This is a genomic window from Actinomadura sp. NBRC 104425 (assembly GCF_030269545.1).
Lineage (GTDB): Bacteria > Actinomycetota > Actinomycetes > Streptosporangiales > Streptosporangiaceae > Spirillospora > Spirillospora keratinilytica.
Window position 1 is genome coordinate 456005 of sequence record NZ_BSTN01000002.1, and the last position, 57671, is coordinate 513675.

Here is a 57671-nt window from a genome sequence, read left to right on the forward strand (position 1 = left end):
TCAAGCGCGAGGTGCTGCCCGAGCACGTCGCCGCCGCCGTCTTCGCCCTTACCGGCGGGGACCTGACCCACACCACGGGCCTGCACGTGCCCGTGGACGCGGGCGTCGCCGCCGCGTTCCTGCGGTAGCGGCCGCCGGCACCAGACCCGACGGGGCCGGCGCAGGTCGCGCAGGAGCCGCGCCGGCCCCGTCGTCCCACCCCAGCCGCACGTTCCTAGGAGGACCGAACCGTGACGGCACACCTGGACCCGACCGCAGACCGCATCACCGCCCCGCCCGTGCGGGTCGGGCTCGTCGCCGGCGGGCTGGGGGCGTACTGGCCCCAGTTCCCCGGCCTGCTGCCCCAGCTGAAACGGTCGGCCGAGCGCGTGGCGGAGCGGATGCGCGGCCTCGGCGCCGAGGTCGTCGACGCCGGCTTCATCTCCGACGAGCGGGAGGGCGCCGCCGCCGCCGAGCGGCTGCGGGAGGCCGGCTGCGACCTGATCGTCGGCTTCCTCACCACCTACATGACCGCGACGATGCTGGTGCCGGTCGCGCAGCGGTCCGGCGCCCCGGTGCTGCTGATCAACCTGCAGCCCACCGAGTCGATGGACCACGCCGCCTTCGACACCGGGCAGTGGCTGGCGTACTGCGGCGCCTGCCCGCTGCCGGAGATGGCCAACGCGTTCGCCCGCTGCGGCGTGCCGTTCCGGTCGGTGTCGGGCTACCTGGAGGACGAGCGGGCCTGGGCGAAGATCGGCCGGTGGGTGCGCGCGGCCGGGGTGCGGGCCGCGCTGCGCCGCGGCCGGCACGGCCTGATGGGGCACCTGTACCCGGGCATGCTGGACGTGTCCACCGACCTGACGCTGGTCGCCGCCAACTTCGGCGGGCACGTCGAGGTGCTGGAGTTCGACGACCTGCGGGTGCGGGTGGACAAGGTCACCGACGCCGAGACCGAGGCCCGCAAGAAGCAGGCCCGGGAGGTGTTCGAGTTCGCCGAGTCCGTCAACGACACCGACCTGACCTGGGCGGCGCGCGTGTCGGTGGGCCTGGACCGGCTGGTGGAGGACTTCGCGCTGGACTCGCTGGCCTACTACCACCGCGGGCTGGACGGCGAGGTGCACGAGCGGCTGGGCGCCGGGATGATCCTCGGCGCGTCGCTGCTGACCGCGCGCGGCATCCCCGCGGCGGGCGAGTTCGAGCTGCGCACCTCCCTGGCCATGCTGATCGCCGACCGGCTCGGGGCGGGCGGCTCGTTCACCGAGCTGCAGGCGCTCGACTTCACGCGGGGGCACGTCGAGATGGGGCACGACGGCCCCGCGCACCTGGCGATCAGCGCGCGCCGCCCGCTGCTGCGCGGCCTCGGCGTGTACCACGGCAAGCGCGGCTACGGCGTGTCGGTCGAGTTCGACGTCAAGCACGGCCCGGTCACCGCGTTCGGGATCATCCAGCGGCGGGACGGGCGGTTCGCGTTCGCCGCGTCCGAGGGCGAGGTCGTCGACGGGCCGCTGCTGGAGATCGGCAACACCACCTCGCGGGTCGACTTCGGCTGCGACCCGGGGGAGTGGACCGACGCGTGGAGCGCCACCGGCATCTCGCACCACTGGGCCCTGGCCACCGGCCACCTGGTGCCCGACCTGAAGGCCCTGGCCGACCTGATGGACGTCGAACTCGTCGTGGTCGAGCCCTAGCGCCTTCCTGACGCGGCCCACGCCGCGGACTCACGTGAACGTGATCGGGGGATCCGTGCACGCGGCGCCCGACGGCGCCTGAAAACCGGAGGAGCCATGCGGCGATTCCCGTTCCGACCATCACCCGTCCCCGCCCGCTTCGACGCGCTGCGCCCCGGCTGAGCCGGCGGCCCGGCGTGCGGAGGAGGCGCCCCGGGACGGGGCCCGCCTCACCCGCATGGAGGACGGCGCGGCGGTCCCGACCGCCCCGCCCGGCAACGACGAACCGGCGCGCTCACCCCGCCGAGCGTGTCCACCCTCAAGTGCGCTCGCACCACCCCCGAGGAGTTCCATGCGTGCCATCCCGCATCGTTCCCTGGCCGTCGCGGCGGGGGCGCTGACCCTGGTCACGGCCGCGCTGCCGGGCTCGACCGCCGCGGCCGCCGTCAAGGCCGCGGGCCACGCGCCCAAGGCCCCCGTCGAGCTGACCGTCGGCGACCGCACCCGCCCCCTCAACGTGGAGGGCGCGCCGCTGTTCGGCTGGCGGCCCCGCGACGTCGACCCCGGCGAGACGCAGACCGCCTACCAGATCGTCGTGCGCGCCGACGGCGGCGCCCGCGTGTGGGACAGCGGCAAGGTCGCGTCGGCGAGCCAGGAGTACGTGCCCTACACCGGCCCCGCCCTCACCCCCGACACCGGCTACACCTGGACCGTGCGGACCTGGGACCGCACCGGCGAGGTCTCCCCCTGGTCGCGCCCGGCGCAGTTCGACACCGGCCTGCGCGACCAGGACTGGCAGGCCGACTGGATCCGCCGCACCACCGCCGAGGCCGACGACTACACCCTGGCCCGCAAGGAGTTCGCCGTCGGCTCCTCCCGCATCGTCCGTGCCCGGGTGCACATCTCCGCAAGCCACCAGTACGCGCTGCACCTCAACGGCGAGGTCATCGACCACGGCCCCGCCTACGAGTACCCCGACAGCGGCTACTACCGCACCGTGGACGTCACGTCGCGGCTGCAGGAGGGCCGCCCCGCCGCGCTGGGCGTGCAGTACCACTGGTACGGGGCCGGGCAGGGCCGCCCCAAGAGCGAGCCCGGCCTGCTGGTGCGGCTGGAGGTCGAGCACGCCGACGGCACCCGGCAGGTCGTCGTCACCGACGGGTCGTGGAAGGTGACGCGCGGCCCCTGGAAGACGGCCCCGCGCCGCAACGGCGACGGCGGCGACTACGTGGAGGAGTACGACGCCACCGCCGAGCCGGTCGGCTGGGACCGCCCCGGGTTCGACGACTCGTCCTGGCAGGCGCCGCAGGTCGTCGGCGCCCACCCCGCGGGACCGTTCCAGTCCCTCACCGGCCAGGAGACCGACCTGTCCTACAGCGTGATCCGCCCGCGGAAGGTGACGCGGCTGGCGTCGGGCGCGCTGGTCGCCGACTTCGGCGAGATCGTCCCGGCGATGCCGGTCGTGCGGTTCCGCAACGGCGAGGCGGGCCGCCACGTCGCCATGCACGCCGGGTACGTGCTGGCGTCCGACGGGTCGGTGTCGCGGTCGAAGGACGACAACCAGAGCACCGACCTGACCTACGGGCACACCCAGCGCGACGGCGACCAGACGTTCCGGTCGTTCACCTACATGGGCTTCCGCTACTTCGAGATCGAACCGGGTGCGGGCGTCCGCCCCGAGGACATCAGCGCGGTCGTCCAGCACACCGAGGTGGACCCGTCGCGCACCGCGCGGCTGCGCACGTCCGACAAGGGGGTGGACGCCGCCTACGACCTGATGCGGCGCTCGGCGCTGTTCGGGTCGCAGTGGCAGTTCCTGGACACCCCCACCCGGGAGAAGGGCCAGTTCCTCGGCGACGCGGTGGACACGTCCCTGGCCACCATGTCGGCCTACGGGGAGCGCCGCCTCACCCGGCAGGCCATCACCGAGTTCATCGAGTCGCAGGCCCGCTACTGGCCCGACGGCCGCCTCAACGCCGTGTACCCCAACGGCGACGGCAAGCGCGACATCCCCGACTACACCGAGATGTTCCCCGGCTGGGTGTGGGAGTACTACCTGCGGTCCGGCGACGCGCGCACCCTGGCCGCCGCGTACCCGGTGATGACCGCCGTGGCCGACTACGTGCGCCGCCACATCGACTCCGGCACCGGCCTGGTGACCCGCCTGAGCGGCGGCTCGGGCCAGTACCAGTACGGCATCATCGACTGGCCCGCGACCATGCGCTACGGCCACGACATGGACACCGCCGCCCGCACGGTCATCAACGCGCTCGGCGTCGACGTGTTCAACGCCACCGCACGCGCCGCCGACGCCCTAGGCAAGAGCGCCGACGCCGCCGCGCTGCGCCGCGACGCGCAGAACCTCGCCGCCGCCGTCAACGCCGAACTGCGCCGCCCCGACGGCGTCTACATCGACGGCCTCAAGAGCGACGGCACGCAGAGCACGCACGCCTCGCAGATCGCCAACGCCTACGCCGTCGCCTACGGCGTCGCCCCGGCGGCCGACCGCGACCGCGTCGTGTCCTACGTCGCCGGCCTCGGCATGCAGATGGGGCCGTTCACCTCCCACGGTCTGATGAAGGCCCTCGCCGACCGCCCCGACAAGGTCGTCGAACGCCTCACCGACACCGAGGGCCCCGGCTGGGGAAACATCCTGGCCCGCGGCGGCACGTTCACCTGGGAGTCGTGGGACGCGCCGGAGACCGGGCAGAGCCGCTCCCACCCGTGGGGGTCGGTCGCGCTCGTGGACGTCCAGGAGTCCCTGCTCGGCGTGTCGGTCACCGCGCCCGGCTCCGCGCGGGTGCGGGTGCGGCCGCCGCTGTCCGGGCTGGACCGCGCGTCGGGCACCGTGCCGGTGCAGCGCGGCGACGTGGGCGTGGACTGGGCCCGCAGCGGCGCCGCCTTCCAGATGACGGTGGACGTCCCGGTCAACGTGACCGCCGAGGTGCACGTCCCGGCCCGCGCCGCCGCCGGCGTCCGCGTCACCGGGCCCGCCGCGTCCACCGCCCGGTTCACCGGAATGCGCGACGGCTACGCCGTCTACCAGGTCGGCTCCGGCCGCCTCACCTTCCACTCCCGTTGACCACTCCCGCTGACCCAGGGGGAGCCGACACGGTTCCCGCGCCGCGCGGACGGCCACCCCGGCCGCGCGGCGCGGGGGTCGGCATCACATCCACCCACCCCGTATGACCAGGAGTTCCGTTTGAGCAAGCACGACGGCACCGGCGTCAGCCGCCGGCGTTTCATCCAGTACACGGCCGTGACGGGGGCGAGCGCGGCCGTGGCGCTGAACTCGCCGCTGGGCGGCGCGGGCACCGCGCGGGCGGACGCCGCCGCCCCGTCGTTCGCCGCGTTCGCCCGGCCGGGCACCGCGGTCCGGCCCAGGTTCCGCTGGTGGTGGCCGGACGGGCTGGTCGACCCGGCGGAGATCCGGCGGGAGATCGACCAGATCGCCGCCGCCGGATTCGGCGGCGCCGAGATCGTCGCCGTGCACCACAGCATCCGCGACAAGTCCGTCCTGGACCCCGAGGGGCACGGCTGGGGCACCGCGGCGTGGAACGCGGGCGTCGAGGCCGCGCTCGACCAGGCCCGCAAGCGCGGCATCACCGTCGACCTGACGATCGGCCCGGCCTGGCCCGCCGCCGTCCCGACGATCACCCCTGACAGCCCGGCCGCCGTGCAGGAGCTGGCGCACGGCAGCGCCACCGTGAACGGCGGGGAGACCTACAGCGGCCCCGTGCCCGAGCCCGCCGCCGCGGCCGAGGAGGACGTGAACGTCCGGCACCTGGTCGCCGTGCACGCCGTCCGCATCGACACCGCCAACTCCACGCGCACCGAGACGGGCCTGGCCCGCGACTCGTTCACCGACCTCACCGGATCGGTCCGGGACGGGCGGATCGAGTGGACGGCCCCCGGCGACGGGTCGTGGGTGCTGCTGTCGTACTGGCGGCGCGGCAGCGGGCAGCGCCCCGAGTCCGGCCCGCACTCGGCGCCCGACTGCACGGTCGTCGACCACTTCAGCCCCGCCGGGACCGAGGCGGTCATCGACTACTGGGAGTCGGCGCTGCTGACCAAGCGGATCCGCACGCTGCTCAAGCAGGCGGGCGGCACGCTGTTCGAGGACTCCATCGAGCTGGAGACCCAGGCGCTGAACTGGACGCCGAACCTGCCGGAGGAGTTCGCCCGCCGCCGCGGCTACCCGCTGTGGCCGTACCTGCCGGTGATCGTGCAGCTCAAGGAGAAGACGCTGTACTCCTACGAGCCCGAGATCACCCGGCAGGCCCGGCACGACTTCTGGCTCACCGTGTCGGACCTGTTCAACGAGCACCACTTCACCGCGCTCACGAAGTGGGCGCACTCGATCGGCCTGGAACTGCGCGCCCAGCCGTACGGACTGCAGACCGACGCGATCGAGACCGCCGCGATCATCGACGTGCCCGAAGGCGAGTCGCTGGGCTTCAAGAACCTGGACGACTACCGCGTCCTGGCCGGGGGCCGCGACATGGGCGGCCGCAAGATCCTGTCGTGCGAGGCGGGCGCGTACCAGGGCGGCGCCTACAACACCACCTGGAACAAGCTGCTGCGCACCATGGGCGGGGCGTACGCGGCCGGGCTCAACCAGACGGTCCTGCACGGCTTCTCCTACGCGACCGCCCCCGGGGTGAAGTGGCCGGGGTTCGCCGGGTTCACCCCCTACAACGGGGGCATCGGGTACGCCGAGTCGTGGGGGCCGCGCCAGCCGACCTGGCGGCACGCCCCCGACATCGCCGCCTACCTGGGCCGCATCCACCAGGTGATGCAGTCCGGCACGAACCGCATCGACATCGCGGTGTTCCGGCAGAAGGGCTACACCAAGACCGGCATCGGCGCGGGCTGGTTCACCGGCACCGGCGTGCCGCTGGGGTGGACGCACCAGTTCATCAGCGCCGCCTCCATGGAACTGCCCGGCGCCACGGTGAAGGGCGGCCGGCTCAACCCGAAGGGCCCCGCCTACAAGGCGGTCTTCGTGGAGGCCGACCGCTTCTCCTCGGGGGACCGCACCATTCCGGTGCGGTCGGCCGAGAAGCTGCTGAAGCTCACCAAGGCGGGGCTGCCGATCGTGTTCCTGGGGGACTGGTCGGCCGCGACCGTCCCCGGCGTGCCGAAGGCGGGGGAGGTCGAGCGGCTGCGCGCCGTCCTCACCGAGCTGTTCGCCCAGCCCAAGGTCCGCGTCGTCGCCACGGACGCCGAGGTGCCGGGCGCGCTGGCCGAGCTGGGCGTGGAGCCGGACGTCAAGTACGCCCAGAGCTCCACCCTGCTCAACGGGCACCGCGTCGCCGGCGACGTCGACTACTACTACCTGTGCAACGGCAAGCACGCCGAAACGGTCAAGCCCCCCGTGGCCGCCATCGACCACGAGGTCACGTTCACGCGCACCGACCGGCGCGCCGTGCCGTTCCGCCTCGACCCCTGGACGGGCGAGGCCGAGCGGATCGCCGTCTACACCGAGGACGGCGACAAGGTGACCGTGCGGATCGCCCTGCAGCCCAGCGAGGCCGCCGTCATCGCCCTGGGCCGCGGCACCGGCCTCGCGCACGCCACCCGCACCGACGCGGACGAGGTGCGCTACGACGGCGGCCGCCTCGTCGTCCGCACCACCGAGCCCGGCACCTACACCACCACGCTGTCCACCGGCCGCACCGTCTCCACCGCGGTCGGCGAGCTGCCGGAGGCCCTCACCCTCACCTCCTGGAAACTCCAGGTGGAGGACTGGGGCCCGGGGAAGACGGCGACGGAGACCGCCGTGACCCGGCGGGAGGTGGACCTGGACGGCCTCAAGGCGTGGCCGGACATCCCCGAACTGGCGGACGTGTCCGGCGTCGGCCGGTACCGCACCACCGTCCAGCTCGGCAAGGAGTGGTCCGCGGGCGCCTGCGCCGGGGCCTACCTGGAGCTCGGCCAGGTGTTCGACACCAGCCGAGTGATCGTCAACGGGCGGGTCCTGCCGCCGGTCGACCTGATGAACCCGGTCGTGGACGTCGGCCCCTACCTGCGGAAGGGCGCCAACACCATCGAGGTGGAGGTCGCCACGACGCTCAACAACCGGCTGCGGGTGTCGGACCCGGACGTCTACGGCGCGGCGTCCCGGCAGGCCTACGGGCTGATCGGGCCGGTGCGGCTCGTCCCGTACGGCGAGGCCACGATCCGCTGACCCCCGGGGGGCTTTGCGGCCCCTGAGAACAAGTGCGGGAGGGCGATGCCCCCGCCCTCCCGCACGATGAACCCCTTCAACCCTCTGATTGCGAGGAATTCATGCTCCACAGCGTAGCCAGGCGACGCCATGCCAGAGCCACGGCGACCCTCGCCGCGGCCGCCGTGACGGTGCCCCTCACCCTCACCGCCCCGCCCGCCACCGCCGCCCCCCAGAACGGCCAGAAGGTGCGGCCGTGGGACGCCTACAACCTGTCGCCCACGTCCCGCACCCTGCGCCCGGTCGCCGTCCACACGTGCCCCGCGAGCTCACCAACGGCACGGTCACCGGGGCGCAGAACGTGCTGTCGGGGCGCCGGACCACGATCACCGGGGCGGGCTCCTACGTCACCCTCGACTTCGGCAAGGACGTCACCGGCCTGACCACCGTGAGCTTCGCCTCCTCCCAGGGGGCGCAACGGGTCGGGCTGGCGTTCTCCGAGTCCTCCGAGTACATCGACGTCACCAGCGACGCCTCGACCGGCGGCCCCCGCAGCCGCGACGGGGCCGTCATGGTCGACGTCGACGGCAGGACCACCTACACGACCCCGGCCAAGTACCTGCGCGGCGGCTTCCGCTACCTGACGGTGTTCCTGGAGACCGCCGGAAGCGTCGACCTGGACGGCGTGTCCGTGCACTACACGGCCGCCCCCAAGATGAAGAACCCCGCCGACTACGCCAACTACTTCTACTCCAGCGACGACCTGCTCAACAGGATCTGGTACGCGGGCGCCTACACCATCCAGCTCAACACCATCTCGCCCAAGACCGGCCGCGTCTGGGAGGCCCCGGCCGAGCTGTGGGACAACACCGGGGACATCGGGGTCGGCGACACGATCCTGGTGGACGGCGCCAAGCGCGACCGCACGGTGTGGCCCGGCGACCTGGGCATCGAGGTGCCGTCGGCGTACGCGGCGTTCAACGACACCGAGTCGGCCCGCAACGCCCTCACCACCGTCTACCAGCACCAGCGCGACACCGGGGAACTGCCCTACGCCGGGCCCGAGCTGAACAAGTACGGCTCGGACACCTACCACCTGTGGACGCTCGCGGCCACCTGGGACTACTACCTGTACACCGGCGACCGCGCCTGGCTGTCCACCGTCTGGGACGCCTACCGCAAGGCCGTCGACTACACCGAGGCCAAGCTCAGCGAACGCGGCCTGGTGTCCATCACCGGGACGTCCGACTCGGTGCGGATCCTGGCCAAGGGCGAGAACCTGACCGCCAACGTGCTGCTGTGGCGGGTGCTCACCACCGGGGCGCAGCTCGCCCAGGTGCAGAAGGACAAGGCCCTGGCCGCGTCCTACGCCCAGCGGGCCGAGGCGCTGCGCACCGCCATCGACACCCACCTGTGGGACGAGGCCGCCGGGGCCTACAAGCAGTACCCCGACTCCACGGTCCACCCCCAGGACGGCAACTCCCTGGCCGTCTGGTACGGCATGGCCGGCACCGCCAAGGCCCGCCGCATCAGCACCAACCTCACCGGCAACTGGAACTCCATCACCAGCACCGCCCCCGAGAACAAGGGCAACCCCGGAGTGTTCTCCGGGTCGATGGAGGTCAACGCCCACTTCGCCGCCGGCGGGCAGGCCGCCGACCAGGCCGGTGTGGACATCATTCGCCGCCAGTGGGGCTACATGCTCAACCACCCCCAGGGCACGCGCAGCACGTTCTGGGAGTCGTTCCGCAACCCCGAGGACGGCTGCGTCTTCTGCAGCTCCTACGTCAGCCTCGCCCACGCCTGGGCCACCGGACCCACGCCCGCCCTCACCAACTACGTGCTGGGCCTGCGCCCCACCTCGCCCGGGGGACGGACGTTCGACTTCGTCCCGCACACGGCCGACCTGCGGTTCGCCCAGGGCCGCCTGACCACCACGCGCGGCGCGGTGGACGCCTCCTGGAAGGTCGCCGGCGGCACCTACACCGCACGCCTCACCGCGCCCCCCGGAGCGGCGGGCCGCGCGGGCGTGCCGACCTTCGGCACCCGCATGAAGGTCTACCTGGACGGCCGCCTGGTGTGGGACGGCCGCAAGGCCAGAGGCAACCAGGCCTACAGCGACGGCGAGTACGTCTACGTCAAGAACCTGCACGGCACCCACACGATCCGAGGTGAGCGCGCATGAACGCACACGTCAGCCGCCGTGCCTTCCTGGGCACCGCCGGTGCGACCGCCACCGCGGCGGTCGTTGCGCGTCCCGCCTCCGCCGCCGCGGACACCGACGCCGGAACCGCCAAGGGCCGCGCGCGCCGTGCGCCCGTCCTGTCCGCGTTCCCCCTGTCGGCGGTCACGCTGCTGGACGGCCCGTTCCGCGACAACATGGCGCGCACCTGCGCCTACCTGAAGTTCATCGACGCCGACCGGCTGCTGCACACCTTCCGCCTGAACGTCGGCCTGCCGTCGTCGGCCGAACCGTGCGGCGGCTGGGAGGCGCCCGACGTCCAGCTGCGCGGCCACTCCACCGGCCACCTGCTGTCGGCGCTGGCGCAGGCGCACGCCGCCACCGGCGACGACGCCTACGCCGCCAAGGCCCGCTACCTGGTCGCCGAGCTGGCCAAGTGCCAGGCGGCGTCGCCGTCGGCGGGATACTCCCGCGGCTACCTGTCGGCGTTCGAGGAGCAGGTCTTCGACCGCCTGGAGGCGGGCGAGAAGCCGTGGGCGCCGTACTACACCATCCACAAGATCATGGCGGGGCTGCTCGACCAGTACCGGCTGAGCGGCAACCGGCAGGCCCTGGACGTGCTGACCGGCATGGCGTCGTGGGTCGCCGCCCGCACGGCGAGGCTCGCCACCGACCGGATGCAGCAGGTGCTGCGCGTCGAGTTCGGCGGCATGAACGACGTGCTCGCCGAGCTGTACCTGGTCACCGGCGACCCCGAGCACCTGCGCGCGGCCCGCCGCTTCGACCACGAGGAGATCTACGGCCCGCTCGCCGAACGCCGCGACGCGCTGGACGGCTACCACGCCAACACCCAGATCCCCAAGATCGTCGGCGCGGTGCGCGAGTACGAGGCGACCGGCGAGTCCCGCTACCGCGCCATCGCCGAGTTCTTCTGGCAGACCGTGGTCGAGGACCACAGCTACGTCATCGGCGGCAACAGCAACGAGGAGCTCTTCGGCCCGCCGGGCCAGGTGGTGAGCCGCCTGAGCGACGTCACCTGCGAGAACTGCAACTCCTACAACATGCTCAAGCTGACGCGGTCGCTGTTCCTGCACGACCCCGCCCAGGCGCCGTACATGGACTACTACGAGTGGACGCTGCTCAACCAGATGCTGGGCGAGCAGGACCCCGACTCCGAGCACGGCTTCTGCACCTACTACACCGGCCTGTGGCCCGGCTCGTACCGCCAGCCGAAGAGCGGCCTGGGCGCGGCGCCCGGCAGCTACAGCAGCGACTACGACAACTTCTCGTGCGACCACGGCACGGGCATGGAGACGCACACCAAGTTCGGCGACACCATCTACTTCCACGGCGACGACGAGCTGTACGTCAACCTGTTCATCCCATCCGAGGTGCGGTGGCGGGAACGCGGCATCGTCCTGCGCCAGCAGACCTCCTACCCGCACGAGGAGACGACCCGGCTCACCGTCGCCGACGGCGACGCCCGCTTCGCCCTGCGGATCCGCATCCCCGGCTGGCTGGACGCGCGGGGCGGCGGCCGGGCGAAGATCCGCGTGAACGGCAAGGCGGTGCCGGTGACCGCGCGTCCCGGCACGTACGCCACCGTCGAGCGGCGCTGGCGCAAGGGCGACGTGGTCGAGCTGACGATGCCGATGACGCCCGTCTGGCGCAAGGCGCCCGACAACCCCTACATCCAGGCCGTCACCCACGGGCCCGTCGTGCTGGCGGGAGCCTACGGCGACACCGAGCTCAACACCTTCCCCGCCATCGACCCGCGCTCCCTGCGCCGCGGCGGCGAGCCGCTGCGGTACACGGCGCGCGCCGACGGCGTCGAGGTGACGCTGAGCCCGTTCTCCGAGATCCACCACCAGCGCTACAACGTCTACTGGCTCACCCCGGCCCCGCGCAGCCGCAACCGGCTCGTGGCGCATTACCCGCTCGACGGCACGGCCGAGGAGGCCTCGGGACGGTGGGCCGACGCGACCCTCGCCCAGGGCGCCGCCTGGGCCGACGACGGCTCGGCGGCGGTCCTCGACGGCGCGGGCGGGCACGTCGCCCTGCCCCGCGGTCTCATCACGGGACTGGCCGAACTCACCGTCGCCGTGTGGGTGAACGCCGACGCGATCAGCGACAACGCCCGGGTGTTCGACCTCGGCTTCAACCGCCGCACGTTCTTCTACGTCAACTCGCGCACCGGCCTCGGCCGCGCCCGCTTCTCCATGAAGACCTACGGCATGGACGGCGAGGACTACGTCGACGCGGCCGGCGCGCTGCCCACCGGACGCTGGGTCCACGTCGCGGTCACCGTGAGCCGCGACGCGGCCGTGCTGTATCTGGACGGCGCCGAGACCGGACGCAAGGACGGCCTGATCATGAGCCCCCTCGCGCTCGGCGCCACGTCCCAGAACTTCCTCGGCCGGTCGCAGGACACCCGCCACCCCTTCCTGAAGGGCCGGGTGCGCGACTTCCGCGTCTACGACCACGCCCTGACCGCCGCGGCCATCGCCGCGCTGCACTCCGAGACCCAGGGAGCCTGACGTGCGCATTCCCGTCATCGTCCGTCCCGTCGCCGCCGCCGCGGCGCTGAGCATGGTCGCCTGGGGGCCGGCCCCGTCCTCGCTGGCCGACTCCGCAGTGGCGGCCGCCGGCGCCGCCGGCGTCACCGACCTGCGCGCCGCCGACCTGACCACCGCCCTCGGCATCGACGACACCACCCCGCCGCTCACCTGGCGGCTGCGCGCCGCCGGCCGCGGCGTCACCCAGACCGCCTACCGGATCCAGGCCGCCACCAGCGCCGACCTGCTCCGCCGCGGCCGCCCCGACCTGTGGGACACCGGGAAGGTCGGCTCCGCCGCCCAGCGCGTCGACTACGCCGGGAAGGCGGTGGCCGGCCGCACCCGCGTGTACTGGCGGGTGCGCGTGTGGACCGGCGGCAAGGCCTCGGCGTGGTCGTCGCCGTCCTGGTTCGAGACGGGCCTGGCGCCCGCCGACTGGTCGGCGTCCTGGATCACCCACCCGGACTGGCGCATCAAGGAGAAGAAGCCCGCGCCCATCGCGGTCGAGCTGCCCAGGACGACCGCCCGCTACGTCCGGATCGACGTCACCAAGCTGGGCCTGCCCCTGGTGGAGAACCTGCCGGACAAGACGTGGCGCCTGCAGCTCGCCGAGATCGAGGTGCGCGACTCGGCCGCCCCGGACACCAACCTGGCCGCCGGGAGGACCGTCACCGCGTCCGACACCGGCGGGAACGTCAACCGCAAGTGGCTGCCCCGGTACCTCACCGACGGCACCCAGACCACCAACCAGGAGTTCGCGGGCTGGTCCAGCTCCGCCTACACCACCGCCGACGTCTCCGACAAGCCGATCACCCTCACCGTCGATTTGAAGTCGGCGCAGGCCTTCGACCAGGTCCTGCTGTACCCGCGCACCGACCAGCCCGCCGACACCGGCGAAGTGCCCTACGCGCCGGTCGACTTCACCGTCTCGGCGTCCGACGCCGCCGACGGCCCGTACACGCGGCTGGCCGCGGTCACCGGGCAGAAGCCGCCGCAGTCGCCCGTGCCCGTGGCGATGCCGCAGTTCGCCAAGGACTTCACCCTGCCGCGCAACGCGCGCAGCGCCCGCCTGTACATCGGCGGCCTGGGCGTCTACGAGGTCGGGCTGAACGGCAAGCGCGTCGGCGACGCCGTCCTGGAACCGGCCAACACCGACTACGCGGACCGCGTCCAGTACGCCACTTACGACGTGACGAAGATGCTGCGCCGCGGCGCCAACGCGATCAGCGTGGAACTCGGCAACGGCACCGCCAACGTCATCTCCACCGCCGACCGCTACCGCAAGTTCGCCGGGACCATCAGCGACCCCGAGTTCACCGCGCAGCTGGAGGTCACCCTGGACGACGGCCGCCGGGTCCGCGTCACGAGCGGCGCGGACTGGCGCACCACCCTCGGCCCCACCACCTTCTCCAACTGGTACGGGGGAGAGGACTACGACGCCCGCCGCGAGACGCCGAACTGGGACCGCCCCGGCGCGGCCCGCCCCGGCTGGCGCTCCGCCGTCACCGTCGCCTCGCCCACCCGGACGCTCAGCGGACGCACCGCCGAACCCGTCCGAGTCATCGAGACCCTGCAGGGCAGGCTCGTCGGCGAGGGCGACGGCTACAAGGTGTTCGACGTGGGACGCAACATCGCGGGCTGGCCCGAGATCACCGTCAAGGCGCCCGCGGGCACCACCGTGCGCGTCCTGCCCGCCGAAGCGCTCAAGGACGGGCGCGTCTACCAGCTCACCAGCAACGTCGGCGCCCCCATCTGGGACCAGTACACGACCGGCGGCGCGGCGGCGGAGACCTGGCACCCGCGGTTCAGCTACCACGGCTTCCGCTACCTGGAGGTGCGCGGCCTGCCGGAGGGCGCCACCATCTCCGTGCGGGGCCACGTCCTGCACACCGACAACGCCTCGGCCGGGTCGTTCACGTCCTCCAACGAGCTCATCAACGGCATCCACGGCCTGATCCGCCGCGCCGTCGAGGGCAACATGATGAGCATCTTCACCGACTGCCCGAGCCGCGAGAAGCTCGGCTGGCTGGAGCAGACCCACCTGGTCGGCGACACCCTGTCCGCCAACTACGACGTGCACAGCCTGCTGCGCAAGATGGTGCAGGACATGGCCGACGCGCAGACCGACACCGGCCTCATCCCGTCCACCGTGCCCGACTACGTCACCCTCGCGGGCGCGTACCGGGACGACGCCAACTGGGGCGGCGCGTTCGTCGTCGTGCCGTGGCAGCTGTACCGCGCCTACGGCGACACCGAGACGATGCGCACCTACTACCCGGCCATGCAGCGCTACCAGCAGTACCTGGAGGCGCGCGCCCAGGACGGCGTCACCGACTACAGCCTCGGCGACTGGATCACCCCGGACACCACGTTCCCGAAGATGGTGTCGGCCACCTACGGGTACTGGCGCGTCCTGGACACCCTCGCCAAGATCGCCGACACGCTCGGCAAGCCGCAGGACGCCGCGGCCTACCGCGCCAAGGCGGCGCAGTCGCAGCGGGCGCTGTGGGAGCGGCAGTACGACCCGTCCACCGGGAAGTTCGGCGGCGGCGGGCAGGGCGCCACGGCCCTCGCCCTCGACATGGGCGCCGTCCCGGCCGAGTACAAGCAGCGGATGCTCGACCAGCTCGTCGACGGCATCGAGCAGGCGGACTGGCACCTGCTGCTGGGCGAGATCTCCCTGCCCTCGGCGATCCGCGTGCTGTCGGAGAACGGCCGCGACGACGTCGTCTACAAGATCGCCACGCGGACCGACAGCCCCAGCTACGGCTACCAGGTCGTGCACGGCAACACCGCGCTCGGCGAGATGTGGGACGGCGGCAGCGGCCAGTCGCAGAACCACTTCATGCTCGGCACGATCGACTCCTGGTTCAGCAGCCGGCTGGCCGGGCTGGACCAGGCGCCGGACTCGGTCGGCTTCGGCAAGCTGCTGGTCAAGCCGTCCGTCGTCGGCGACCTGACCGGCGCCTCCGCCACCCGGCAGACCCCGTACGGCCAGGCCCGCACGTCCTGGACCAAGAAGGACGGCCGGATCACCCTGACGGTCACCGTCCCGCCGAACAGCACCGCGGAGGTGCACGTGCCCGGCGGCCCGACCCGCACCGTCGGCTCGGGCACCTGGACCTTCCAGGGCACCGCCTCGTAGGCGGCAGGCCGGGTGCGAATCCGGCCGAGGGCTCCAACCCCCTCTGATGAGGTCCCCGGTACGCCGTACCGGGGACCTCGCGTTGATCTACAACGTGAGGCCGGCGGCGTGTCGGCCGCCGGGGCTCGACGGCCGCGACGCCGTCCGGCGGCCCGGTGCTCGTCAGTCGGGTCTGCGCCAGACGAGGGCGGCGGAGACGGGGTGGTTGCGGAACCGTTCCCATTTGGGCTTCAGCGCGATCCAGCGGTCGTCGATGATGCCCTCGCGCATCTCCGTCAGGGTCCAGCCGGCGCGGACCCCCGCCATGACGTGGTCGCTGATCAGGTGGACGTGGGTCGCGATGGCGATGGGCTCCCCCGAGGCGCTGGTGAAGTGCGTGGGCATGCCGCTCGTCATGATGAAGTGCGGATGGAAGGCCACGATCACCAGCAGGGCGCCCGGTTCGGCGATCCGCCACGCCTCCGCGTACAGCGGGTTCAGGTCGGGCAGGTGCTCGTCGATGAGCGACGCGATCACCAGGTCGTAGGCGCCGTCCTCGAGCCCCGTGTCGGTGACATCGGCCTCGCGGAGGCTGTCGTGCACCTTCCGGGACCGTGCGACGGCCAGCATCTCGGGCGTCAGGTCGACGCCGTCGATCGCGCAGACGCCGTGGCGGCGCAGCCACGCGGCGGTGCGGCCGGTGCCGCAGCCCAGGTCCACGGCGCGGCGCACAGTGTGCCAGGACGGCTCGGACAGGTCCTCCAGGAGCGCGAGGTCCATCACGTCCTCGACCGTGTCGTCGTACGTCGTCACCCACTGCCCGTAGCCGGTCCGGACGTCCACCATCCGGTAACCGCGTGCGTCGAAGTCCGCGAAACTCAGCACCCGAGCATTCTTCCGGCCCGCCCGCGGCGGATGCGAACGAATTACCGGCGGCGGGCGGGCCCGGGAGTGCGCGGCGGCGGATTCGGCGTGGTTGGTGCCGGCGGGGGCGGGTCATAGTCTGCTCGGGTGAGCGAAAAGGTGTGGGAGATCGAACCTTCCGGGCCGTTGCGCGGGGACGTGACGGTGCGCGGGGCGAAGAACGCGGTCAGCAAGCACATGGTGGCGGCGATGCTGGGGGACGGGCCCAGCACCATCGGCAACGCCCCCGAGGTCGGCGAGGTGGAGATCACCGCGGCGATGCTGCGGCACCTGGGCATGGCGGTGGAGCGGTCCGGGGACGAGATCACCGTGGTGCCCGGGGCGGTGGCCGATCCGAAGGTGCCGAAGGCGTTCACCGGGCTGAACCGCATTCCGATCCTGCTGCTCGGCCCGCTGCTGCATCTGGCGGGGGAGGCGTTCGTGCCGCTGGTGGGGGGCGATCCCATCGGACGCCGGCCCATCGACTTCCACGTGGAGGCGCTGCGGGCGTTCGGCGCCCAGGTGGAGGTCGCCGAGGACGGGATCCACGCCAGCGCCGCACGGCTGGTGGGCACGCGGATCGACCTGCCCTATCCGAGTGTGGGCGCCACCGAGACGGTGCTGCTGGCCGCCGTGCGCGCCGAAGGCAAGACGGTGATCCGGGGCGCCGCCACCGAGCCGGAGATCGTCGAGCTGGCGCTGTTCCTGCAGCGGATGGGGGCGCGGATCGCGTTCGCCCCCGACCGGCGGATCGAGGTGGAGGGCGTGCCGCGGCTGGGCGGGGCGCGGACCCGGCTGGCGGGGGACCGGATCGAGGCGTTCTCCTACCTGGTCGCCGGGCTGGTCACGCGGGGCGAGGTGCGGGTGCACGGCTGCCCGCAGGACCGGCTGGTCACCGCGATCACCACGCTGGACCGGATGGGCGCCCGGTTCGAGATCACCGATGAGTGGATCATGGCGTCGGCGCCGGACGGGCTGCGGCCCGCGGCCGTGCAGACCGACACCCATCCCGGGTTCGCCACCGACTGGCAGACGCCGCTGATGGTGCTGTTCACCCAGGCCGACGGGATGTCGGTGCTGCACGAGACCGTGTACGAGAACCGCCTGGCGTACGTGCCGGCGCTGCAGAGCATGGGCGCGGAGATCGAGGTGTACGACACCTGCCTGGGCGGGCCCGCGTGCCGGTACCACGACACGGCCGCGGTGCACTCGGCGGTCGTGCGCGGGGTGACCAAGCTGCGCGGCGGCGAGGTGACGATGCCGGACATCCGCGCGGGGTTCTCGGCCGTGCTCGCGGCGGCCGTCGCCGAGGGGCCCTCCAGGCTGCGCGGCGTCCACCACATCGAACGCGGCTACCACCGGCCGGTCGAGCAGTTCCGCGCCCTGGGCCTCAACCTGACTCCTCGCTGACCTCCGCCCGTGCGCCCGGCGAGGAGCACCCGCCGGGCGCACGGGCCGCAAGCCGCAAGCGGGACGCCCCGGACGCCCGTCAGGCGCATCCCCTGTACCGGCGCAATCCCCTCACACGGGCAGCGGGCCGGGGGCCTCGGTGTAGAGCCAGGCGGTGGCCCGCTCGTAGCCGTACCGGAACAGCAGCGGCAGCACGAGGCTGCGGACGTGGCGGCCGATCGGGCCCGCCGTCTTGGCCTCGCGGTTGAGGCCGGCGGCCTTGGCCATCCTGGCCATGCGCGCGCGCCGCCGCGCCTCGTAGTCGGCCAGGGCCTGCGGCACGGATCCGGCGGTGTGCAGCGCGGTCGCCAGCACCACGGCGTCCTCCAGCGCCATCGACGCGCCCTGGCCGGAGCCCACGGGGTGCTTGGCGTCGCCCACCAGCACCGTCCGGTCGTCGCGCCACACCGGGATCACCGGCATGGTGTGGTTGAGGGTCGGGCGGTGCCAGTCGGTCGTGGCACGCAGCACGGCGGCGGGCATCTCCTCCTCCCGGTACAGCCGCGCGACCGCCTCCAGGTCGATCTGGTCCAGGTCCGGCGGGGTCGGGACGCTGACCTGCGCCGTCCACCAGACGGTGCCGTCGGGCACCGCGATGTGCACGAACACGCCGTTGCGGCCGAAGGTCATGTTGAACGTCCCCGGGGCGATGCCGGGGACGCCCGCCGAGACCCCCGAGGCGCTGTAGAAGCCCGCGTAGGCCGGTTCGGGCGCGCCGGGGTCGAGGATGCGGCGGGTGGCCGACCAGATGCCGTCGGCACCGACCAGCAGGTCCGCCTCGGCGGTGCGGCCGCCGGCGAACGCGGCCCGCACGCCGCCGGGCACGGTCTCGGCGTCCGTGAGCCGTTCGCCGGTGATGATGCGGGCGCCGGCGCGCTGTGCCGCGGCGCGCAGCTCCTCCACCAGCCGGCCGCGCATCAGCGTGATGCTGCGGACCGGGTCGCCGGACGGGCGGCCGCGCGGCATGTCGCCGAGCAGCCGTCCCGACGCCGACCACATCAGCTGCCGGTCGACCTCGAAGCCCGCCCGCCGGACGGCGTCGAGGCAGCCGAGCGTCTCCAGCGCCCCCAGCCCGTTGCGGGCCAGGCTGAGGAACGAGCCGACCGATCCGGCCGGGTCGGCGTACGCCTCGTACACCGTCACCTGCGCGCCGATCCGGCGCAGCGCGATCGCGCTCGCCGCCCCGGCCACACCGCCGCCCGCCACGATCACATGCATGGTTCCGCCTCCTCTGAACCTTGATTCACTGAATATCAGTTCACTGAATGTCGGTTCAGTATGTGGGCGGGGGCGGTCCGCGGTCAAGGCGAGGGCCCGGCGCATCCGCCGGCGCGCATAGCGGCCGCCCGGCCGGGCGGGGGCCGCGGATCGGATAAGAATGGGGTGTGATCGATCCGTCGGCGCCGTTGCCGAAGTACCTCCAGCTTCGGGCCATCCTGCTTGAGATGATCGAGGAGGAGCGGCTGCCGGTCGACGCGCCGGTGCCGTCCGAACGCGAGCTGTGCCGCCGCTTCGGGGTGTCCCGGATGACGGTGCGGCAGGCGGTCGACCAGCTGGTCGCCGAGGACCGGCTGCGCCGCATCCCCGGCAAGGGCACGTTCGTGGCCCGGCCGAAGGTGCAGATGCCCAAGGAGCTGGTGTCGTTCACCGAGGACATGCGCGCCCGCGGCATGCGGCCCGGCTCACTCGACCTGGCCGGGCGCACCGTGGAGGCCGACGCGCGGCTGGCCCGGCTGTTCGGCGCCGACCGCGGCGCCGAGGTGCACGTGCTGGAGCGGCTGCGGCTGGCCGACGGCGAGCCGATGGCGGTGGAGCGCTCGCACATCCTGGCCGCCCGCGCGCCCGGCCTGCTGGAGCGCCGCCCGCCGAACGCCTCCCTGTACCGGGTGCTGGAGGAGGAGTACGGCATCGTGCTGGACGCCGGCGAGCAGACCATCGAGGCCGTTGCGGCGGGGGAGCGGGAGGCGGCGCTGCTGGAGATCGAACCGGGCAGCCCGGTGTTCCTGGTGCAGCAGCGCACGTTCAGCCGGGGCGCCTGCATCGAGGTCGCCCTCACCACCTACCGCGCCGACCGCTACCGCATCCACCTGGGCCTGGAGTCCCCGCACCGGGCCGCGCTCGGCTGACTCCGCGGCCGGGCGGACAAATGCGGCCGCAACGTGCGTAGCCCCCCAGGGTGCCGGGAATGGCCGCAGGCACAGTCGGCGATCTGGACCGGAGGGGCGCGATGCCTGCCAGCAGGGACGTGGTGATCGTGGGGGCGGGGCCGACCGGCCTGATGCTGGCCGGCGACCTGGCCGCGGCCGGGATCGGCTGCACGGTGCTGGAACGCCGGGCCGGAGGGTCGTCGCTGACCCGGGCGTTCGCCGTGCACGCCCGCACGCTGGAACTGCTGGACGCGCGCGGCATCGCCGACGAGCTGCTGGCCACCGGCACCCGGGTGGGCCGCCTGGCGCTGTTCGGGGGATCCGCCCGCCTGGACCTGTCCGGGCTGCCCGGACGGTTCCCGTTCGTGCTGGTCACCCCGCAGTACGAGACCGAGCGGGTGCTGGCCGGGCGGGCCCGCGCCGCCGGGGCCGAGATCGTCGAGGGCGCCGAGGTGGTGGACGTCCGGCAGGACCCGGACGGCGTCGACCTGGTCGTCAGCACCGCCGACGGCACCCGCACGCGGCGCGCCGCCTACGTGGTCGGCTGCGACGGGGTGCGCAGCACGGTGCGTCGCGCCCTGGCCCTGCCGTTCCCCGGCCGCTCGATCGTGCGGTCGGTGATGCTGGCCGACGTGCGCCTGGACGACCCGCCGGGGGAGGTGCTGTCGGTGGGCGCGGTCGGCGATGCGTTCGCGTTCGTGGTGCCGTTCGGCGACGGCTGGTACCGGGCGATCGCCTGGGACCGGAACCGCCAGGAGCCCGACTCCGAACCGGTCGACTTCGACGAGCTGCGCGCGACGATGCGGCGGGCGCTCGGCACCGACCACGGCATGCGCGACCCGCGCTGGACGTCCCGCTTCCACAGCGACGAGCGGCAGGTGCCGTGCTACCGGGTGGGGCGGGTGTTCCTGGCCGGGGACGCCGCGCACGTCCACTCCCCGGCGGGCGGGCAGGGCATGAACACCGGCATCCAGGACGCCGCCAACCTCGGCTGGAAGCTGGCCGCCGAGCTGCACGGCTGGGCGCCGCCCGGACTGCTGGACACCTACCACGACGAGCGGCACCCGGTCGGCCGCGCGGTGCTGCGCGGCAGCGGCGCGCTCGTGCGGCTGGCGCTGACCGGGTCGCCCGTGCTGCGCGCCGCCCGCACCGTCGCCCTCGCCGCCGCCACCCGGATCCGACCGGTCCGGCGGCGGCTGGCGCTGGCGCTGTCGGGCCTGGCCGTGGCGTATCCGGCGCCGCACGGCGCGCACCGGCTGACCGGCCGCCGGGCGCCCGACGTGCGGCTCGCCGGCCCGCCCGGACGGCTGTACGAGGCGCTGCGCGCCGGGCGGTTCGTGCTGGTCGCCGCCGCCAACGACCCGGCCGTGATGTACCTGACGACCAAGCTGTGGGCCGACCGGGTGTGCTGCGCCACCGCCGGCGGCGCGACCCGCACCACCGTGCTGGTCCGTCCCGACGGGTACATCGCGTGGGCGTCCGACGAGACCTCGCCCGACCTGCGCGCCGCCGCGATCCGCGAGGCCCTGGCCCGCTGGTGCGGGCCGCCCGCCGAACACGTCCCGCACGTGCGGCCGTCCGGCCCCGCCGGACCCCGGCCCGAGCCGACCCCGGGCGGGCGCGGGGGATGAGCCGCCCGCGGGGAGGCCCCGCGGCGGCCCCCGGCCGGAGGCGGCGGCGCCGTCGAAGCGGCGGGGTCAGAAGCGGTGGCGTTCGCGGCCGAGGCCGAGCGCCTCGCCCACGTCGGCCATGTTCTCGTAGTCGCGGTCGGGCAGCCGCTCCAGCATGGACATGATCGTGTCGGTGGCGTGCCCCGCGGCGGCGTGGTCGATCAGCTCGCTGCGCGACGCCGGGTAGCGCACCCCCAGCAGCGACTGCGCGACGGCGCTGCGCGTCTGCACGTCGTCGGGGTCCATGCCGGGCGGCGACCCGGGTGGCATCGAGGCGCCCCGGGACGTGGGGTCGCGTCCGAGGTCGTCGGACACCGGCTCCGGCTGCCGCCACTCCTCGGCGTGGCCGCCGCCGCGCACCATGCCTTCCGCCTCGCGGCCCATCTCGTCGTCCAGCTTCGGGCCGTGCTTGCCGGTCCGGTCACCCTCAGGCATGGTCGTTGCCTCCGTCTCCATCGCTCCGGGAGATCCCCATGGCCACGGCGCGTCGTCGTACGGGCGCCTCGTCCACGATCCGTGGCGTTCCCCAGCCAGGCCGCCTAAACGGGACGATGACCGGGCCGCCGCGAGCGGCATGCCGGCGTCCCCGGGAGCCCGGGTCACCCGGTGGCCACGGCCGGGAACCGGCGCGTACCGGCGGAGGTCGCCCGGGGTACACCCGGTCGTGATCACATACTGGGCGTTTGCTCCGGATATGCTCCCGAAAAGGAGTGACATGCCCCCTAACCCCCTTTCAGGTGGTACGTACCGGCGTGCCCGCCTCTCCTTCCTCGGCCTGCTGGCCGTCCTGGTGGCGCTCGTCTTCGGCGCGGTCGCCGTGGCGGCGTCCGCCCCCGCGTCGGCCGGGGACGCGCGGCTGCGCGTCATGACCTACAACATCCGGCTGGACGCCGACGCGCCGCCCCGCGACTGGGCCTCCCGCCTGCCGCTGATGAAGCAGGTGCTGCGCCGGCAGCGGCCCGACCTGCTGGGCGTGCAGGAGGCGACGTGGCCGCAGATGCGCGACCTGGACGCGGCGCTGCCCGGGCACGACTGGATCGGCATGGGCCGCCAGGGCGGCACCCGCGACGAGTTCTCGGCGATCTTCTACCGCAAGGACCGCTTCGAGGTCCTTGACTTCGACCACTTCTGGCTGTCCGACACCCCGCTGGTCATCGGCTCGGCCACCTGGGGCAACACCATCACCCGCATGGTCACCTGGGCCAAGTTCCGCGACCGTCGCACCGGCCGGGTGTTCTACCACGTCAACACCCACTTCGACCACCAGTCGCAGAACGCCCGTGTCAAGAGCGCCGAGCTGGTGCTGCAGCGCGTGCGCGGCTTCGAGGCGGGCGTCCCGGTGGTGCTCACCGGCGACTTCAACGTGGCCGCCGGCAAGAGCGACCCGTACACGATCCTGACCGGCGACGACGCCTTCGCCGACACCTGGGAGACGGCCGAGCGCCGCGGCCCCGCCTACAACACCTTCGGCGGCTGGAAGCCGCCCGTGCCGGGCGGCGACCGCATCGACTGGATCCTGTCGCGCGGCAAGGTCCGCACCCTCTGGACCGAGATCGACACCTACGAGAAGAACGGACAGTACCCGTCCGACCACTACCCGGTCGTCGCCCACCTGATCGTGGGCTGACCTCGCCCGGCAAGCCTCGGCCCCTGCGAAGCCGGTCCCGCCCGGCCATATCTTGGGGGGCCGAGGTTCGTCGTAAGGAGCAAGGCGTGGCCGCACACATGACCCCCGAGGAGTTCCGCCGGTACGGCAGGCAGGTCGTCGACTGGATCGCCGACTACCAGGAGAGGATCGAGAAGTACCCGGTGCTGTCGCAGGCGCGGCCGGGCGAGGTGCTGGCGTCGCTGCCCGTGCACCCGCCCGAGCAGGGGGAGGGGTACGAGAACGTCCTGGCCGACCTGGAACGCATCGTCATGCCGGGGATCACGCACTGGCAGCACCCCTCGTTCTTCGCCTATTTCCCGGCCAACGCCAGCGGCCCGGCGATCCTGGGGGACCTGCTGTCGGCCGGGCTCGGCGTGCAGGGCATGCTGTGGGCGACCAGCCCGGCCTGCACCGAGCTGGAGACCCGCATGGCCGACTGGACGGCCGAACTGCTGGGCCTGCCCGCCAAGTTCCGCAGCGACGGCCCCGGCGGCGGGGTGATCGAGGACTCGGCGTCCAGCGCCGCCCTGGTGGCGATCCTGGCCGCGCTGGAACGCGCCAGCGGCGGACGCGCCGGACGCGACGGCCTCACCGGGCGGCACACGCTCTACGTCAGCTCGCAGACGCACTCGTCCCTGGAGAAGGCCGCCAAGATCACCGGTATCGGCACGGCGCGAGTGCGGACGGTGGACGTCGACCCGGCGACCCTGGCGATGGACCCGGCGCACCTGGACGCCCTGATCGCCGAGGACGCCGCCGCGGGCCTGGTGCCCACGCTGGTGTGCGCGACGGTCGGCACCACGTCCACCACCGCGATCGACCCGGTCGCCGCCGTCGGCGAGGTGTGCCGCCGGCACGGCGTCTGGCTGCACGTCGACGCCGCGTACGCGGGCGTGGCCGCCGTCTGCCCCGAACTGCGGTGGCTGAACGACGGCCTGGCCGAGTACGCCGACTCCTACGCCACCAACCCGCACAAGTGGCTGCTGACCAACTTCGACTGCAACCTGCTGTGGGTGGCCGACCGCGGGCCGCTGACCGGGGCGCTGTCGATCCTGCCGGAGTACCTGCGCAACCGGGCCACCGAGTCCGGCGAGGTCATCGACTACCGCGACTGGCAGATCCCGCTCGGCCGGCGGTTCCGCGCGCTGAAGCTGTGGTCGGTGATCCGCTGGTACGGCGCCGAGGGGCTGCGCGAGCACATCCGCACCGGCGTGGCGCTGGCGCAGCGGCTCGCCGGGTGGATCCGCGACGAGCCCGGGTTCGTGCTGTTCGACCACCACCCGCTGAGCCTGGTGTGCTTCCGCCCGGCCTGGGACGGCCTGCCCGAGGACGAGGCGGACGCGGCGACGCTGCGCCTGATGGAGCGGCTCAACGCGTCCGGCGACCTGTACCTCACCCACACCAAGGCCGGCGGGCGGGTGCTGCTGCGCATGGCGATCGGCGCCCCCGCCACGCGGGAGGAGCACGTGCGGTCCGCGTGGCGGCGGATCGTCGAGGAGGCCCGCGCGATCGAGCGGGAGGCAGCGGCCCGGTAGGCGGGGCGGCTCAGTAGGCGGCGGTGCCGCCGTCGACGCTGATCGCCGCGCCGGTGATGCCGCCGCCCTCGTCGGAGGCCAGCAGCACGGCGACCGCCGCGACCTCCTCCACGGTGGTGGGCCGCTTGAGGGACGACTCCTGGGCGAACAGCTCCACCATGCCCTCGTAGGTCAGGCCCATCGCCGCGGCGGCCGCCGGGCCGGTCTCCTGGACGACGTCGGTGATGACCAGGCCCGGGCAGATGGCGTTGACGGTCACGCCGGACGTGCCCACCTCGCGCGCCACGCTCTTGGTGAGGCCGTTGACGGCGTGCTTGGCCGCCACGTACGGGCCGATGCCCGGCTTGCCGTGCTTGCCCTCCACCGAGGAGATGTTGATGATCCGGCCGTACTTGCGGGCGGTCATGTGCGGCAGCGCCGCGCGGGTGGCCCAGAACGTGGAGTACAGGTTCCAGCGCAGGACCTTCTCCCACTCCTCGTCGGTGGTGTCGGCGACCGGCGCCGGGTCGGACGATCCGCCGGCGTTGTTGACCAGCACGTCGATGCGGCCGAACCGGGAGACGGTCTGGTCGATCAGCCGCTCCACGTCGGCCTTGCGGGTCACGTCCCCCGGCACGAAGACCGCGCGGTCGCCGGCGTCCAGCTCCTTGAGCGCCTGCTCGCCCTTGGCCTGGCTGCGCCCGTTCAGCACGACCGTGGCGCCCTCCCGCAGGAACGCCTCGGCGATGCCCTTGCCGATGCCGCGGGTGCCGCCGGTGACGGCCGCGACCCTCCCGTCCAGCTTCATGCCCGAACTCCGTCCTCAGATCTGCAGCACACCCCCGAGACGCCCCCGACTTGATCAACTTTACCGGGGGCGTCAGCGGCTTGTGCGCAGCATGTGAGGAATGGGCGGCCGGCGGGAGGGCCGCGCGGGTCAGCCGATGCGCAGGGCGCGCAGGAAGCGGCGCGTCAGCGACAGCCGCGCCTCCTGCTGCTGCGCCTCGCGCTCCGTCCGCGGCTCGGCGGGCGGGGTCGGCGCCGCGCCGCCGGACGCCGGGGCGGTGCGGCGCTCGGCCAGCTCGTAGTGCACCGGCAGCGAGCGCAGACTGCGCATCAGCGGCGACGACCGCCACGGCAACTGGTCGGGCGGCAGCGCCAGCCGCAGCATGGAGAACCGCTCGAACAGCCGGCCCACCGCGATCGTGGTGATCGTGGTGGCCAGGTCGCGGGCCACGCAGGCGTGCGGGCCCGCGCCCCAGGCGACGTGCGCGCGCGAGCTGTAGACCGAGTCGGGCGTCTGGCCGCCGGTGAACGCCGGGTCGCCGTGCGCGGCCGCTACCGACAGGATGACCGGGTCGCCCGCCGCGATGGTGTACCGGCCCATCCGCACGTCCGTGCGGGGGAAGCGGAGGGTCAGGTTGGCCATGGGCGGGCTGGCGAGGGCGGCCCGGTTGACCGCCTCCTGGATCAGCCCGGCGGACAGGCTGTCGCGCGCTCCGGACTCCCCGCCGATGACCTCCAGCACGGTGCCGGTGATGAGCGTCCCGCAGTAGTCGCCGATCAGCGCGACCACCATGAACAGCTCGCGGGTCAGCTCCTCGACGGTCAGGTCGGGCGCCGCGGCGGCCATGTGGCCGGGCAGGTCGTCGCCGGGGTTCGTCTTCGCCCGCGCGCACAGGTCGCGCACGGCGGCCAGCAGCCGCGCCTGCGCCTCGGCCGCGTCCGGACCGGCGTCCACCAGGCGCCACATGTCCATCAGCAGTTCCTCGCCCCGGCCGTCGGTGAAGCCGAGCAGCCGGTTGCTGATCATCAGCGGCAGCGGGCGGGCGTACTGCGCGGCCAGGTCGGCCATGCCGGCGCGTCCGCTCCCCTCGCCGAGCACCGTGATCAGGTCGTCGGCGTACTGGGAGATGGCGTGCTCCAGCTCGCGGGCCTGCGGGCGGCCGCGCTCCTGGAACGGCCGCAGCCCCGCGATCCACGCACCGCGCAGCCGCGACAGCTCGGCGCCGTCCCGGAAGATCGAGTTGTCGGCCTGCATGGCGGGCATCAGCGGCCAGTCGGCCGGGACCCGGCCCTCGGTGTAGGCGCGCCAGTTGTCCAGGCGCTTGCTCCAGATGTCGCGCGGGTCCCGCAGGACGTCCAGCACCTGCGGGTATCCGATGACCAGCCAGATGGGCACGCCGAGCACGTCGACCGGGGCGACCGGCCCGTGCGCGGCGCGCAGCCGCTCGTAGTAGAAGGCGGGGCGCTGTTCGTAGTCGCGGCAGATCAGCGGTTCGACCGCGAGCTGTTCCAGCGGCGGATGGGCTTCGGCTCTGGGCGTCGCGTGGTTCATCGCGAGCACTTTAGACGAACGAACCCGGTGTGATCAGTAGTTGCAACGAAATCGGGGGACATTAGGCGCGAAGCGCCCCGGGTGGTGCGTCTCGGAACGGTCCGGCCGCGGCCTCCCGCCGGACCAAGGTCAGCGCGAGTAGAGCCGCTCGGCGTAGCTCCGCCCGTAGTAGCTCTCCAGCTGCTCCAAGGTCTCCTCGGTGACCTGGACGCTCTTGACCATGCGGGCGTGCGAGGGCAGCGCGTCCGGCCGCCAGGTGCCGGGCTGCCACAGCTGCGCCCGCAGCAGCGCCTTGGGGCAGTGGAAGAAGATCTGCTCGATCTCCACCACCAGCGCCAGATCCGGGCGGTGGCCCTTGACGATCATCTCGTCGAAGAACGGCGCGTCGCGCACCAGCCGGGCGCGCCCGTTGATGCGCAGCGTCTCGGTCCGGCCGGGCACCAGGTAGATCAGGCCGACGTGCGGGTTGGCCAGCACGTTGCGGAAGCCGTCGACCCGCCGGTTGCCGGGGCGGTCCGGGAGGGCGATGGTGGCGTCGTCGATGACGTGGGTGAAGCCGGGCGGGTCGCCCTTGGGGGACACGTCGCAGGAGCCGTCGGCGCCGCTGGTGGCGACCAGGCAGAACGGCGAGTGCGCCAGCCATTCGCGGTCCCAGCGGTGCAGCCGCGTGCGTTCCTTGGTGACGGCCCGCGGCTTGGGCGGACCCACCAGGGCGCGCAACTCGTCCTCCGAGGTGACCTCAACGAAGCCGTCCCGCATCGCGTCCTCCGTTCCGGGGGCCGCCAGCGTACTGCGGGCGGTGCGGAGACGGGACGCGGCCCCCTGCCGGGGGACGTCCCGGCCGCGCCCCGCACGTCGGCGCCGGGTTCCCGGGCGCCGCGTCACCGCGTCGGCGGCCCCGTGGGCCCCTCCGCGAGTCCCGCGGCCACCTCCAGCCAGCCGGCGAGGCTCCGCGCCCCGGCCGCGGCCGCCACGCACGCCCCCTCCGGCGGCGGGCCGGAGCAGGGGACGACGTGCACGTCGGACGGGGACACCGCCAGAGTGAACTGCGCGGTCGTGATCTCGGCGGAGAACCCGGCGTGGCGCAGCGCGGCGGCCCACACCGCCAGGGCGTGACCGGACGCCCCCTCCGGGAGGCGCGCCGCCGTGGACGCGTCGCCGGGCCCGGCGACGACCAGCGGGCCGTAGCGGCCGGTCAGCACCGCCACGGCCTCGTCCAGCGAACGGGCGAAGCGCAGGCCGTCGGGGGCGGCCAGACGCCAGCCCCCGCCCGGCCACGGGACCGCCTTCACCCGCCGCAGGCCGGGCGACGGCGCGCGGGCCAGCAGGGCGGCCAGCGCACGCTGCCGCCGGACCGCCCCGCCCCCCTCCAGCGGGGCGATCCGCTCCGTCCAGGTGGCGGCCGAACCGCACATTCCGCACACGGCGCGCCTACGGCATCACGTCGCCGCTGTTGGGGCCGAGCGTCTGCCCCGTGTAGAGGTTGCCGCCCGGGTCCGAGGCCAGCAGGACGGCGGTCGGCGCGACCTCCTCCGGCCGGCCGAAGCGGCCCAGCGGGAGCTCGGCCTCCTTGGCCGCCTGCCACTGCGGGCTCAGCCCGTCGATCAGCGGCGTCACGATCGGGCCGGGCGCGATGGCGTTGACCAGCACGCCGTGCCGCGCCACCTCCCGCGCCAGCGCCTTGGTGAAGCCGATCACCCCGGCCTTGGCCGCGCAGTAGTGCGTCAGCCCCTCGCCGCCCTTGAGCCCCAGCTGCGAGGCCACGTTGACGACCCGGCCGCCGCCCGCCTCGACCATGTGCGGGACGACGTAGCGGCAGCACAGGAACACGCTGCGCAGGTCGACGTCCAGCATCCGGTCCCAGGTGGCCGGGTCCATCTCCACCAGCGGCACCTCGGTGAGGATGCCCGCGCAGTTGACCAGCACGTCGATGCCGCCGTGCGCGTCGATCGCCGCCTCGGCCATGGCGCGGACGGCATCCGCGTCGGTGACGTCCACCGTGTGCCGGGTGACGGCGGTGCCCGCGGGCAGTCCGGCGGCGACCTTCGCCAGCCCGTCGCCGTCCAGGTCCGCCAGGGCCAGCGCGGCGCCCGCCTCGGCGTAGGCGCGGGCGATGGCGGCGCCGATGCCGCTGGCGGCGCCGGTGATCAGGGCGCGGCGCCCGTTCAGAACCGTCATGTCGTCCTCCAGGGGGTCTCAGTCGGGGAACCGGACGGTCAGGCCGCCGTCCACCACGAGCTGCTGGCCGGTGACGTAGGAGGCGTCGTCGGAGGTCAGGAAGCGGATCGCGGTCGCCACCTCCGACGCGCGGCCCACCCGTCCCGCCGGAATGCCCCGGGCGGCCGCGCGCAGCCCCTCGGGGCCGAGCGAGTTGCGCTCGTCCAGCGACTGCGGCGTCTCGATCAGCCCGGGGATGAGCGCGTTGACCCGGATGCCGCGCGGCGCCAGCTCCACTGCCAGCGACCGCACCAGCCCCAGCACGCCCGCCTTGGCCGCCGCGTAGTGGGCGTGGTCGTCCCACCCGTACACGCCGCCGGCGATGGAGGAGATCGCGACCATCGCGCCGCCCTGCCCCATCGCCGCGGCGGCCGACCGGAACACCCGCAGCACGCCGGTGAGGTCGACGCCGAGCATGTCGTCCCAGGCCTCGTCGGTGAGCTCGGCGAGCGGGGCGCGGCGCAGCACGCCCGCGGCCGCCACCGCGATGTCCAGGCGCCCGAAGGCGTCGACGGCGGTGCGCACCAGCGCCTCGACCGCCGTCGAGTCGCGCACGTCGGCGGGCACGGCGACCGCCCGGCCGCCCAGCGCGGCCACCTCGTCCACGACCACCTGCGGGTCGTGCGGGTCGCCCGGGTAGTAGCCGATCACGCTGGCCACGCCCTCCCGGGCGTAGGCGGCGGCGAGCGCGCGGCCGATGCCGCTGGCCCCGCCGCTGATCACGGCGACTCTCGTCATGGATGGCTCCTCGTGGTTCGGTCGGTGGGAGGGTCGGTGCGAGGGGGCCGGGCGGTCCCCGGGCCCCCTCGCACCGCGTCAGGCGGCCGGCGTGCCGGCGGGGGCGGGCCGCCCGGCCGGACGGCGCAGCTCCTGGTCGGTGCGGCGGGTGCCGAGCATGACCACGCCGGACAGGAAGATCCCCACGGCGCCGGCGAAGAACGCCGCGGTGCCCATCGACAGGTCCGCGCCCAGCAGCACCGACAGCACCGCGGACCCGGCGATCGCGCCGATCGGGCCCATGATGTGCGCGGTGTTCGGGCCGATGCCGCGCACCTTGGCCGGGTACGACTCGCCCATGTAGAACAGCAGCGCCGCGTACGGGCCGAGCAGGAAGAACAGGCCCAGCATGTACAGGGGGACGACGAACGCGGGCGACGACGGGCCGATCAGCATCAGCGTCATCGCCACGCCGCCCAGCAGCCAGCCGGCGATGATCGTCGGGCGGCGGCCGAAGCGGTCGCCGATGTAGCCGTGGGTGATGTACCCGGCGAACCCGGCGGCGTTGGCCAGGATCAGCACCAGCAGCGCGCTGTCGAACGACACGCCCTTGGCCTCGGTGAGCACGGTGGTGCCGAGCACGGAGAACACCTGGATGCCCATCCAGTTCAGCAGCCACGCCGCCGACAGGCACAGGGTGTGCCGGCGCAGCTGCGGGGTGAAGATGTCGCGCAGCCTGCCCGCCTCGCCGGCGTCCACGCCCGCCGCCCTGGCCAGCGCGACCGCCTCGGTCTCGCGGCCCTCGGCGCGCAGCTCGCGCACCCGCTTGAGGTTGACGAAGACGGGGGACTCCGGCAGCCGCCGCACCAGCACGACGATCACCAAGGCCGGGAAGGTGGCGATCAGGAACACCCCGTGCCAGCCGAGCGAGGACAGCAGCAGCGCCGACACCAGCGCCGACAGCAGCGCGCCGACCGGCCATCCCGACTGCACGAAGCTGTACATGAAACCCCGGCGCCGGTTGTCGCCGTACACCTCGTTGAGATAGACGCTGTTGACGACCTCCTCCGAGTAGCCCAGGCCGGACAGCGCCCGGATGAGGATCATGGACAGCTTGCCGCCGGCCAGCGCGGTCAGCCCGGACACCACCGCGGCGCCCGCGGTGGTGACGGCCAGGGCGCTGCGGCGGCCCCAGCGGTCCAGCAGCGGCCCGACGACCAGCGAGACGACGAACGTGCCCAGGGTGATCCAGGTGGACACGTTCGTGGCGGTGCTGGAGCTCCAGCCGTAGTCGTCGGAGATGGCGGGCAGCAGGGTGCCGAACAGCGTGTAGTCGAACACGCTGAACACCCAGGCGAAGAAGCAGACGATGGAGACGCGGCGCACGGCCGCCGGGGCGAGCGGCTCGCCCCCGGGGGGCAGAGACACGGATTTTCCGGACATGGGCAGCCTTCGTGTCAGGGATGAGGGAAGGGAGGGCGCGGCTCGCCGCTGAGCCGCGGGGAAGCGGGGCAACGGGGTGGCGGGGCGGTGCGGGCCCCGGCGCGGACGGGTCGATCCGCGCCGGGCGGTCGGGGCGGCGCCGGTCGGCGCGGGTCAGCGCGGGTTGCGCCGGGCGAAGTCGTCGGCGATCTCGTCGAAGGTCACCCAGCGGACGCCGTCGTGCTTGTTGATGTGCTCGATGATCCGCTCGTGCATGAGCAGGGTCTGCGGACGGCCCGACACGTCCGGGTGGATCGTCATCGTGAACACCGCGTAGTCGCACTCGCGGTGCACCCAGTCGAACTGGTCCAGCCACATCTGCTCGATGTCGCGGGGATTGACGAAGCCGTGGCTGTTCGGGCTGGCCTTGATGAACATCATCGGGGGCAGGTCGTCCAGGTACCAGGACGCCGGGATCTCGATCAGCGCGGTCTCCTCGCCGCGCTCCAGCGGCCGCATCCACTCCTCGGCCGGCCTGTCGTAGTCGATCTTCGTCCAGGAGTCGCCGACGCGGATGTAGTACGGCTCGAAGTCGCGGTGCATCAGCGAGTGGTCGTACTTGATGCCGCGCTCCAGCAGCAGCTCGTTGGTGACCGGCGAGAACTCCCACCAGGGCGCCACGTAGCCGGTGGGGCGCCGGCCCGCGCGGCCCTCGATCAGCTCGATGCAGCGGTCCAGGATCGCGGCCTCCTGCTCCCGGCTCATCGCGATCGGGTTCTCGTGGCTGTAGCCGTGCACGCCGATCTCGTGCCCGGCCGCCACGCAGGCGTCGAACTCCGCGGGGAACGTCTCGATCGAGTGGCCCGGCCAGAACCAGGTGGACGGCAGCTCGTGGCGGCGGAACAGCTCCAGCAGCCGCGGCACGCCGACCTCGCCGGCGAACAGGCCGCGGGAGATGTCGCAGGGGGAGTCCTCCCCGCCGTACGATCCGAGCCAGCCGCCCACCGCGTCGACGTCCACGCCGTACGCGACCAGGATTTCCTTTGCCATGATCTCCCTCTCTCAGACGGTTTCGGTCGTCAGCGACCGCGCCGGCGACGCGGGGCGGCCGAGCGCCCCCGCCTCGACGAGCCAGGTCCGGCAGCGCGCGGCCACCTGCGCCGGCGACCCGGACGGGTCGGCCGCGATGGCCGCCGCCAGCAGCAGCCGCGCCTGCCAGGGCGACAGGTCGCCGGCGAACAGCGCCCCCGCGGCGGCCAGGTCGGCGCCGCCCCCGGCGTAGAGGCCGACCACGGCGCCCTCGCCGACGCGGCTGGCGACCGCCACCGGGATGCCTTCCCGCAGCAGGTCCAGGCACGCGGCCGTCGTCTCCGGGGTGGCGTTCCCGGCGCCGAACCCGGCGACCACGACACCCCGGGCCCCCGCGTCCCGGGCCGCGCGCACGGCGGTGGCGTCCGCGCCGAGGTACTGCGCCACGACGTCGACCCGCGGCAGGTCGGCGTGGTGCCCGGTCAGCAGCGGCCGGGGCAGCGCCGGGACGGCGTGCGGCCGCACCCCCGCCTCGTCCACCCGGGCCAGCGGTCCGCGCCCCGGCGCGGCGAACGCGGCCGGCGACAGGCTGCTGACCTTGCGGACCCCGGTGGCGGGCCACACCCGGTCGTCGAACACCACGGTCACGCCGGTGCCGCGGGCGGCGTCGGACGCGGCCCAGCGCAGCGCCGCCGCCAGATTGCGCGGGCCGTCCGCGGCGGGGTCGTCGAAGGGCCGCTGCGCCCCCGTGAGCACCACCGGCACGTCCGAGTCGTGCGCCAGTCCCAGCAGGAAGGCGACCTCCTCGAGCGTGTCGGTGCCGTGCGTGACGACGACTCCGTCGGCGGCGCGGGCCGCGTCGCGGAGTTCGGCGGCCAGCGCCAGCGCGTCGGCGACCGAGGCGGCGAAGCTGGCCGTCCGGCGCAGCTCGCGCACCCCGACGCGCACGCCCGGGTCCGCCCACACGGCCCGGGACGCCGCCAGCAGGTCCGCGGTGGGCACGCCCACCCGCCTGCCGCCCGGCGCGTCGGTGGTGGCGATGGTTCCGCCCGTCCCCACCAGCATCAGTTGACGCACACACCCTCCCCGAACTCCGCTAACGTTTGCGCTAACGATTGCGTACATAGTGGAGACCGCAACGGCGCACGTCAAGACCCTGAACCCGGCGGAACACGGAATCAACGCGACGGCATCGGCCGCGTAACGGGCGGCGGCGCCGTCGGCCACAATGTGGGGGACGTCCGCCCCGAAGGAGAACCCCTTGCCCGACCGACCCCGGCTGTCCGATGTGGCTCGCGCCGCCGGCGTGCATATCACCACCGCGTCGCGGGCCCTTCGGGGCAGCGAAGGCGTGGGGGAGGAGACCGCCGAGCGGATCCGCCGCGTGGCCGCCGAGCTCGGCTACGCCCCCCACCCGGCGGCCACCAGCCTGCGCACCGGCCGGTCGAAGATGATCGGCGTGGTGGTGCCGCGGCTGACCGACATCGTGCTGGCCACCATCTACGAGGGCATCGAGGAGGGCGCGGCCGCCGCCGGATACCAGACCGTCGTCGCCAACAGCGGCGACGACGTCGCCACCCAGCGGCTGCGCACCGAGACGCTGCTCGGCATGCGCGTGGACGGCCTGATCCTCGGCGACGCCCGCACCGACTCCGACCTGGTGCACGACCTGCGCAAACAGGGCGTCAAGGTGGTGCTGACGTCTCGCCGGCTGCCCGGCGCGGTGTCGGTCACCTGCGACGACCTGGAGGGCGGCCGCCTGGCCGGACGGCACCTGCTGGCCCTCGGCCACCGCCGGGTCGGGATCATCGCCGGCCGGCCGTACGCGTCCACGGGCATCGAACGCACCCGGGGGTTCCGCGAGGTCTACGCCGAGGCGGGCGTGCCCGTCCCCGACGAGTACGTGCTGACCTCCCCGTTCGACGCCGAGGGCGGGCGGCGCGCCGCCGAGGCCCTGCTCGCGCTCGACCCGCGCCCCACCGCCCTGTACGCGGTCAACGACTTCGCCGCCATCGGCGCCATGGGCACCATCCGCGCCGCCGGCCTGCGGGTCGGCGAGGACGTCTCGGTCGTCGGCTACAACGACGTGTCGATCGCCGCCGACCTGCCGGTGTCCCTGACCACCGTCCGCTCGCCCATGCGGGAGATGGGCCGCGCCGCCGCCGCGGCCGTCATCAAACTCATCGAGGGCGGCACCGCCCGCTCCCGCCGCCTGGCGCCCACCCTGGTCGAACGCGCCTCCAGCCGCCCCGCCCCGCAGACCCCCTGACCCCTCCCGGCCGGACGCGCGGCGCGGGGGTCAGGCCAGGGCGGCGAGGCGGGCGTCGGCCTCGGCGGGGGAGTACAGGTGCTCCACCACCAGCACGGCCGCGCCGCGGATGCCGGCGCGGTCGCCGAGCGTGCCGGTGACCACCTGCAGGTGGCGGGTGGCGCGGGGCAGCGCCCGCCGGTAGAGGGTCTCGCGGACGCCGGTGACGAAGTGCGTCTCGGCGAGGTCCCCGGCGATCATCAGGATGCCGGGGTTGAGCGTGCACACGACGGTGGTGAGCACCTCGCCGACGCGGCGCCCGGCCTCGCGCGCCAGCCGCACCGCCTCGGGACGCCCGGCCAGCAGGTGCTCGCGCACCCGCGCGCCCGACTCGGCCGGCACGCCGAGCGCGGTGAGCCGCCGGGCCAGCGCGCCGCCGCCGGCGACCGCGGCCAGGCAGCCGTGCATGCCGCACATGCAGCGCGCCTGGCTGTCGGGCAGGCGGATATGGCCGATGTCGCCTGCCCCGCCGTCGACGCCCCGGTACACCGCGCCGTCGACCACCACCCCGGCGCCGATCCCGGTGGACGCCTTCACCAGCACGAACGCCCGGCAGTCGGGGTGGGCGGCGGACTGCTCGCCGAGCGCCATCACGTTGGCGTCGTTGTCGACCAGCACCGGCACGTCGAACGAGCGGCGCAGGTGCTCGCGGATCGGGTAGCCGTCCCAGCCCGGCATGATCGGCGGTTCGACGACCCGGCCGGTGCCGAAGTCGACCGGCCCGGGGACGGCCACGCCGATGCCGCAGACCTCGTCCGGGCTGCGTCCGGCCGAGTGCAGCAGCCCGGTGAACCACACGCTCAGCTCGTCCAGGACGCGCTGCGGCCCGTCGGCGATGTGCAGCGGCCCGGTGTGCTCGGCCAGCGGCCGCCCGCCCAGGTCCAGCACGGCGGCGCGGGCGTGGGTGGTGTCCAGGTCGGCGGCGAGCACCACGGCGTGGTCCTCGGCGAACACCAGCCGGGTCGGGGGACGCCCGCCCGTCGACGACGCCACGCCCGACTCGCGCAGCCACCCCGCCCGCAGCAGCGGTTCGAGCCGCTGCCCGAGCGTCGAGCGCGACAGGCCGGTGGCGGCCTGCAGCTCGCCGCGGGTGCGGGCCCGCCCGCTGCGGACGAGCGCCAGCAGCTGCCCCGACGTCGCCGGCGCCGCACCACCCGTCATGGCCCGCCCTCCGAACCTTCAGCCCTTTGCCGGCACCCGCCCCGGCGCGCACGCGCCGCACCGCGCCCGTTCGGCGGCGCCGTCTCGGGTACGCGTTCCAGGCGATCATAGGGACGCACGGGCCGGCGGCGGCCATGAGCCGGACGAACACCACCGCCGCCGCGAGCGTCTTCCCGGGGCCCGCGCATCGCTCTCCTCACGCGTCCGGGGTCGGCCACCGGGCCGCCGCGGGCTTGCCGTCGCCGGCGTGGAAGGATTACTTATGTGTTACGAGAAGTCATAAGTCAGGATGTTTCCGGTCGAAAATCGACCACTACCGCCGGACTGCCGCGCCATAGTGGCGCGGTGGAGGGGTGCCCGTGGAAAGAGCCGTCCAGTCCGCCGGACGCGCGCCGCGCAACGTGCTGGACTGCTGACGTGGCCCGGATACCGGACGAGCCGGAGGAGGCCGCGGCCCTGGTCCGTGCCCTCCCGCGGCGGGCGCCGCTCCGGCCGGAAAGGACAGTGCCGTGACCTTCCCCGCGACCGTGCGGGCGACCCGCCCGGAGCCCCTGGACGCCGCCGGCCTGCGCCGGGCCGCCGCCCGCGTCCTGCTGGCGAACTGGACGGGCTCGTCGACCGTGCCGTCCCGCACCCTGTACCCGCACCAGTGGAGCTGGGACTCGGCGTTCATCGCGCTGGGCCTGCGGCACCTGTCGCCGCGCCGGGCGCAAGTCGAGCTGGAGACGCTGCTGGGCGCCCAGTGGGACGACGGGCGCCTGCCGCACATCGTCTTCGACGCGGCGACCCCGGCGGACGCCTACTTCCCCGGCCCGGACTTCTGGCGCGCGGGCCCGTCCCCGAAGGTGCGCACCTCCGGGATCGTCCAGCCGCCCGTGCACGCCCTGGCCGCGTGGCGGGTGCACCGGGCCGACCCGGCCGAGGCCGCCCGCCGCGGCTTCCTGGCCCGCGCCTACCCGCGGCTGGCCGCCTGGCACCGCTACCTGGGCACCTGCCGCGACCTGGGCGGACACGGCCTGGCGGCGATCGTCCACCCGTGGGAGTCGGGCATGGACAACAGCCCGTGCTGGGACGGCCCGCTGGCCCGCGTCGAGCCGGTGCCGCCGTCCCGCTTCCGGCGCCGCGACCTCGACCACGCCGCCTCGGCCGACCGCCCCACCGACCGCGACTACGGCAGGTACGTGCGGCTGGCCCGCGACTACCGCGACCACGGCTACGACGACGCCGCCGCGCCGCACGCGTTCGCCGTCGAGGACCCGGCGTTCAACGCGCTGCTGGTGCTGTCCGAACTGGCCCTGGCGCGCATCGCCGAGGCGGTCGGCGCCGACCCGGCCCCGCACCGCAGGCGCGCCGAGCAGGTCACCGCGGCGCTGCTGGACCGGCTGTGGGACGCGCCGAGCGGCCTGTTCCTGTGCCGCGACCTCGTCGGCGGCGGGCCGATCCGCGAGCACGGCGTCGGCGGGCTGGTGCCGCTGGCCGTGCCCGGGCTGCCGGTCGCCGCCGACCTGGTGCGCACCGCGGTCGGCGAGCGGTTCGGGCTGGGCCGCGTGCACATGGTGCCCAGCTACGACCTGACCGGCCACGCGTTCGAGCCCGCCCGCTACTGGCGCGGGCCGAGCTGGTTCAACATGAGCCGGCTCGTCCATATGGGGCTGCTCGAACACGGCGAGACCGCGCGGGCGGACGCGCTGCGCGCCTCGATGCTGAACGCGGCCGGCCGGTCGGACTTCGCCGAGTACATCGACCCGCTGACCGGCGAGGGGCACGGCTCCACCGGCTTCGCCTGGACGGCCGCCACCGTCCTGGACCTGCTCGCCGGCGGCTGACGCCGGGCCGGGCCGAATGCCGGCTCGGCTGCCGGCTCAAAACCCGTCGATGACGGCCTGCAGGATCCGCGGGGTCTCGGTGGCGGGCTCGGCCAGCGTGGCCATCTGGTTGAGGGTGTGCCGGAAGGCCTCGACGTCCTCGGGCTTGTCGACGTACTCGGCGCCGTTCGGCCGCGCCAGGTACACCACGTCCGGCAGTTCGGCCTCGGACTGGCGCAGCAGCGTGATCGGGCCGCCCACGCCCGGGTAGCCGCCCGCGGCGAACGGCATCACCTGCACGGTGACGTGCGGCAGCCGGGCCGTCTCGGCCAGGTGCCGCAGCTGCTCGCGCATCACCTCGGCCCCGCCGAACGGGCGGCGCAGCACGGCCTCGTCGATCATCACCCACAGGTGCGGCGGGCGGGACCGCTCCAACATCCGGCTGCGCCGCATCCGCAGCTCCACCCGGCGCTCGACGGTCTCGGCGGGCTCGCCGCCGTGGGTCAGCGCGATCACCGCGCGGGCGTAGTCGGGCGTCTGCAGCAGCTCGGGCACCACGTGCGACTCGTGGCAGCGGATCACCTCGGCGGACTGCTCCAGCCCCAGGTACGTCTCGTACCACTGCGGGATGATCTCGTGGTAGGGCTGCCACCAGCCCGGCGTCCCCGCCTGCTCGGCCAGCGCCAGCAGCACCGCCCGCTCGGCCTCGTCGGTCACCCCGTACAGGGCGAGCAGGTCGGCCAGGTCGCGCTCCTTGAACCCGGTCCGGCCGGTCTCCATCCGGCTGATCTTGGATTCGGAGCCGCGGATCAGCTCGCCCGCCTCCGCGCGGCTGACGCCGCGCTCCTCCCGCAGCGCGCGCAGCCGCGCCCCCAGCAGCATGCGCGCCACGGTCGGCCCCGGCGCCATCTCGTCCGGCCCGGGCTCGGGCGCCCGCGCCAGGGAGGCCAGCTGGACGCTCAGCGCGCGGCGGGACGAGGCGAGCCCGCCCCCCGCCGGCTGCGGATCACTGTACGCGTCGTCCGACACCGAACCTCCTCCCGAGCGCGTGGCCGGGCGCGGCCACCGGACAAATGTAAGCGCAACGGACACTGCTGTCAGCGTCTGCCAAACAGTCGCAGGTCCGGGCGGCTTCCCGGGGCGGGGCCGGGGGCGGACGAGCGAGAAGCGCCGAACGCCCTACATCGCCCAGCGGCGGAAGCCGCCCTCGCTGTTGATCACCTGCCCGGTGATCCACGCGGCGTCGTCGGACACCAGCCAGCGCACCAGCCGCGCCGCGTCCTCGGGCCGGCCCCAGCGCCCGGCGGGCAGCGCCCGGCCCACCCGCCGGGTCAGCTCCTCGTCGGCCCAGCCGGTGTCCACCGGGCCGGGGTTGACCGCGTTCACGGTGATGCCCCGGTCGATCAGCGCGTCCGACAGGCTCAGCGTCATCTGGTGGACCGCGCCCTTGCTGATCGCGTACGGCAGCTCCCCGCTCATCGGCGCCAGGTGCTGGCCGGAGGTGAACAGCACCACGCGGCCGCCGGGGCGCGCGTCGTCGTGCGCGGCGGCGAACGCCTGGACGAGCAGCACGCCGGCGCGCGTGTTCACCGCCCAGGCCAGGTCCAGCTCCTCGGCGGTGACCTCGGCCAGCGTCCGGTACGAGCTGCGCGCGTGGTTGACCACCAGCACGTCCACCGCGCCGAACGTCTCGACCGCGCGGGCCACGACCCGCGCGGGCGCGTCGGGGTCGGCGAGGTCGGCGGCGAGGTGCGCCAGGCGCGGACCGGTGCCGCCCAGCTCCTCCAGCACGCCGTCGATCCCGGCGGGGTCGGCGCCCCAGGGCTGCTCGGCGTCCGCGGGCGCCCACGAGTGCACCAGCACGCGGGCGCCGGCCGCCAGCAGCTCGCGCGCCACGGCGAACCCGATGCCCCGGCGGCGGCTCACCCCCGTCACGATCGCGACGCGGCCGTCCAGGGGCGGGGTGTCGTTCGTCATGGCGCCACACCGTCGCGGCCCGCGACCCGGGCCGTCAACAGGTTTTCCGCGGCGGGGCCGGCTCAGGCGCGGACGGCGTAGCGGCGCACGCCGCCGTCCTCGGACACCTCGAGCACGCCCTGGTCGGCGAGCACGTCGAGATGCGCGTCGATCTCCAGGACGGCGAGCATGCGGCTGAACACGTCCAGCTCGCCCAGCGTGCGGCGCCGCCGCGTCCACGGCATGGCGGCGGCCACCTCGAACGCCGTGGACCGCCCCGCGCGCACCTGCCGGGCGGCGGTGTCGAGCCGCTCCTCGTGGTGGCGCAGCAGCTCCTCCACCCGGGCGTGGGTGCTCGGCGCGACCGGGCCGTGCGCGGGCAGCAGCAGCGTGTCGGGCATGTCGCGGACGAGCCGCAGCGACGCCAGGTAGCTGCGCAGCGGCTTGGGCTCCGGCTCGGTCTCCAGCCCGATCGACGGGGTGATGTGCGGCAGCACGTGGTCGCCGGAGAACAGCAGCCCGGCCGCGGCGTCGCGCAGCACGACGTGGCCGCGGGTGTGGCCGGGCGTGGCGAACACCTCCAGCTCCCGGCCGGTCAGCGCGAGGCGCTCGCCGTCGTCCAGCCACGCGTCGGGCAGCGTGTGCGGCACGTCGCGCTCCTCCGCCCGCACGCCCATCGCCGCGACCTCGTCGGCGATCGCCGACGCGCCGCACCGGCGCAGCAGCTCCACTTGCCGCGGATGCAGGCCCTTGCGCACGTCGAACGCCTCGAGGGAGTGCCGCTCGCCGCGGCCGATGCGCACCCGGGTGCCGAACTCCTCGCGCAGCGCCAGGGCCTGCGAGTAGTGGTCCCAGTGGGCGTGGGTGACCAGGAACTGCGCCACGTCGTCGACGCGGTGCCCCAGCAGGCGCAGCGCCCCTTCCAGGGACCTGCGGGCGTCCGGCATCGCCCAGCCGGAGTCCACCACGACCGGCCCGCCCGGGTCCTCGATCACGTAGACGTTGACGGCGTGCAGGGACGCGACGGGCAGCGGAAGGGGGATGCGGTGGACGCCCGGGGCGACCGGGTGCGCGCCCGGCTCGGTCCAGTCCGCGGGCTGCTCCAGGGCCGGTACCGCCACCTTGCGTTCCTCCAGCTTCTCCGCCGCGACGTCCACGGGTGACGGTACCTCATCCCAGAATCACGTTCTAAATTGGGGGTCGCGGTCACCGGCCGCCTCAGCGGGTGTCGAGGAAGCGGTCCAGGACGCGGGTGCCGAACCGCAGGCCCTCCACCGGGACGCGCTCGTCCACGCCGTGGAACATGCCCTGGTAGTCCAGCTCCGGTCCGAGCAGCAGCGGCGCGAACCCGAAGGAGCGGATGCCGATCCGGTGGAACGCCTTGGCGTCGGTGCCGCCCGACATCACGTACGGCACCGGGTGCGCGGCCGGGTCCTCGGCCCGCAGCGCGTCGGCCAGCGCCGCGAACGTCGGCCCGGCCGGGTCGGCGGACGGCGCGTCGTCCTCGTTGATGAACTCGCGCGTCACCGACGGGCCGAGCAGCCGGTCCACGGTGGCCAGGAACTCCTCCTTGGTGCCGGGCAGGAAGCGCCCGTCCACCTGCGCGGTCGCCACCCCCGGCACCACGTTGACCTTGTAGCCGGCGTCCAGCCGGGTCGGGTTCAGCGAGTTGCGGATCGTGCCGGCGAACAGCCGGCCGACCCGGCCGAGCCGCCGGGCCTCCTCGTCCAGCCGGTCGTGGTCGATCGTGGTGCCGAGCGCCTCGGCCAGGCCGTCCAGCAGCGCCCGCACGCCCGGGGTGAGCCGCACCGGCCACTCGTAGGAGGCCAGCCGCGACACCGCGTGGCACAGCTCGGCGACGGCGTTGTCGGGCGCGGGCTTGGAGCCGTGCCCGGCCGTGCCGCGCGCGGTCAGCCGCATCCACGTGGTGCCGCGCTCCCCGGTGGCGATCGGGTAGATGCGCTTGCCGGCCGGGGACCCGTCGGCCGTGTGCGGCGTGACGCTGAACCCGCCGGACTCGCTGATCGCCTCGGCGACGCCGGTGAACAAGTCGCGGTGCTCGCGCACCACGTGGTAGGAGCCGAGGCGGCCGGTGCACTCCTCGTCGGCCAGGAACGCCAGCACCAGGTCGCCGCGCGTGCGGCGGCCCTCGCGCAGCCGCTGCCGCACCACCGCCAGCGTCATGGCGAGCGAGCCCTTCATGTCGACGGCGCCGCGCCCCCACACGCACCCGTCGCGCACCTCGCCGGAGAACGGGTGCACCGTCCACTCGGACGGGTCGGCGGGCACCACGTCCAGATGCCCGTGGATCAGGAAGGCCGGGGCCGACGGGTCGGTGCCGGAGATGCGGGCCAGCGTGCTCGCCCGGCCCGGCTCCGACTCCACCACGACGGACTCGGCGCCGACCTCGTCCAGCAGCCCGGCCACGTACTCGGCGGCGGGCCGTTCGGGGTGCGCGTCGCCCTCGCCGCGGTTGACCGTGGCGAAGCGGATCAGGGTGGCGCACAGCTCGGCCACCTCCTGCGCCGCCGTGCGCGCACGTGCCGGGGCCTGGGTCATCGAAAACCGCCTTTCGCCGCTTTCCTTCGTTTTCGTCGTGCGCTGACGTCGTCCGATACCGATGCCAATGGTCCGCGATCCATATTTCGATCCGGTGACGAATCGTTCATCGGCGTACCGAAATCGTTCCAGTGGTACGACGCTGCGTGCAACGCGCCCGATCCTGGCGGGGACCATTCCGTGCCGCGCCCGCGCCGGAGGGCGGTGCCCGAGGGGAGGACCATGACCAGTCGCAAGGGGGCGACCCGGCGGGCGGCCGGGTTCTGCGCGGTGCTGATGACACTGGCCGTCGGCACCGCGGCCTGCGGAGGCGACAGCGGATCGAGCGACGGCACGTTCGTCGCCGGCCACCCCGAACCCGACCACCTCATCCCGAGCAACACCACCAGCAGCTACTCCTGGGACGTCACCGACGAACTGTTCGAGAACCTGCTCGGCCTGGACGAGAACGGCAACCTCGTCGAGCAGGCCGCCCAGTCGGTCGAGTCGTCCGACCAGAAGGTCTGGACGATCAGACTGCGCCCCGGGCAGAAGTTCCACAACGGCGAGCCGGTCACCGCCCAGAGCTTCGCCGACGCCTGGAACTACGCCGCCTACGGCCCCCACGGATTCCAGGGCAACGACTACTTCTCCCAGATCCAGGGGTACGCCGACCTCAACCCCGAAGACGACGGCGCCGAGCCCGAGGCCGACAGGCTGTCGGGTGTCAAGGTCGTCGACGACCTGACCCTGCAGGTCACCCTGGACGCCCCGTTCAGCCAGTTCAAACTGCTGCTCACCCACCCCGCCTACGCACCGCTGCCCAAAGTCGCGTTCACCGACATCAAGGCCTTCGACAACAAGCCGATCGGCAACGGGCCGTACATGATGGACGGCTCCTGGGAACGCAACCGGCAGATCAAGCTCAAGGTGTTCCCCGGGTACACCGGCCCGCGCAAGCCCCGCAACAAGGGCGTCACCTGGAAGAGCTACGCCAGCGCCGACACCGCCTACACCGACCTGCGCGCGGGCCGCATCGACGTGATGCAGTCGATCCCCGCGGCCAAGGTGTCCGAGGCGCGGCGGATCCTCGGCGACCGGGTGCTGCCCCGCCGGACCGGCACGTTCGACTATTTGGGCTTCCCGGTGTTCGACAAGCGGTTCGCCGATCCCGACCTGCGCCGCGCGATCTCCATGGCGATCGACCGCAACGGCATCAACAAGGCGGTCTTCGACGGCACCTACACCGTGGCCGACTCGCTGCTGCCGCCGCTGATCAAGGGCCACCGCAAGGGCGCCTGCGGCGAGCTGTGCACCTACAACCCCGCCAAGGCCAAGCAGCTGTTCGACAAGGCGGGCGGTTTCTCCGGGACGCTGGAGCTGTACTTCTCCAACGCCCAGCCCAGCTACGAGCAGTGGATGCAGATCGTCGCCAACCAGCTCAAGCAGAACCTCGGCATCCAGGACATCCAGTTCCGCAAGATCCCGGTGTCGGACTACCTGTCGATGCTGCGCGCCCGCGAGGAGAAGGGCCCGTACCGGCAGAACTGGGAGGCCGACTACCCCAGCGCGCAGAACTACCTGGAGCCGCAGTTCCACTCCGCCAAGAACCGCATGGGCTGGACCAGCAGGGAGTTCGACGACCTGATCGCCAAGGGCAACGCCGCCCCGACCGAGCAGGCGGCGATCGGCTACTACAACCAGGCCGAGGACGTGGCGCTGCGCGAGGCGCCGATGGTCCCGCTGTGGGTCTGGCAGGGCTTCGGCGGCAGGTCCGACAAGGTGGCCGACGTCACCATCACCCCCTACGCCACGGGCCTGGTCGCCCACGAAGTGACGGTGAAGTAGCCGGGCATGTGGCGCTATGTCGCGCGGCGGGTGCTGCAGGCGGTCCCGGTCTTCCTGGGCACCACGTTCCTGATCTACGCCATGGTGTTCGCCCTGCCCGGCGACCCGATCCAGGCGCTGGCCGGGGAGAAGCCCCTGGCCCCGTCGGTGGTGCACGCGCTGCGGGAGCGCTACAACCTCGACGACCCGCTGCTCGTGCAGTACGCCAAGTACCTGGGCGGGCTGCTGCGGGGCGACCTCGGCGAGACCTTCGACGGGCAGGACGTCGCCGGCGTGCTGGCGGGCCGCTGGACGGTCACCGCGCAGCTCGCCCTCACCGCATGGCTGTTCGAGCTGGTCGTCGGGATCGCGCTCGGGGTGTGGGCCGGACTGCGGCGCGGGCGGCTGGCCGACACGCTCGTGCTGGGCGGCACCACCCTGGTCATCGCCGTGCCGGTGTTCGTCCTCGGCTACACCGCGCAGATCGTCCTCGGCCTGAACCTCGGGTGGTTCCCCACGGCGGGCACCGACGACGGGTGGCCGATGAGCTACGTGCTGCCGGGGCTGGTGCTCGGGTCGCTGGGCCTGTCGTACGTGGCGCGGCTGACCCGCACCAGCCTGGCCGAGAACCTGCGCGCCGACTACGTGCGCACCGCCCGCGCCAAGGGGCTGACCAAGGCGCGTGTCGTGGGACGGCACACGCTGCGCAACTCGCTGATCCCCGTGGTGACCTACCTCGGCGTCGACTTCGGCTCGCTGATGGGCGGCGCCATCGTCACCGAGGGCATCTTCAACCTGCCCGGCATCGGGCAGCAGGTGTTCGAGTCGATCCAGCTCAAGGAGGGGCCGGTGGTCGTCGGCGCGGTCACCCTGCTGGTGCTGATCTTCCTGGCCGTCAACCTGCTGGTGGACCTGCTGTACGGGCTGCTGGACCCGAGGATCCGCTATGACTGACAAGATCGCAGACCCGGAGGGCGCGCCGCCCGAGCCGGGGGCGCCCGACGCGCCGGACGCGGGCGCGGTCGTCCCCGGCACGCCGGCGGCGGTCGCCGCCCAGGCCGGCGGCCCGGTCGCGGGGGCTTCGCTGTGGCAGGACGCCTGGCACGACCTGCGGCGCCGCCGGCTGTTCTGGGCGTCGGCGGCGATCCTGCTGCTGGTGGGCGCCATGGCGGCGGCGCCGGGGCTGTTCACCGACCGCGGCAAGAACGAGGACTGCGACCCGAACGCCGCCAAGCTGCCGCCGGGCGGCGGGCACCTGTTCGGCACCGACGTGTCGGGCTGCGACTACTTCGCCCATGTCGTCCACGGCGCCCGCCCGACCCTGCTGATCGGTGTGGCGGTGACGGCGTTCGCGCTGGTCATCGCCGTGGTGTTCGGGATGCTGGCGGGCTACTACGGCGGCGTGCTGGACGCCCTGATCGCCCGCGTCACCGACGTGTTCTTCGGGCTGCCGTTCGTGCTCGGCGCCACGGTGATCCTGGTGGCCTTCCCCGGCCACGGCATCGGCGCGATGACGCTGGTGCTGGTGCTGCTCGGCTGGACCACCATGATCCGCATCATGCGGGCGCAGGTGATCGCGGTGCGGGACGCCGACTACGTGCAGGCGGCGCGGCTGCTCGGCGCCTCCGACCTGCGGATCATGCGCCGGCACATCCTGCCCAATGCGATCGCCCCGGTGGTCGTGGTGGCCACCCTCAACGTCGGCAACGTGATCGCGGGGGAGGCGACGCTGGACTTCCTCGGCGTGGGCCTGCAGTACCCGCAGGTGTCGTGGGGTTTGCAGCTCAACCAGGCGCAGTCCTACTTCGTCGACCACCCGCATCTGCTGATCTTCCCCGCGGTGTTCCTGTCGGCGACCGTGCTGAGCTTCCTGATGCTCGGCGATGCCGTCCGCGACGCCCTCGACCCCAGGCTGCGGTGACAAGGTGACCGAAGTACCCGAGGCGACCGGCCCGGCGCAGGCCGCCGGGCCGCAGCAGGCCGCACCGGAACGGGCGGCCGCGCTGCTGGAAGTGACGGACCTGAGCGTGGAGTTCGCCGTCCGCGGGCAGACGGTGCGGGCCGTCAACGGCCTGTCGTACACCCTCGGCGAGGGCGAGACCGTGGCGATCCTGGGCGAGTCCGGCTCGGGCAAGAGCGTGGCCGCGCAGGCCGTCATGGGCATCCTGGACACCCCGCCGGCCCGGATCACCGGCGGGTCGGTGCGGCTGCGCGGCGAGGAGCTGCTCGGCCTGCCCGAGCGGCGCCGCCGCGCCTACCGGGGCGCCCGCATCTCCATGATCTTCCAGGACGCGCTGACCGCGCTGAACCCGGTGTTCACCGTCGGCGACCAGCTGGCGGAGATGTTCCAGGTGCACCGGGGGATGAAGCGCCGCGAGGCCAGGGCGCGGGCGGTGGAGCTGATGGAGCGGGTGCGCATCCCGGCCGCCCGCACCCGGCTGGGCGACCATCCGCACCAGTTCTCCGGCGGCATGCGCCAGCGCATCATGATCGCCATGGCGCTGGCGCTGGAACCGGACGTGCTGATCGCCGACGAGCCCACCACGGCGCTCGACGTGACCGTCCAGGCGCAGATCATGCGGCTGCTGGCCGAACTGCGGGACGAGCTGCGCATGGGCATGGTGCTCATCACCCACGACCTGGGGGTGGTGGCCGGCATCGCCGACCGGATCGCGGTGATGTACGCCGGGTCGGTGGTCGAGCAGGCCGCGGCCCGGGAGCTGTACGCGCGGCCGGCCCACCCGTACACGGCCGGGCTGCTGGCGTCGGTGCCGCGCCTGGACCGCAAGGGCGCGCCGCTCGTCCCGATCAAGGGCGCGCCGCCGGACCCGGCCGCGCTGCCGCCGGGCTGCCCGTTCCATCCGCGCTGCCCGCGCGCCGAGGCGGTGTGCGCGGCGGAGCGCCCGCCCGTGGTGGAGGTCGGCGGGCCGGGGCACACCGCCGCCTGCCACTTCGCCGGGGAGGTGCGCGGTGCCCGGTAGCGAGGATGCTCCGATCCTGCAGGTGGAGGGGCTGGTCAAGCACTATCCCGTCACGCAGGGCGTGCTGTTCAAACGGACCGTGGGGCGGGTGAAGGCGGTCGACGGCGTGGACCTGGAACTGCGGCGGGGCGAGACGCTCGGCGTCGTCGGCGAGTCGGGGTGCGGCAAGTCGACGCTGGCCAGGCTGCTGCTGGCGGCCGAGCGCCCCACGGCCGGGACGGTGCGGTTCGACGGACGCGACGTGTTCGCACTGCCGCGCCGCGAGCTGCGGGCGCTGCGCCGCCGCATCCAGATGGTGCTGCAGGACCCGTACTCGTCCCTCAACCCCCGCATGACCGTCGGCGACATCGTGGGGGAGCCGTTCGAGATCCACCCGGAGGCGGCGCCCAAGGGGGAGCGGCGGGCGCGGGTCCGGGAGCTGCTGGAGCTCGTCGGCCTCGACCCCGGGCACGTCAACCGCTACCCGCACCAGTTCTCCGGCGGGCAGCGCCAGCGCATCGGCATCGCCCGCGCGCTGGCGCTGCGGCCGGAGGTGATCGTGTGCGACGAGCCGGTGTCGGCGCTGGACGTGTCGGTGCAGGCGCAGGTGATGAACCTGCTGGCCGAGCTGCAGCGCGAGCTGGGCCTGGCGTACGTGTTCATCGCGCACGACCTGGCCGCCGTCCGGCACATCTCGGACCGGATCGCGGTCATGTACCTCGGGAAGATCGTCGAGACGGGGGACGAGGCGCGGATCTACGAGCATCCCGCGCACCCCTACACGCAGGCGCTGCTGTCGGCCGCGCCCGTCCCGGACCCGGAGGCGCCCGGCGGGTGGGCCGGTGGCGTCGCGCTGGAGGGCGAGCCGCCGTCGCCGATCGACCCGCCCTCCGGCTGCCGGTTCCGCACCCGCTGCTGGAAGGCCGCCGACGTGTGCGCCGAGCGCGAGCCGGACCTGCGGGTGCGGGACGGCTCGGCGCACCCCAGCGCGTGCCACTTCCCGGCGGAGGCCGCAAAGGACGCGGCGGAGGGATAGCGGCGGTGCGGTCGTCGCCGATGGGCGTCCAGGCGGCCGGCGGCGGTCCGTAGAGTGGGCCCATGGGGCGCAGGTCGAGAGGCGGAGCGGGGCCGAGGTCCGGCGTGTTCGAGGTCGCCGGGGGCGAGGCGGAACTGCTCCGCGACGCCGACCGCGACGGCGGCTGGATGCTGCTGATCGGCGGCGTGCCCCAGTCGTACGTCGACCTGACCGACCCCACCTACCTGGACTTCGAGTACATGCGGCTGATGGGCGACGTGGTCGACCTGATGGCCATGGAGGGCCAGGCCCTGGACGCGGTGCACATCGGCGGCGCCGCGTGCACGCTGCCCCGGTACCTGGCGGCCACCCGCCCCGGGTCGCGCCAGGTGGTGTTCGAGCCGGACGGGCCGCTGGTGCGGCTGGTGCGCGAGCGGCTGCCGGTCAAGAACGTCCCCGGGCTGAAGATCCGCATCGTGGACGGCCGCGCGGGGACGGCGGCGCTGGCCGACGACGCCGACGACCTGCTGGTGGTGGACGCGTTCGCCGAGGCGTCCATGCCGGTCGAGCTGGCGACCCTCGAGTTCACCCGGGACGCGGCGCGGGTGCTGCGGCCCGGCGGCGTGCTGCTGATGAACGTGGCCGACGGGTTCCGCCTGGCCTACGCCAGGCGGGTGGTGGCCACGGTGCGGTCGGTGTTCGAGCATGTGCTGCTGCTGGGGGAGCCGGGGGTGCTGCGGGGGCGCCGGTTCGGAAACCTGGTCGTCGCGGCGTCCCAGCGGCCGCTTCCGGTCGACGGGCTGACCCGGCGCGCCGCCGGCGGCGCGGTCCGGGCGCGGCTGATGACCGGCGGCGACCTGGCCGGATTCGCCGCCGGGGCCCGTCCCATCGAGGACGGGGAGCACGTCAGCGCGCCCGTCCCGCCCGACCAGGTGTTCGGCCGCCCCTAGGAGCCGCCGCCGGGTCGGGGCGGCCGGGGAACGGTACGCCCGGCGATTCCCGTCGTCTGCGATGACGTCGCAGCCGACGACTTATGCGAACGACTCGCGTTCTCCCGAATGGAGTTCGACGTGCACATCGTCATCGTTCCGCGCGCCGGGCGACTTCGTTTGACCAGGCGATGTGCGCGCCGAGTTCGCCGATCTCGGCGGGCGGGAAGGCGCGCGTGCGGGACGATCGGCGCCGCGGGCCTGCGCCCGTGCAAACGCACATGCACCCCGGCGAGGGCCGATCAAACGGGCGTCGCGCGGCCTCCTCGCGTTGTGCGGCCGCGGCGTGTTGCATGGGTGTTGCATGCGTGCGGTGCATCTTGTCGGCTATCTCCAGCATCCCGTCGAAAAATGTCCCATAATCGAGCGATGCAGTCCTCCACCCGAATACTGCTAGTCGGTCTGGATTCTTCGGGGAAAATAGTTCAGTTCGATCGCAACGCCGCGGCGGTTCTCGGCGGGGGCCCGGACGGCATGCCGGTGACGGCCCTCGGCGACGTGATCGTCGGTGCGGAGGGGGACGCGCCGGACCGCCTGCTGGCCGCGGTGCGGGAGGGCCGCGAACGCACCGCCATGGTCGTGCTCGGCACCGCCGACGGCGCCCGGCACGACGCCGTCGTCACCGTCCACCCGATGTCCGGGGACCTGCCCGGCCTGGCGGCGCTGGCCGTCATCCGCGTGCCCGTGCCCGTCGCCGACCGCTACCTGGACCCGGCGGTGGTCCGCCGCGCCCTGCTGGAGGACGCCCTCCCGCGCATCGGCGCCACCCTCGACCTCGACCAGCTCGCCCGCGGCCTGATGGACGTGGTGGTGCCGCACTTCTGCACCGTCGGCGGCCTGCTGCTGCGGGAGAGCGTCGCCGACCCCGACGAACCCGGCGGCGAGACCGGCGACCCGCCGCTGCTGCGCCGCATGGCGGTCGGCTTCGAGGACGGCGACCCGATGTGGGCCGGCACGTTCCCCACCGGCGAGACCGTCCCCTGCCCGCCCGGCACGCCGTACCGGCGGTGCCTGGACACCGCCTCGCCCGTGCTGGCCGAGTTCGGCGCCGACCGCGTCGCACGCATCTCCGAGGCGTGGCACCGGGCGCCCGTGGCGGAAGTGCTCGACGGGGCGTCCATGCTGCTGCTGCCGATCGTGTCGGACGGGGCGGCGCTCGGCTTCTTCGTGTGCCTGCGCGGCGCGGCGCACCGCCCGTTCGACGCCTATGACGTCGATATCGGCATGGAGTTCGCCGCCCGCGCCGCCATCCTCATCGAGAGCGCCCGCCGCTACTCGCGCGAGCGCGCCACCGCCCTCACCCTGCAGCGCAGCCTGCTGCCCACCGGCCTGTCGGCGCCGTCCACGGTGCAGGTGCACCACCGCTACCTGCCGGGCAGCAGCCTCATCGAGATCGGCGGCGACTGGTACGAGTCGATCGCACTGCCCGGCGCCCGCGTCGCCCTGGTCGTCGGCGACGTCGCCGGGCACGGCGTGCGCGCGGCCGTGACGATGGGGCGGCTGCGCACCGCCCTGCACACCCTGGCCGGGCTGGACCTGCCCCCGGCCGAGGCCCTGGAGCGCCTCGACTCGCTCATGGGCTCGCTCGGCGAACGCGAACCGCACTTCGCCACCTGCGCGTACGCCGTCTACGACGCCGTCACCGGGCGGTGCGAGGTCGCCAGCGCCGGGCACCTGCCGCCGCTGCTCGTCCCGCCCGGCGGACCCGCCTCCTACCTGGACGTGCGGCCCGCCCCGCCGCTCGGGGTCGGCGCCGGCACCATCGTCAGCCGCGAGTTCGCCGTCGAGGACGGCACCCTGCTCGTGCTGTACACCGACGGGCTGGTGGAGAACCGCACCCGCGACATCGACGACGGGCTGGCGCGGCTGCGCGCGGTGTTCGGCCCCGGCGCGCGCGGCCGGTCCCTGGAGGCCCTGTGCCAGGCCGGTCTGGACGGCGTGTACGACGACCGGCACCGCGACGACATCGCCATGCTCGTCGCGCGGCTGCGGCGCATCCCCGCCGACGACCACGTCTCCTGGGAACTGCCCGGCGACCCGGCCGCGATCCGCCGCGCCCGCGGCCTGGTCCGCGACCGCCTGCACCGCTGGGGCCTGGCCGAGCTGGCCGACTCGACCGTGCTGCTGGCCTCCGAGCTGGTCACCAACGCGGTCCGGCACGCGGGCGGCCGGATCACGCTGCGGCTGGTCCGCGAGGGCGGGCTGGTGTGCGAGGTGTTCGACTCCTCCGACGCCCGGCCCCGCGTCAACCGCCACGCCGGCGACGCGCTGCTCGACGCCGAGTCCGGCCGGGGCCTGCACGTCGTCGGCCGCATCGCCCGCCGCTGGGGCGTGCGCCGCACGCCCGCCGGCAAGGTCGTCTGGGCCGAGCAGGAGCTGTGAGCGCCGCGGTCAGCGCAGCACGGAGATGTGCACGTGGTCGTAGTGGTTCTGGGTGATGCTGCCGCGGTCCTCCATGCGGCGCCAGCCGGGGAAGCGCACGTTCCAGATGTGCTGCTTCCAGATGACGTAGGAGACGCCGAGACGGCGGGCGTTGGCGACGGCGTACGCGGCGACCTGGTCGCCGTGCCGCTGCGCCGACGCGCTCGGCATGCGGCCGATCGGGCCCTCCATGAAGTCGCAGGCCCGCCCGACGGCGTGGTCCTGCGCGTCGGCGCCGCCGCGGTAGCAGCCGATGGTGGGGAACGGGCCGAAGATCTGGTCGATCTCCATCACCAGGTCGCGCATGGTCGCGGTCATCAGGTTGCCGGCGACGGTGCTGCGGGAGCCGGTCACCCCGTCCGGCCGCCCCGTGACGCGCGGGCCCGACTGCTTGGGCGCCTTGTTCGCCTTGGCGGCCGACGCGCGGGGCCGCGGATCGTCCTGCAGCACCGCGACGCGGGTGCCGGACGGCAGCACCTTCTTCAGCCGCTTGGCCAGCGTCGCGGCGGAGGTCTTGCCGGCGGCGGCGACCACCAGGGCGTTGCCCTGCGGCATGCCCAGGGCGCGGGCCTGCGCGTGCGACACCACCGCGTCCACGTTCTGGATGCCCAGCGACGCGTACGCTGCGACCCGCAGGTCGCCGGGGGCGGCGGCGCTGCCCGCCGGCACGACTCCGCCGAGCGGCACCGACCCGTCGCGGCTCAGGTCGAATGACACCGCCAGGCCGCCGGCCGCCACGCTCCGCCACAGCGCGTCCGACTCGGCCGACTGCCGCGGGGTGAACGCGCGGAAGCCCGACGGGTCGACGCCCAGCAGCCCGACGCGCCGTCCCGCCACCTGCGCCTGGGCCGCGTCCACGACCGTCAGGCCCGCGACGCCCTCGAGCCGGCGTGCGCGTTCGACCGCGTCGGTCGGCAGCGCGGTGTCGGCCGCGACCAGCAGGCCGGGGGTGAGCAGCTTGGTGAGCGGCGCGACGGCCGGTGTCGCCGTGCCGGTGTCGATGGAGACCAGACGGCCGGTTCCCCCCGTGCCGCCGGAGTCGTGCAGTGCACCGGACGCGACGACCGCCACGTCCGCGACCAGGGTGGCGGCGGCCGCGGTGGCGATGACCGCGGGGAGAACCCGGTGGCGTGCGGCCGCGCGCCGTTGAGTGCCGGACCTGACTGACCCCCGTGTCCGCACTGGTTTCCCTTCCGAGCGTGCTCTGCGGAACTGCATGGCGGCGGAGCGAGGGCGGGCTCGGCTCCGGTGGGCATGTGGTCCGCATAGTAAACAGACGCGGCCGCGCCGGACCAGTGTCCGGCCCCGCGTGGGACCGGTCCACCAGGGTGCCGGACCGTGTCAGTTCGGGATCAGTCCCACCAGAACGACCACCAGGTCTTGCCGCGGATCTCCTCGGCGTACCCGGCCAGCGTCCCCGGGCCCTGGAACAGGATGTCGGGGCAGAACGCCCAGTGCTCGGCGGCCACGTGCAGGGCGTGCCGGGTGGTGACGGGCGGCGCGGCCACGCTCAGCTCCAGGGTGTTGAAGCCGAGGCCGACGACGCGGGCGCCGAACCGGTCCTCCCACCCGCGCACCACGGCGGCCAGCGGCGCGGTCCACTCGTTGTGGTTCAGCGCGCCCTGCCAGCCCACCGCGGCCAGCGCGTCGGCGCCGCGGTCCACCGCGACCAGGCCGAGCGACAGGCCCCGCGCGGCCAGCGAGCGGGCGTTGCGGTCGGCGACGGCGCCGGGGTCGTCCAGCAGCCGCGCGGGCGGCGCCGTGCCGGGGCAGTGCGCGCCGAACGGGGCCAGGTCCTCCAGGTCCTCCTCGGTGGCCTGCTCCACCCAGTCGGACCACACCTCGTACATGAAGGCGTCGGGGGCGTAGTTGGCGATCTCCTCGACCGGTTCGGGGGCGATCTGCCCCGCCGCCCACGGCTGCGCGGACTCGTCCAGCAGCAGCGGCCACAGGCCCGAGACGGGATGCTCGGCGCGCAGCCGCGCCCACAGCTCGCCGGACACCGGGTCGTCGCTCACCCAGAACGCGGGACGCCGGACGATCTGCCGCTGCGGGTAGCCGGGGTCCGGCCACACCAGGTCGCCGTCGGGCAGCGGCGTGGACAGCGACCGTTCGACGCTCGGGTCGGCGAACAGCTGCGCCAGGCCGCCCGGCAGCTGGTGCCGGAGTTCGTCGAGGTCATCCATGTCACGCCGTTCCAGTACAGGTCATGCCAACGGGGGATCTTGGCACTCCGTGGAATGTTAACGGCGTCCGCGGCGGTCGGGGGACGGGCCCGCCGAACCGATGCGGCCCGGTGACCGCCGGTCCGGCGGCGGCCGCCGCGCGGCACGCGCCGCCCGGCGCCGCGGCAGGCGCCGGCCGGCATGCGGGGGCACCGCGGCGGCGTCAAGGCTCATCTTTCCGGACGAGCCTGTCGTTGTGCGACTCCCTTTCGCGCGGGGAGGGGGCCGGCGGGCCGGGAGCTGCCCGGTTCGTTATAGCGGACGTCCGGAACGGTATTTGCGTGCGTCGGCCGGGCGGCGGAGGGTGGGGGCATGACCGTGTCGCTGGAGGACTGGCCGGGGCGGGAGCTGTCCGACGAGGAGCTCGACGTCGCCTACAACGTGCGCCGCAAGGCGGGGGAGGACGAGTTCGCGCGCCTCATGGCCCGCTACCGCCGGATGTCGGACGAGGCCGTCGACGGGCTGCCCGGGCATCCGGGCGTCGTGTACGACGAGACCAGCGGTGAGCGCCTCGACGTCTGGGGCACCGGACCGGAGCGCAGGCCGGTGTTCGTGTTCGTCCACGGCGGCTACTGGCGGGCGCTGTCGCGGCACGACTCGGCGTTCATGGCGCGGATGCTGTGGGAGCAGGGCGTCGCGACCGTCGTGCCCGACTACACGCTGGCGCCCGCGGCGACGCTGGAGGAGATCGTCCGGCAGGTGCGGGCGGCGGTCGCCTGGGTGCACCGCGAGGGTGCGGGCCACGGGCTCGACCCGGAGCGCATCGTGGTGGGCGGCAGCTCGGCGGGCGGGCACCTGACCGGGATGCTCATGGTGGACGGCTGGCAGGAGGCGTTCGGGCTGCCTCCGGACGCGGTCAAGGCGGCCATGCCGTTCAGCGGGCTGTTCGACATCCGGCCCCTGGTGCGCGTCTACGTCAACGAGTGGCTCGGCCTGGACGTGCCGCGGGCGGCCCGGCTCAGCCCCGCGCTGCTGCCGGCGCGGCGGCGCTGCCCGGCGGTGGTGGCGGTGGCCGAGGACGACGGCACCGGGTTCGTCGAGCAGTCGCGCGCGTTCCACCGGCACTGGGGCGAGGCGGCCGAACTGCTGGTCGTGCCGGGGCGCAACCACTTCGACGTGGTGCTGGACCTGGCCGACGCCGGCTCGGCGGCGAGCCGGGCGCTGCTCGGGCTCATCGCCCGAACCGGCCGGTGAGCGCGGCCGCCTCCCGCCGGAGGTGGTCGAGCATCAGCCGCGCCGAGGGCGTCAGCGGGCGCCCGTCCGGCAGCGTCACGCCGACCTGGCGGCGCACCGGCTCCAGCGGCACGGGCAGCGGGGCGATCTCCCCGTCGGTCGCCGCCACCAGCTCGGGCAGCGCCGCGATCATGTCGGTGTCGCGGACCAGGGTGCGCACGGTGAGGATCGACGTGCACTCCACCAGGTCGGACGGCGGCGGCAGGCCCTCGTCGCGGAACACCTGCTCCAGCTCCCGGCGCAGCGCGGTCTGCTCCAGGGGCAGCACCCACGGGTAGTCCAGCAGGTCGCGCAGGGCGAGGCCGCGGCGCCGCCGGGCGGGGTGGCCGCGCCGGGCGACCAGGCGGACCGGCTCGCCGTACAGGGTGATCTGCCGCAGCCCGCGCAGGTCGCCGATCGGGTTGAGGCGACCCACGATCATGTCCAGCTCGCCGTCCAGCAGGCGCGGCGCCTGGGCGTCGAACGTTGCCTCCCGCACGATCACGGTGATGCCGGGGCGGTCGCGCTTCAGCGCGGCGATGGCGCGCGGCAGCAGCACGTTGGACCCGGCGAGCAGGGTGCCGATGGTGACCGTGCCGGCCCGCGCGTCGGCCAGCTCGGCGATGCGCTCCCCGGCGCGGCGCAGCTCGGCCAGCACGGCGCGGGCGTGCTCGACGAACGCCTCGCCGAACACGGTGGGCGTCACCCCGCGCGGCCCCCGGGTGAACAGCTCCACGCCGAGCAGGTCCTCGACCTCGCGCAGGCTGCGGGTCGCCGCGGGCTGCGCCAGCCGCAGGTGCCGGGCGGCGCGCAGCACGCTGCCGTGGTCGGCGACCGCCACCACCAAGACCAGATGCCGCAGTTTCAGCCGCCCGTTGAGCAGGTCGATCGGCCGCATGCCGCCCTCCTATCACCGTCCCGTGATAGCCGCGAAGGCAAAGAGTATTTGTCAGGTATATCTGGCGGGGCGCATCATCGCAGTCGTCCGGCCCGTGCACGGGGAACCGTCCGAGGGATGACCATGAAGGCTGAGCACCGTGAAGGCTGAGCACTACGTCGGCGGCGCGTTCACCGGGGACGGCGAGCGCGGCTTCCCGCTCATCGACCCGGTGGACGGCACCGAGCGGGGCCGGGTGCCCGAGGCGTCCCGCGAGACGGTCGACGCGGCCGTCCTCGCCGCCCGGCGGGCGCTCCGGGGCCCCTGGGGCGACGCCTGTCCGCAGGACCGCGCCGCCGTCCTGCGCGAGATCGCCGACGGCATCGAGGCGCGGTTCGAGGAGTTCGCGGACGCCGAGGCCGCCGACACCGGCAAGCCCCGCGAACTGGCCGCCACCGTCGACATCCCCCGCGCCGTCGGCAACTTCCGCGCCTACGCCGACCTGCTGTACGGGCGGAGCGAGCGCGCCTACACCACGCGGGTGCCGGGCTGGAGCGGCGGCACCGGCGAGGCGCTCAACTACACCGTGCGCCGCCCGCTCGGCGTGGTCGCGGTCATCTCCCCGTGGAACCTGCCGCTGCTGCTGCTCACCTGGAAGGTCGCGCCCGCGCTGGCCGCCGGCAACGCGGTGGTGGCCAAGCCGTCGGAGCTGACGCCGTCCACCGCCACGCTGCTGGCCGACGTGATCCACGGGACCGGGCTGCCGGACGGGGTGTTCAACCTCGTGCACGGGCACGGCCCGGGCGCGGCGGGGGAGTTCCTGGCCGGCCACCCCGGCGTGGACGCGATCGCGTTCACCGGCGAGTCGGCCACCGGCGCGGCGATCATGCGCAGCGCCGCCGAGCACGTCACGCCCGTCTCGTTCGAGCTGGGCGGCAAGAACCCGGCGCTGGTCTTCGCCGACGCCGACCTGGACAAGGCCCTGGACGGCACGGTCCGCTCGACGTTCACCCACTCCGGGCAGATCTGCCTGTGCACCGAGCGCGTCTACGTCGAACGCCCGGTCTTCCCCGAGTTCACCGCCGCGCTCGCCGAACGCGCCCGCGCGCTGCGCGGCTACGGCCCGATGATCTCCGCCGCGCACCGCGACAAGGTGCTGTCGTACTACCGGCTCGCGGTGGAGGAGGGCGCCGCGGTGCGGGCGGGCGGCGGCGTCCCCGTGTTCGGCGACCGGCGCGACGGCGGCTTCTACGTCGAGCCGACCGTGCTGACCGGGCTGCCCGAGACGGCCCGGACCGTCCGCGAGGAGATCTTCGGGCCGGTGTGCCACGTCGCGCCGTTCGACACCGAGGAGGAGGCGCTGCGCCTGGCCAACGGCAGCCGCTACGGCCTGGCCGCCACCGTGTGGACGAGCGACCTTTCGCGGGCGCACCGGGTGGCGCCGCGCGTCGAGGCGGGCATCGTCTGGGTGAACTGCTGGAACCTGCGCGACCTGCGCACCCCGTTCGGCGGGGTCAAGGCGTCCGGGATCGGCCGCGAGGGGGGAGAGTACTCCCTGGACTTCTTCTCCGAGCCCGTGAACGTCTGCGTGCAGATCTAGAGAGCGAACCCGTGACCGAGACGACACACCGCACCGCACACCAG

44 protein-coding genes (2 of these 44 running past the window's edge) are annotated in these 57671 nt (G+C 73.9%); 24 read left to right on the forward strand and 20 right to left on the reverse strand.

Annotation, left to right across the window (positions count from 1 at the left end; translation table 11 throughout):
• From QSK22_RS05190 to QSK22_RS05220, 7 genes are all read left to right on the forward strand, one after another.
• On the forward strand, nucleotides 1-128 hold the 3' portion of the coding sequence (locus QSK22_RS05190) for a bifunctional aldolase/short-chain dehydrogenase (RefSeq protein WP_285492780.1). Its footprint begins 1936 nt before the window's first position; only the last 128 of its 2064 coding nucleotides appear in the window; its start codon lies off the left edge, out of view; the stop codon is at nucleotides 126-128.
• Nucleotides 129-230: 102 nt separating this feature from the next.
• Complete coding sequence (locus tag QSK22_RS05195; protein ID WP_285492781.1) at nucleotides 231-1670, forward strand: L-fucose/L-arabinose isomerase family protein; 1440 nt, start codon at nucleotides 231-233, stop codon at nucleotides 1668-1670.
• A 331-nt stretch (nucleotides 1671-2001) separates the two neighbouring features.
• Nucleotides 2002-4731, forward strand: coding sequence for a family 78 glycoside hydrolase catalytic domain (locus QSK22_RS05200; RefSeq protein WP_285492782.1), 2730 nt, complete (start codon nucleotides 2002-2004; stop codon nucleotides 4729-4731).
• A 120-nt stretch (nucleotides 4732-4851) separates the two neighbouring features.
• Entirely contained in the window at nucleotides 4852-7839 is a 2988-nt protein-coding gene (locus QSK22_RS05205) for a glycosyl hydrolase (protein WP_285492783.1), read from the forward strand.
• Nucleotides 7840-8134: 295 nt separating this feature from the next.
• Complete coding sequence (locus QSK22_RS05210) at nucleotides 8135-10003, forward strand: alpha-L-rhamnosidase-related protein (RefSeq protein ID WP_285492784.1); 1869 nt, start codon at nucleotides 8135-8137, stop codon at nucleotides 10001-10003.
• Complete coding sequence (locus QSK22_RS05215; RefSeq protein ID WP_285492785.1) at nucleotides 10000-12537, forward strand: glycoside hydrolase family 127 protein; 2538 nt, start codon at nucleotides 10000-10002, stop codon at nucleotides 12535-12537. Before QSK22_RS05210 ends, QSK22_RS05215 begins: the two co-directional genes overlap by 4 nt.
• A 1-nt stretch (nucleotide 12538) precedes the next feature.
• Complete coding sequence (locus tag QSK22_RS05220; RefSeq protein WP_285492786.1) at nucleotides 12539-15700, forward strand: family 78 glycoside hydrolase catalytic domain; 3162 nt, start codon at nucleotides 12539-12541, stop codon at nucleotides 15698-15700.
• Nucleotides 15701-15862: 162 nt separating this feature from the next.
• Here QSK22_RS05220 and QSK22_RS05225 read toward each other — a convergent pair whose 3' ends face one another.
• On the reverse strand, nucleotides 15863-16564 hold the full coding sequence (locus QSK22_RS05225; protein ID WP_285492787.1) for a class I SAM-dependent DNA methyltransferase: 702 nt from the start codon (nucleotides 16562-16564) through the stop codon (nucleotides 15863-15865).
• A 126-nt stretch (nucleotides 16565-16690) separates the two neighbouring features.
• On the opposite strand from QSK22_RS05225, the gene murA reads away from it, so the two are divergent.
• Nucleotides 16691-17992 carry a UDP-N-acetylglucosamine 1-carboxyvinyltransferase gene (murA, locus tag QSK22_RS05230; RefSeq protein WP_285492788.1) on the forward strand — a complete coding sequence of 434 codons (1302 nt, stop codon included), beginning with the start codon at nucleotides 16691-16693 and terminating at the stop codon, nucleotides 17990-17992.
• Nucleotides 17993-18103: 111 nt separating this feature from the next.
• Here the strand turns inward: murA and QSK22_RS05235 are convergent, their stop codons facing one another.
• Nucleotides 18104-19249: an FAD-dependent oxidoreductase gene (locus QSK22_RS05235; protein WP_285492790.1), complete on the reverse strand. Its 1146-nt coding sequence runs from the start codon at nucleotides 19247-19249 to the stop codon at nucleotides 18104-18106.
• Between the two features lie 167 nt (nucleotides 19250-19416).
• Here QSK22_RS05235 and QSK22_RS05240 point away from each other — a divergent pair, with 167 nt between their 5' ends.
• Together QSK22_RS05240 and QSK22_RS05245 are read left to right on the forward strand one after the other, a co-directional pair.
• Nucleotides 19417-20157, forward strand: a complete 741-nt coding sequence (locus QSK22_RS05240; RefSeq protein ID WP_285492791.1) for a GntR family transcriptional regulator — start codon at nucleotides 19417-19419, stop codon at nucleotides 20155-20157.
• Between the two features lie 101 nt (nucleotides 20158-20258).
• A complete protein-coding gene (locus QSK22_RS05245) occupies nucleotides 20259-21809 on the forward strand; it encodes an FAD-dependent oxidoreductase (RefSeq protein WP_285492792.1) in 1551 nt (516 codons plus the stop codon).
• A gap of 66 nt (nucleotides 21810-21875) precedes the next feature.
• Here the strand turns inward: QSK22_RS05245 and QSK22_RS05250 are convergent, their stop codons facing one another.
• A complete protein-coding gene (locus QSK22_RS05250) occupies nucleotides 21876-22283 on the reverse strand; it encodes a DUF2795 domain-containing protein (protein ID WP_285492793.1) in 408 nt (135 codons plus the stop codon).
• 280 nt (nucleotides 22284-22563) lie between these two features.
• On the opposite strand from QSK22_RS05250, the gene QSK22_RS05255 reads away from it, so the two are divergent.
• Together QSK22_RS05255 and QSK22_RS05260 are read left to right on the forward strand one after the other, a co-directional pair.
• The gene (locus QSK22_RS05255; protein WP_285492794.1) at nucleotides 22564-23475 is read left to right on the forward strand and encodes an endonuclease/exonuclease/phosphatase family protein; all 912 of its coding nucleotides are present in this window, start codon (nucleotides 22564-22566) and stop codon (nucleotides 23473-23475) included.
• Between the two features lie 86 nt (nucleotides 23476-23561).
• Entirely contained in the window at nucleotides 23562-25031 is a 1470-nt protein-coding gene (locus tag QSK22_RS05260; protein ID WP_285492795.1) for an aminotransferase class I/II-fold pyridoxal phosphate-dependent enzyme, read from the forward strand.
• A 10-nt stretch (nucleotides 25032-25041) separates the two neighbouring features.
• On the opposite strand, the gene QSK22_RS05265 is transcribed toward QSK22_RS05260, so the two are convergent.
• The 9 genes from QSK22_RS05265 to QSK22_RS05305 form a co-directional block, all read right to left on the reverse strand.
• On the reverse strand, nucleotides 25042-25818 hold the full coding sequence (locus tag QSK22_RS05265) for an SDR family NAD(P)-dependent oxidoreductase (RefSeq protein WP_285492796.1): 777 nt from the start codon (nucleotides 25816-25818) through the stop codon (nucleotides 25042-25044).
• A gap of 129 nt (nucleotides 25819-25947) precedes the next feature.
• Nucleotides 25948-27348, reverse strand: a complete 1401-nt coding sequence (locus QSK22_RS05270) for a cytochrome P450 family protein (RefSeq protein ID WP_285492797.1) — start codon at nucleotides 27346-27348, stop codon at nucleotides 25948-25950.
• A gap of 129 nt (nucleotides 27349-27477) precedes the next feature.
• Nucleotides 27478-28107, reverse strand: coding sequence for a pyridoxamine 5'-phosphate oxidase family protein (locus QSK22_RS05275; protein WP_285492798.1), 630 nt, complete (start codon nucleotides 28105-28107; stop codon nucleotides 27478-27480).
• 122 nt (nucleotides 28108-28229) lie between these two features.
• Nucleotides 28230-28763 (reverse strand): hypothetical protein, encoded by a 534-nt coding sequence (locus QSK22_RS05280; protein WP_285492799.1) that lies wholly within the window; start codon nucleotides 28761-28763, stop codon nucleotides 28230-28232.
• 16 nt (nucleotides 28764-28779) lie between these two features.
• The gene (locus QSK22_RS05285; protein WP_285492800.1) at nucleotides 28780-29526 is read right to left on the reverse strand and encodes an SDR family NAD(P)-dependent oxidoreductase; all 747 of its coding nucleotides are present in this window, start codon (nucleotides 29524-29526) and stop codon (nucleotides 28780-28782) included.
• An 18-nt stretch (nucleotides 29527-29544) separates the two neighbouring features.
• Nucleotides 29545-30303, reverse strand: coding sequence for an SDR family NAD(P)-dependent oxidoreductase (locus QSK22_RS05290; protein WP_285492801.1), 759 nt, complete (start codon nucleotides 30301-30303; stop codon nucleotides 29545-29547).
• A 78-nt stretch (nucleotides 30304-30381) separates the two neighbouring features.
• Nucleotides 30382-31710, reverse strand: coding sequence for an MFS transporter (locus QSK22_RS05295; RefSeq protein ID WP_285492802.1), 1329 nt, complete (start codon nucleotides 31708-31710; stop codon nucleotides 30382-30384).
• A 168-nt stretch (nucleotides 31711-31878) separates the two neighbouring features.
• Nucleotides 31879-32754: a polysaccharide deacetylase family protein gene (locus QSK22_RS05300; protein ID WP_285492803.1), complete on the reverse strand. Its 876-nt coding sequence runs from the start codon at nucleotides 32752-32754 to the stop codon at nucleotides 31879-31881.
• A gap of 12 nt (nucleotides 32755-32766) precedes the next feature.
• On the reverse strand, nucleotides 32767-33810 hold the full coding sequence (locus QSK22_RS05305) for an asparaginase (RefSeq protein WP_285492804.1): 1044 nt from the start codon (nucleotides 33808-33810) through the stop codon (nucleotides 32767-32769).
• A 184-nt stretch (nucleotides 33811-33994) separates the two neighbouring features.
• Between QSK22_RS05305 and QSK22_RS05310 the strand changes: the two genes are divergently transcribed.
• Nucleotides 33995-35002 (forward strand): LacI family DNA-binding transcriptional regulator, encoded by a 1008-nt coding sequence (locus tag QSK22_RS05310; protein ID WP_285492805.1) that lies wholly within the window; start codon nucleotides 33995-33997, stop codon nucleotides 35000-35002.
• 30 nt (nucleotides 35003-35032) lie between these two features.
• On the opposite strand, the gene QSK22_RS05315 is transcribed toward QSK22_RS05310, so the two are convergent.
• The gene (locus tag QSK22_RS05315; protein ID WP_285492806.1) at nucleotides 35033-36202 is read right to left on the reverse strand and encodes an ROK family protein; all 1170 of its coding nucleotides are present in this window, start codon (nucleotides 36200-36202) and stop codon (nucleotides 35033-35035) included.
• 509 nt (nucleotides 36203-36711) lie between these two features.
• Here QSK22_RS05315 and QSK22_RS05320 point away from each other — a divergent pair.
• Nucleotides 36712-38028 (forward strand): MGH1-like glycoside hydrolase domain-containing protein, encoded by a 1317-nt coding sequence (locus QSK22_RS05320; protein WP_285492807.1) that lies wholly within the window; start codon nucleotides 36712-36714, stop codon nucleotides 38026-38028.
• Between the two features lie 36 nt (nucleotides 38029-38064).
• Here QSK22_RS05320 and QSK22_RS05325 read toward each other — a convergent pair whose 3' ends face one another.
• The 4 genes from QSK22_RS05325 to QSK22_RS05340 all read right to left on the reverse strand — a co-directional run bounded on the left by QSK22_RS05325 (nucleotide 38065) and on the right by QSK22_RS05340 (nucleotide 42522).
• Nucleotides 38065-39036, reverse strand: a complete 972-nt coding sequence (locus QSK22_RS05325) for a Sco1979 family transcriptional regulator (protein WP_285492808.1) — start codon at nucleotides 39034-39036, stop codon at nucleotides 38065-38067.
• A 150-nt stretch (nucleotides 39037-39186) separates the two neighbouring features.
• The gene (locus tag QSK22_RS05330) at nucleotides 39187-39984 is read right to left on the reverse strand and encodes an SDR family oxidoreductase (RefSeq protein WP_285492809.1); all 798 of its coding nucleotides are present in this window, start codon (nucleotides 39982-39984) and stop codon (nucleotides 39187-39189) included.
• Nucleotides 39985-40046: 62 nt separating this feature from the next.
• Nucleotides 40047-41120 (reverse strand): MBL fold metallo-hydrolase, encoded by a 1074-nt coding sequence (locus tag QSK22_RS05335; RefSeq protein WP_285492810.1) that lies wholly within the window; start codon nucleotides 41118-41120, stop codon nucleotides 40047-40049.
• Between the two features lie 61 nt (nucleotides 41121-41181).
• Entirely contained in the window at nucleotides 41182-42522 is a 1341-nt protein-coding gene (locus QSK22_RS05340) for a M20/M25/M40 family metallo-hydrolase (RefSeq protein ID WP_285492811.1), read from the reverse strand.
• Between the two features lie 222 nt (nucleotides 42523-42744).
• On the opposite strand from QSK22_RS05340, the gene QSK22_RS05345 reads away from it, so the two are divergent.
• From QSK22_RS05345 to QSK22_RS05375, 7 genes are all read left to right on the forward strand, one after another.
• A complete protein-coding gene (locus QSK22_RS05345; protein ID WP_285492812.1) occupies nucleotides 42745-44349 on the forward strand; it encodes a peptide ABC transporter substrate-binding protein in 1605 nt (534 codons plus the stop codon).
• A 6-nt stretch (nucleotides 44350-44355) separates the two neighbouring features.
• On the forward strand, nucleotides 44356-45282 hold the full coding sequence (locus QSK22_RS05350; RefSeq protein WP_285492813.1) for an ABC transporter permease: 927 nt from the start codon (nucleotides 44356-44358) through the stop codon (nucleotides 45280-45282).
• The gene (locus QSK22_RS05355; RefSeq protein ID WP_285492814.1) at nucleotides 45275-46249 is read left to right on the forward strand and encodes an ABC transporter permease; all 975 of its coding nucleotides are present in this window, start codon (nucleotides 45275-45277) and stop codon (nucleotides 46247-46249) included. Before QSK22_RS05350 ends, QSK22_RS05355 begins: the two co-directional genes overlap by 8 nt.
• A 4-nt stretch (nucleotides 46250-46253) precedes the next feature.
• Nucleotides 46254-47309, forward strand: a complete 1056-nt coding sequence (locus QSK22_RS05360; protein WP_285492815.1) for an ABC transporter ATP-binding protein — start codon at nucleotides 46254-46256, stop codon at nucleotides 47307-47309.
• Complete coding sequence (locus tag QSK22_RS05365; protein ID WP_285492816.1) at nucleotides 47299-48324, forward strand: ABC transporter ATP-binding protein; 1026 nt, start codon at nucleotides 47299-47301, stop codon at nucleotides 48322-48324. The genes QSK22_RS05360 and QSK22_RS05365 overlap by 11 nt, the downstream gene beginning before the upstream one ends.
• A 62-nt stretch (nucleotides 48325-48386) precedes the next feature.
• Nucleotides 48387-49253 (forward strand): spermidine synthase, encoded by an 867-nt coding sequence (locus tag QSK22_RS05370; protein ID WP_502872275.1) that lies wholly within the window; start codon nucleotides 48387-48389, stop codon nucleotides 49251-49253.
• A 513-nt stretch (nucleotides 49254-49766) separates the two neighbouring features.
• On the forward strand, nucleotides 49767-51674 hold the full coding sequence (locus QSK22_RS05375) for an ATP-binding SpoIIE family protein phosphatase (RefSeq protein WP_285492817.1): 1908 nt from the start codon (nucleotides 49767-49769) through the stop codon (nucleotides 51672-51674).
• Between the two features lie 9 nt (nucleotides 51675-51683).
• Here QSK22_RS05375 and QSK22_RS05380 read toward each other — a convergent pair whose 3' ends face one another.
• Nucleotides 51684-52784: a VldE C-terminal domain-containing protein gene (locus QSK22_RS05380; RefSeq protein ID WP_285492818.1), complete on the reverse strand. Its 1101-nt coding sequence runs from the start codon at nucleotides 52782-52784 to the stop codon at nucleotides 51684-51686.
• A 281-nt stretch (nucleotides 52785-53065) separates the two neighbouring features.
• Nucleotides 53066-53899, reverse strand: a complete 834-nt coding sequence (locus QSK22_RS05385; protein WP_285492819.1) for a DUF4253 domain-containing protein — start codon at nucleotides 53897-53899, stop codon at nucleotides 53066-53068.
• Between the two features lie 351 nt (nucleotides 53900-54250).
• Here QSK22_RS05385 and QSK22_RS05390 point away from each other — a divergent pair, with 351 nt between their 5' ends.
• Nucleotides 54251-55132 carry an alpha/beta hydrolase gene (locus tag QSK22_RS05390; protein ID WP_285492820.1) on the forward strand — a complete coding sequence of 294 codons (882 nt, stop codon included), beginning with the start codon at nucleotides 54251-54253 and terminating at the stop codon, nucleotides 55130-55132.
• Here the strand turns inward: QSK22_RS05390 and QSK22_RS05395 are convergent.
• The gene (locus tag QSK22_RS05395; protein WP_285492821.1) at nucleotides 55110-56048 is read right to left on the reverse strand and encodes a LysR substrate-binding domain-containing protein; all 939 of its coding nucleotides are present in this window, start codon (nucleotides 56046-56048) and stop codon (nucleotides 55110-55112) included. The genes QSK22_RS05390 and QSK22_RS05395 overlap by 23 nt on opposite strands.
• A gap of 139 nt (nucleotides 56049-56187) precedes the next feature.
• Here QSK22_RS05395 and QSK22_RS05400 point away from each other — a divergent pair, with 139 nt between their 5' ends.
• Both QSK22_RS05400 and QSK22_RS05405 read left to right on the forward strand, forming a co-directional pair.
• Nucleotides 56188-57627, forward strand: coding sequence for a 2-hydroxymuconic semialdehyde dehydrogenase (locus tag QSK22_RS05400; RefSeq protein ID WP_285492822.1), 1440 nt, complete (start codon nucleotides 56188-56190; stop codon nucleotides 57625-57627).
• Nucleotides 57628-57638: 11 nt separating this feature from the next.
• On the forward strand, nucleotides 57639-57671 hold the beginning of the coding sequence (locus QSK22_RS05405; protein WP_285492823.1) for a 2-keto-4-pentenoate hydratase. Its footprint extends 822 nt past the window's final position; 33 of the gene's 855 nt are visible here — the first part of the coding sequence; its start codon is at nucleotides 57639-57641; its stop codon lies beyond the right edge, outside the window.

What these genes read in the sequence shown, in the direction of transcription:
- QSK22_RS05330 (WP_285492809.1), bottom strand. Translation starts at nt 39,984, where the DNA reads ATGACGAACGACACCCCGCCCCTGGACGGCCGCGTCGCGATCGTGACG.
- QSK22_RS05385 (WP_285492819.1), bottom strand. Translation starts at nt 53,899, where the DNA reads ATGGATGACCTCGACGAACTCCGGCACCAGCTGCCGGGCGGCCTGGCG.
- QSK22_RS05370 (WP_502872275.1), top strand. Translation starts at nt 48,387, where the DNA reads ATGGGGCGCAGGTCGAGAGGCGGAGCGGGGCCGAGGTCCGGCGTGTTC.
- QSK22_RS05315 (WP_285492806.1), bottom strand. Translation starts at nt 36,202, where the DNA reads ATGACGGGTGGTGCGGCGCCGGCGACGTCGGGGCAGCTGCTGGCGCTC.
- QSK22_RS05350 (WP_285492813.1), top strand. Translation starts at nt 44,356, where the DNA reads ATGTGGCGCTATGTCGCGCGGCGGGTGCTGCAGGCGGTCCCGGTCTTC.
- QSK22_RS05280 (WP_285492799.1), bottom strand. Translation starts at nt 28,763, where the DNA reads ATGTGCGGTTCGGCCGCCACCTGGACGGAGCGGATCGCCCCGCTGGAG.
- QSK22_RS05245 (WP_285492792.1), top strand. Translation starts at nt 20,259, where the DNA reads ATGCCTGCCAGCAGGGACGTGGTGATCGTGGGGGCGGGGCCGACCGGC.
- QSK22_RS05395 (WP_285492821.1), bottom strand. Translation starts at nt 56,048, where the DNA reads ATGCGGCCGATCGACCTGCTCAACGGGCGGCTGAAACTGCGGCATCTG.
- QSK22_RS05345 (WP_285492812.1), top strand. Translation starts at nt 42,745, where the DNA reads ATGACCAGTCGCAAGGGGGCGACCCGGCGGGCGGCCGGGTTCTGCGCG.
- QSK22_RS05270 (WP_285492797.1), bottom strand. Translation starts at nt 27,348, where the DNA reads ATGAACCACGCGACGCCCAGAGCCGAAGCCCATCCGCCGCTGGAACAG.
- QSK22_RS05200 (WP_285492782.1), top strand. Translation starts at nt 2,002, where the DNA reads ATGCGTGCCATCCCGCATCGTTCCCTGGCCGTCGCGGCGGGGGCGCTG.
- QSK22_RS05235 (WP_285492790.1), bottom strand. Translation starts at nt 19,249, where the DNA reads ATGCATGTGATCGTGGCGGGCGGCGGTGTGGCCGGGGCGGCGAGCGCG.
- QSK22_RS05375 (WP_285492817.1), top strand. Translation starts at nt 49,767, where the DNA reads ATGCCGGTGACGGCCCTCGGCGACGTGATCGTCGGTGCGGAGGGGGAC.
- QSK22_RS05300 (WP_285492803.1), bottom strand. Translation starts at nt 32,754, where the DNA reads ATGGCAAAGGAAATCCTGGTCGCGTACGGCGTGGACGTCGACGCGGTG.
- QSK22_RS05340 (WP_285492811.1), bottom strand. Translation starts at nt 42,522, where the DNA reads ATGACCCAGGCCCCGGCACGTGCGCGCACGGCGGCGCAGGAGGTGGCC.
- QSK22_RS05215 (WP_285492785.1), top strand. Translation starts at nt 10,000, where the DNA reads ATGAACGCACACGTCAGCCGCCGTGCCTTCCTGGGCACCGCCGGTGCG.
- QSK22_RS05275 (WP_285492798.1), bottom strand. Translation starts at nt 28,107, where the DNA reads ATGCGGGACGGCTTCGTTGAGGTCACCTCGGAGGACGAGTTGCGCGCC.
- QSK22_RS05290 (WP_285492801.1), bottom strand. Translation starts at nt 30,303, where the DNA reads ATGACGAGAGTCGCCGTGATCAGCGGCGGGGCCAGCGGCATCGGCCGC.
- QSK22_RS05265 (WP_285492796.1), bottom strand. Translation starts at nt 25,818, where the DNA reads ATGAAGCTGGACGGGAGGGTCGCGGCCGTCACCGGCGGCACCCGCGGC.
- QSK22_RS05390 (WP_285492820.1), top strand. Translation starts at nt 54,251, where the DNA reads ATGACCGTGTCGCTGGAGGACTGGCCGGGGCGGGAGCTGTCCGACGAG.
- QSK22_RS05355 (WP_285492814.1), top strand. Translation starts at nt 45,275, where the DNA reads ATGACTGACAAGATCGCAGACCCGGAGGGCGCGCCGCCCGAGCCGGGG.
- QSK22_RS05250 (WP_285492793.1), bottom strand. Translation starts at nt 22,283, where the DNA reads ATGCCTGAGGGTGACCGGACCGGCAAGCACGGCCCGAAGCTGGACGAC.
- QSK22_RS05285 (WP_285492800.1), bottom strand. Translation starts at nt 29,526, where the DNA reads ATGACGGTTCTGAACGGGCGCCGCGCCCTGATCACCGGCGCCGCCAGC.
- QSK22_RS05255 (WP_285492794.1), top strand. Translation starts at nt 22,564, where the DNA reads ATGCCCCCTAACCCCCTTTCAGGTGGTACGTACCGGCGTGCCCGCCTC.